Annotated in this window: 45 protein-coding genes (1 of these 45 cut by a window edge); 22 read left to right on the top strand and 23 right to left on the bottom strand. The window is 71.8% G+C overall.

The window, feature by feature from the left end:
* Positions 1 to 135, top strand: the end of a protein-coding gene (locus tag ACQ0O7_RS18635) for an ABC transporter ATP-binding protein (RefSeq protein ID WP_430783383.1). 618 nt of this gene lie to the left of the window's left edge; only the last 135 of its 753 coding nucleotides appear in the window; its start codon lies off the left edge, out of view; its stop codon occupies positions 133 to 135.
* 233 nt (positions 136 to 368) lie between these two features.
* Here the strand turns inward: ACQ0O7_RS18635 and ACQ0O7_RS18640 are convergent, their stop codons facing one another.
* Positions 369 to 1,961 (bottom strand): alpha/beta hydrolase, encoded by a 1,593-nt coding sequence (locus ACQ0O7_RS18640; protein WP_430783384.1) that lies wholly within the window; start codon positions 1,959 to 1,961, stop codon positions 369 to 371.
* Positions 1,962 to 2,121: 160 nt separating this feature from the next.
* Between ACQ0O7_RS18640 and ACQ0O7_RS18645 the strand changes: the two genes are divergently transcribed.
* A complete protein-coding gene (locus tag ACQ0O7_RS18645; protein ID WP_430783385.1) occupies positions 2,122 to 3,633 on the top strand; it encodes a M28 family metallopeptidase in 1,512 nt (503 codons plus the stop codon).
* A gap of 126 nt (positions 3,634 to 3,759) precedes the next feature.
* Positions 3,760 to 4,209 (top strand): DUF2510 domain-containing protein, encoded by a 450-nt coding sequence (locus ACQ0O7_RS18650; protein ID WP_430783386.1) that lies wholly within the window; start codon positions 3,760 to 3,762, stop codon positions 4,207 to 4,209.
* Between the two features lie 2 nt (positions 4,210 to 4,211).
* Here the strand turns inward: ACQ0O7_RS18650 and ACQ0O7_RS18655 are convergent, their stop codons facing one another.
* Complete coding sequence (locus ACQ0O7_RS18655; protein WP_430783387.1) at positions 4,212 to 4,814, bottom strand: hypothetical protein; 603 nt, start codon at positions 4,812 to 4,814, stop codon at positions 4,212 to 4,214.
* Positions 4,811 to 5,746, bottom strand: coding sequence for an ABC transporter ATP-binding protein (locus tag ACQ0O7_RS18660; protein WP_430783388.1), 936 nt, complete (start codon positions 5,744 to 5,746; stop codon positions 4,811 to 4,813). Before ACQ0O7_RS18660 ends, ACQ0O7_RS18655 begins: the two co-directional genes overlap by 4 nt.
* Positions 5,747 to 6,724: 978 nt before the next feature.
* Between ACQ0O7_RS18660 and ACQ0O7_RS18665 the strand changes: the two genes are divergently transcribed.
* From ACQ0O7_RS18665 to ACQ0O7_RS18675, 3 genes are all read left to right on the top strand, one after another.
* Positions 6,725 to 6,850, top strand: a complete 126-nt coding sequence (locus ACQ0O7_RS18665) for a hypothetical protein (protein ID WP_430783389.1) — start codon at positions 6,725 to 6,727, stop codon at positions 6,848 to 6,850.
* An 8-nt stretch (positions 6,851 to 6,858) separates the two neighbouring features.
* The gene (locus ACQ0O7_RS18670; RefSeq protein ID WP_430783391.1) at positions 6,859 to 7,683 is read left to right on the top strand and encodes a class F sortase; all 825 of its coding nucleotides are present in this window, start codon (positions 6,859 to 6,861) and stop codon (positions 7,681 to 7,683) included.
* Positions 7,684 to 7,841: 158 nt separating this feature from the next.
* A complete protein-coding gene (locus tag ACQ0O7_RS18675; RefSeq protein ID WP_430783392.1) occupies positions 7,842 to 9,692 on the top strand; it encodes a glycosyl hydrolase family 28-related protein in 1,851 nt (616 codons plus the stop codon).
* Between the two features lie 16 nt (positions 9,693 to 9,708).
* Here ACQ0O7_RS18675 and ACQ0O7_RS18680 read toward each other — a convergent pair whose 3' ends face one another.
* Complete coding sequence (locus ACQ0O7_RS18680; RefSeq protein ID WP_430783393.1) at positions 9,709 to 10,125, bottom strand: universal stress protein; 417 nt, start codon at positions 10,123 to 10,125, stop codon at positions 9,709 to 9,711.
* A 59-nt stretch (positions 10,126 to 10,184) separates the two neighbouring features.
* Between ACQ0O7_RS18680 and ACQ0O7_RS18685 the strand changes: the two genes are divergently transcribed.
* The 3 genes from ACQ0O7_RS18685 (at position 10,185) to ACQ0O7_RS18695 (ending at position 13,636) form a co-directional block, all read left to right on the top strand.
* Positions 10,185 to 11,552: an APC family permease gene (locus ACQ0O7_RS18685; protein WP_430783394.1), complete on the top strand. Its 1,368-nt coding sequence runs from the start codon at positions 10,185 to 10,187 to the stop codon at positions 11,550 to 11,552.
* A gap of 94 nt (positions 11,553 to 11,646) precedes the next feature.
* Positions 11,647 to 13,182: a helix-hairpin-helix domain-containing protein gene (locus ACQ0O7_RS18690; RefSeq protein WP_430783395.1), complete on the top strand. Its 1,536-nt coding sequence runs from the start codon at positions 11,647 to 11,649 to the stop codon at positions 13,180 to 13,182.
* A 208-nt stretch (positions 13,183 to 13,390) separates the two neighbouring features.
* Positions 13,391 to 13,636 carry a hypothetical protein gene (locus ACQ0O7_RS18695; RefSeq protein ID WP_430783396.1) on the top strand — a complete coding sequence of 82 codons (246 nt, stop codon included), beginning with the start codon at positions 13,391 to 13,393 and terminating at the stop codon, positions 13,634 to 13,636.
* 570 nt (positions 13,637 to 14,206) lie between these two features.
* Here ACQ0O7_RS18695 and ACQ0O7_RS18700 read toward each other — a convergent pair.
* Complete coding sequence (locus ACQ0O7_RS18700; RefSeq protein WP_430783397.1) at positions 14,207 to 14,548, bottom strand: hypothetical protein; 342 nt, start codon at positions 14,546 to 14,548, stop codon at positions 14,207 to 14,209.
* Positions 14,549 to 14,557: 9 nt separating this feature from the next.
* Complete coding sequence (locus tag ACQ0O7_RS18705) at positions 14,558 to 15,010, bottom strand: hypothetical protein (protein ID WP_430783398.1); 453 nt, start codon at positions 15,008 to 15,010, stop codon at positions 14,558 to 14,560.
* Between the two features lie 3,736 nt (positions 15,011 to 18,746).
* Here ACQ0O7_RS18705 and ACQ0O7_RS18710 point away from each other — a divergent pair.
* The gene (locus ACQ0O7_RS18710) at positions 18,747 to 19,793 is read left to right on the top strand and encodes a YncE family protein (protein ID WP_430783399.1); all 1,047 of its coding nucleotides are present in this window, start codon (positions 18,747 to 18,749) and stop codon (positions 19,791 to 19,793) included.
* A gap of 23 nt (positions 19,794 to 19,816) precedes the next feature.
* Positions 19,817 to 21,184 (top strand): transaminase, encoded by a 1,368-nt coding sequence (locus ACQ0O7_RS18715; RefSeq protein ID WP_430783400.1) that lies wholly within the window; start codon positions 19,817 to 19,819, stop codon positions 21,182 to 21,184.
* A 5-nt stretch (positions 21,185 to 21,189) separates the two neighbouring features.
* Here the strand turns inward: ACQ0O7_RS18715 and ACQ0O7_RS18720 are convergent, their stop codons facing one another.
* Together ACQ0O7_RS18720 and ACQ0O7_RS18725 are read right to left on the bottom strand one after the other, a co-directional pair.
* Positions 21,190 to 21,441: a DUF3040 domain-containing protein gene (locus ACQ0O7_RS18720; RefSeq protein ID WP_430783401.1), complete on the bottom strand. Its 252-nt coding sequence runs from the start codon at positions 21,439 to 21,441 to the stop codon at positions 21,190 to 21,192.
* 53 nt (positions 21,442 to 21,494) lie between these two features.
* On the bottom strand, positions 21,495 to 22,577 hold the full coding sequence (locus ACQ0O7_RS18725) for a M20/M25/M40 family metallo-hydrolase (RefSeq protein WP_430783402.1): 1,083 nt from the start codon (positions 22,575 to 22,577) through the stop codon (positions 21,495 to 21,497).
* A 107-nt stretch (positions 22,578 to 22,684) separates the two neighbouring features.
* On the opposite strand from ACQ0O7_RS18725, the gene ACQ0O7_RS18730 reads away from it, so the two are divergent.
* Genes ACQ0O7_RS18730 through ACQ0O7_RS18745 form a run of 4 tightly spaced genes read left to right on the top strand, consistent with a single transcriptional unit; the run spans position 22,685 to position 26,020 of the window.
* Positions 22,685 to 23,302, top strand: coding sequence for a GNAT family N-acetyltransferase (locus ACQ0O7_RS18730; RefSeq protein ID WP_430783403.1), 618 nt, complete (start codon positions 22,685 to 22,687; stop codon positions 23,300 to 23,302).
* Positions 23,299 to 23,904 carry a MurR/RpiR family transcriptional regulator gene (locus ACQ0O7_RS18735; protein WP_430783404.1) on the top strand — a complete coding sequence of 202 codons (606 nt, stop codon included), beginning with the start codon at positions 23,299 to 23,301 and terminating at the stop codon, positions 23,902 to 23,904. Before ACQ0O7_RS18730 ends, ACQ0O7_RS18735 begins: the two co-directional genes overlap by 4 nt.
* Positions 23,894 to 24,988, top strand: coding sequence for an o-succinylbenzoate synthase (gene menC, locus ACQ0O7_RS18740; RefSeq protein WP_430783405.1), 1,095 nt, complete (start codon positions 23,894 to 23,896; stop codon positions 24,986 to 24,988). Before ACQ0O7_RS18735 ends, menC begins: the two co-directional genes overlap by 11 nt.
* Before the next feature lie 24 nt (positions 24,989 to 25,012).
* Positions 25,013 to 26,020 (top strand): diguanylate cyclase domain-containing protein, encoded by a 1,008-nt coding sequence (locus ACQ0O7_RS18745; RefSeq protein ID WP_430783406.1) that lies wholly within the window; start codon positions 25,013 to 25,015, stop codon positions 26,018 to 26,020.
* Here the strand turns inward: ACQ0O7_RS18745 and ACQ0O7_RS18750 are convergent.
* The 6 genes from ACQ0O7_RS18750 to ACQ0O7_RS18775 form a co-directional block, all read right to left on the bottom strand.
* A complete protein-coding gene (locus ACQ0O7_RS18750) occupies positions 25,959 to 26,726 on the bottom strand; it encodes an isocitrate lyase/PEP mutase family protein (protein ID WP_430783407.1) in 768 nt (255 codons plus the stop codon). The two genes, ACQ0O7_RS18745 and ACQ0O7_RS18750, sit on opposite strands and share 62 nt — an antisense overlap.
* A gap of 187 nt (positions 26,727 to 26,913) precedes the next feature.
* Entirely contained in the window at positions 26,914 to 27,408 is a 495-nt protein-coding gene (locus tag ACQ0O7_RS18755) for a hypothetical protein (RefSeq protein WP_430783408.1), read from the bottom strand.
* 10 nt (positions 27,409 to 27,418) lie between these two features.
* Positions 27,419 to 28,603, bottom strand: a complete 1,185-nt coding sequence (locus ACQ0O7_RS18760) for an ABC transporter permease (protein WP_430783409.1) — start codon at positions 28,601 to 28,603, stop codon at positions 27,419 to 27,421.
* Complete coding sequence (locus ACQ0O7_RS18765) at positions 28,600 to 29,319, bottom strand: ABC transporter ATP-binding protein (RefSeq protein ID WP_430783410.1); 720 nt, start codon at positions 29,317 to 29,319, stop codon at positions 28,600 to 28,602. The genes ACQ0O7_RS18760 and ACQ0O7_RS18765 overlap by 4 nt, the downstream gene beginning before the upstream one ends.
* Positions 29,319 to 30,407: an efflux RND transporter periplasmic adaptor subunit gene (locus ACQ0O7_RS18770; protein ID WP_430783411.1), complete on the bottom strand. Its 1,089-nt coding sequence runs from the start codon at positions 30,405 to 30,407 to the stop codon at positions 29,319 to 29,321. Before ACQ0O7_RS18770 ends, ACQ0O7_RS18765 begins: the two co-directional genes overlap by 1 nt.
* 55 nt (positions 30,408 to 30,462) lie before the next feature.
* Positions 30,463 to 31,761: an efflux RND transporter periplasmic adaptor subunit gene (locus tag ACQ0O7_RS18775; RefSeq protein ID WP_430783412.1), complete on the bottom strand. Its 1,299-nt coding sequence runs from the start codon at positions 31,759 to 31,761 to the stop codon at positions 30,463 to 30,465.
* A gap of 95 nt (positions 31,762 to 31,856) precedes the next feature.
* On the opposite strand from ACQ0O7_RS18775, the gene ACQ0O7_RS18780 reads away from it, so the two are divergent.
* Together ACQ0O7_RS18780 and ACQ0O7_RS18785 are read left to right on the top strand one after the other, a co-directional pair.
* Positions 31,857 to 32,750 carry a response regulator gene (locus ACQ0O7_RS18780; RefSeq protein WP_430783413.1) on the top strand — a complete coding sequence of 298 codons (894 nt, stop codon included), beginning with the start codon at positions 31,857 to 31,859 and terminating at the stop codon, positions 32,748 to 32,750.
* Positions 32,751 to 32,988: 238 nt separating this feature from the next.
* Positions 32,989 to 33,756, top strand: coding sequence for an alpha/beta fold hydrolase (locus tag ACQ0O7_RS18785; protein ID WP_430783414.1), 768 nt, complete (start codon positions 32,989 to 32,991; stop codon positions 33,754 to 33,756).
* Here the strand turns inward: ACQ0O7_RS18785 and ACQ0O7_RS18790 are convergent.
* Genes ACQ0O7_RS18790 through ACQ0O7_RS18810 form a run of 5 tightly spaced genes read right to left on the bottom strand, consistent with a single transcriptional unit; the run spans position 33,743 to position 39,934 of the window.
* The gene (locus ACQ0O7_RS18790; protein ID WP_430783415.1) at positions 33,743 to 34,339 is read right to left on the bottom strand and encodes a LutC/YkgG family protein; all 597 of its coding nucleotides are present in this window, start codon (positions 34,337 to 34,339) and stop codon (positions 33,743 to 33,745) included. The genes ACQ0O7_RS18785 and ACQ0O7_RS18790 overlap by 14 nt on opposite strands.
* The gene (locus ACQ0O7_RS18795; RefSeq protein WP_430783416.1) at positions 34,336 to 35,778 is read right to left on the bottom strand and encodes a LutB/LldF family L-lactate oxidation iron-sulfur protein; all 1,443 of its coding nucleotides are present in this window, start codon (positions 35,776 to 35,778) and stop codon (positions 34,336 to 34,338) included. Before ACQ0O7_RS18795 ends, ACQ0O7_RS18790 begins: the two co-directional genes overlap by 4 nt.
* The gene (locus ACQ0O7_RS18800) at positions 35,775 to 36,509 is read right to left on the bottom strand and encodes a (Fe-S)-binding protein (protein WP_430783417.1); all 735 of its coding nucleotides are present in this window, start codon (positions 36,507 to 36,509) and stop codon (positions 35,775 to 35,777) included. Before ACQ0O7_RS18800 ends, ACQ0O7_RS18795 begins: the two co-directional genes overlap by 4 nt.
* A gap of 3 nt (positions 36,510 to 36,512) precedes the next feature.
* Positions 36,513 to 37,907 (bottom strand): rhamnulokinase, encoded by a 1,395-nt coding sequence (locus ACQ0O7_RS18805; RefSeq protein ID WP_430783418.1) that lies wholly within the window; start codon positions 37,905 to 37,907, stop codon positions 36,513 to 36,515.
* Positions 37,904 to 39,934, bottom strand: coding sequence for a bifunctional aldolase/short-chain dehydrogenase (locus ACQ0O7_RS18810; RefSeq protein WP_430783419.1), 2,031 nt, complete (start codon positions 39,932 to 39,934; stop codon positions 37,904 to 37,906). Before ACQ0O7_RS18810 ends, ACQ0O7_RS18805 begins: the two co-directional genes overlap by 4 nt.
* Before the next feature lie 136 nt (positions 39,935 to 40,070).
* On the opposite strand from ACQ0O7_RS18810, the gene ACQ0O7_RS18815 reads away from it, so the two are divergent.
* The gene (locus ACQ0O7_RS18815) at positions 40,071 to 41,648 is read left to right on the top strand and encodes a diguanylate cyclase (protein WP_430783420.1); all 1,578 of its coding nucleotides are present in this window, start codon (positions 40,071 to 40,073) and stop codon (positions 41,646 to 41,648) included.
* On the opposite strand, the gene ACQ0O7_RS18820 is transcribed toward ACQ0O7_RS18815, so the two are convergent.
* Positions 41,603 to 42,166 carry a TetR/AcrR family transcriptional regulator gene (locus tag ACQ0O7_RS18820; protein WP_430783421.1) on the bottom strand — a complete coding sequence of 188 codons (564 nt, stop codon included), beginning with the start codon at positions 42,164 to 42,166 and terminating at the stop codon, positions 41,603 to 41,605. The two genes, ACQ0O7_RS18815 and ACQ0O7_RS18820, sit on opposite strands and share 46 nt — an antisense overlap.
* Before the next feature lie 110 nt (positions 42,167 to 42,276).
* Between ACQ0O7_RS18820 and ACQ0O7_RS18825 the strand changes: the two genes are divergently transcribed.
* From ACQ0O7_RS18825 to ACQ0O7_RS18835, 3 genes are read left to right on the top strand one after another with little or no spacing between them, the layout of a single operon-like run.
* Positions 42,277 to 42,972 (top strand): alpha/beta hydrolase, encoded by a 696-nt coding sequence (locus tag ACQ0O7_RS18825; protein ID WP_430783422.1) that lies wholly within the window; start codon positions 42,277 to 42,279, stop codon positions 42,970 to 42,972.
* 3 nt (positions 42,973 to 42,975) lie between these two features.
* Positions 42,976 to 43,470, top strand: coding sequence for a SigE family RNA polymerase sigma factor (locus ACQ0O7_RS18830; RefSeq protein WP_430783423.1), 495 nt, complete (start codon positions 42,976 to 42,978; stop codon positions 43,468 to 43,470).
* Positions 43,470 to 44,495 carry a hypothetical protein gene (locus ACQ0O7_RS18835; RefSeq protein ID WP_430783424.1) on the top strand — a complete coding sequence of 342 codons (1,026 nt, stop codon included), beginning with the start codon at positions 43,470 to 43,472 and terminating at the stop codon, positions 44,493 to 44,495. Before ACQ0O7_RS18830 ends, ACQ0O7_RS18835 begins: the two co-directional genes overlap by 1 nt.
* Before the next feature lie 11 nt (positions 44,496 to 44,506).
* Here ACQ0O7_RS18835 and ACQ0O7_RS18840 read toward each other — a convergent pair whose 3' ends face one another.
* From ACQ0O7_RS18840 to ACQ0O7_RS18850, 3 genes are all read right to left on the bottom strand, one after another.
* Complete coding sequence (locus tag ACQ0O7_RS18840; protein WP_430783425.1) at positions 44,507 to 46,243, bottom strand: ABC transporter ATP-binding protein; 1,737 nt, start codon at positions 46,241 to 46,243, stop codon at positions 44,507 to 44,509.
* On the bottom strand, positions 46,240 to 47,820 hold the full coding sequence (locus ACQ0O7_RS18845; protein ID WP_430783431.1) for an ABC transporter ATP-binding protein: 1,581 nt from the start codon (positions 47,818 to 47,820) through the stop codon (positions 46,240 to 46,242). The genes ACQ0O7_RS18840 and ACQ0O7_RS18845 overlap by 4 nt, the downstream gene beginning before the upstream one ends.
* 94 nt (positions 47,821 to 47,914) lie before the next feature.
* The gene (locus tag ACQ0O7_RS18850; protein ID WP_430783426.1) at positions 47,915 to 49,270 is read right to left on the bottom strand and encodes an MFS transporter; all 1,356 of its coding nucleotides are present in this window, start codon (positions 49,268 to 49,270) and stop codon (positions 47,915 to 47,917) included.
* 86 nt (positions 49,271 to 49,356) lie between these two features.
* Between ACQ0O7_RS18850 and ACQ0O7_RS18855 the strand changes: the two genes are divergently transcribed.
* On the top strand, positions 49,357 to 50,445 hold the full coding sequence (locus ACQ0O7_RS18855; protein WP_430783427.1) for an AsnC family transcriptional regulator: 1,089 nt from the start codon (positions 49,357 to 49,359) through the stop codon (positions 50,443 to 50,445).
* Positions 50,446 to 50,810 lie beyond the last annotated feature (365 nt).

Raw genomic sequence — 50,810 nt, forward strand, 5'->3', positions numbered from 1 at the left:
ACGGTGGTCCGTGACGAGCTGGTGATCGACCTGCCGGACGAGCGGGACCAGCTGACCACCCGGGCCGATCCTCGGTTCATCGAACTGCGGACCAGGGTGTACGAGCAGATCCAGGCCGCCAAGAAGGCCGGCTGACCTCGCGTGCCGATTTCCGGTGCGCTCCGCGCCGCAAATCGGCACACCAACCGGAACCCACACCCGCGTGGCCACCCGCGGCGCGGAACGCCCCGCAAATCGGCACACAACCCGCAACCCACACCCGCGTGGCCACCCGCGGCGCGGAGCGCGCCGCGAGTCGGCACGTGAGCCGCGACCCACGGCTGTGTGGTCATTTCCGGCGCGGAGCGCGCCGGAAATGACCACGCGGGTCAGCGGCGCGGGCCGATCTCGGCGCGCAGTTCGTCGGCTCCGGTGGTGTTCGCCTTCATGGTGGCCACCGCCGGGTTCGGCTGCGGCACCGGCTCACACTGCTTGTCCGACCGGTTGCCACGGACCCGGTCCGGCAGCGCGCCGGTGGCCAGGTAGGCGGCGATCGTGTCGTCGGTGCAGGCGATGCCGCTCAGCGACCCGGAGTGGGTGGTCCCGCCGACACCCTCGATCAGCACCGAGCGCGGGAACTCCTTACGGACCGCCAGCGCACCGGCGTACGGCGTGGCGGCGTCGAGAGTCTCCGAGATCAGCAGGATCGGCGGGGTCTTCGCGCCGTTCACGTCCACCGGCTTGCCGGCCTTGGCGCCCCAGTTCCGGCAGGGCGCGTTGTACCAGGCGTTGTTCCAGGTGATGAACGGGTACTTGGCGTGGATCTTCCAGTTGTCCCGCTGCCACTTGGACCACTTGGTCGGCCACTGCACATCGGTGCACTGGACACCCAGGTAGACGGCGTATCCGTTGTCCGAGCCGGGGGCGCCGGGCACCCCGTACAGGTCGAGCAGCGGCGCGGCGTCCCGGTCGTTGACCCAGGCGGCGAACGCCGACGCGACGTCCTCCCAGCCGTAGACGTAGTAGCCGGCCGAGACGAACACGTCGTTCCACTCGTCCGGGCCGATCTTGCCGGCCGCCGGTGCCTTGATCAGCTCGTACAGCGTCTTGTAGTACTTCTGCTTCACCGACTTGGCCGTGGTGCCCAGGTGGTAGACCGCGTCGTACTTGGCGATCCAGGCGAAGTAGACGTCCATGTTCTTGTCGAACTGGATGTCCTGGTCGAGGTTGGCGTCGTACCAGACCCGCTCCGGGTTGACCACGCCGTCGAAGACGAACCGGCGGACCCGGTCCGGGTACTTGGTGGCGTAGACCTGGCCGAGGTAGGTGCCGTACGAGAATCCATAGTAGTTGATCTTGTGGGCTCCGAGGGCCTTGCGCAGGCTCTCCATGTCGGCCACGGTGTCCGTGGTCTTCAGGTGATCGAGCAGCGCCCCGCCGGCCCGGTCGCACGCCTGGGCGTACCCCTTGGCCTTGGCCAGCCAGGTCTTCTCCAGCTTCTTCGTCACCGGCACGTAGAACGGCCGGTTGTAGCCGGTGTAGTTCGGGTCGCAGGTCAGCGCGGGCACGCTGGAACCGACCCCGCGCGGGTCGAAGCCGATCCAGTCGTAGTAGTCGCCGGCGCCGCCCGGCACGGACTCACCGATCACCGGCAGACCCAGCCCGGAACCGCCCGGACCACCCGGGTTGGTGAGCATGACGCCCTGGTACTCGGCGTCGGTGGACTTGTGGTTGATCCGCGACACCGCGATCTTGATCTTGGTGCCGCCGGGCTTGGCGTAGTCGAGCGGGACGACCAGGAAGCCGCACTGGGCGCCCCGGGACACCAGACTGGGACGGGTACAGGCGCCCCAGTCGATGGGTGGTGGGGTGTAACCGGCGACAGGTTTGGCGGGTTTCGCGCTCGCCGTCACCGGGATGACCCCGGCGCCGACCAGGAGACCTACGGAGGCGGCGATGGTGGCCGCCAGGATTCTGCGCATCCCTTGCCTTCCGTTGACGAGCCGTGGCCCCAGCAGTCAACCATCCAGAGATGCCCATGCGTTACAACCGAAAGTAGGTATTGATTGGTATGACTAACCGACCTCCGGCCGGTGCCATGCTCGCCACGACCGTTCCCCTCAGTACACGGAGGACCACCCCGTGCGAGCACTCTCCGTCCTCGGCGCCGCCACCCTGATCGCCGGTGGCCTGGCCGTCGCCGCCACCCCGGCACGGGCCGCCGCGGCGCCGGACATCCCGGTCGCCAACGTGAAAGCCCACCTCACCCAGCTGCAGAGCATCGCCACCGCCAACGGCGGCAACCGGGCCCACGGCCGCCCCGGCTATCTGGCCTCGGTCACCTACGTGAAAGGGCTCCTCGACGCGGCCGGGTACACCACCACCCAGCAGTCGTTCACGTACGGCGGCGCCACCGGCTACAACCTGATCGCCGACTGGCCCGGCGGCGACACCACCGACACCCTGATGGTCGGCGGGCACCTGGACAGCGTCACCGCCGGACCCGGCATCAACGACAACGGCTCCGGCTCGGCCGGCATCCTCGAAGTCGCGCTCCAGGTCGCCCGGTCCGGTCTCCAGCCCGACCGGCACCTGCGGTTCGCCTGGTGGGGAGCGGAAGAACAGGGACTGCGCGGATCGACGGCGTACGTCAACTCGCTCACCGCCGCGCAACGGGCCGACATCGGCGGCTACCTGAACTTCGACATGATCGGATCCCCGAACCCCGGCTACTTCCTGTACGACGGGGACAACTCCGACGGCACCGGCGCGGGCCCCGGACCGGCCGGCTCCGCCGCGATCGAAGCCACCCTCGCCTCGTACTTCACCGGCATCGGCGTGCCCACCCGCGGCACCGACTTCGACGGGCGCAGCGACTACGGCCCGTTCATCGCCAACGGCATCCCGGCCGGCGGCATCTTCACCGGCGCCGAAGGCACCAAGACCTCAGCACAGGTCGCGCTCTGGGGCGGCACCACCGGCCGGTTCGACCCCTGCTACCACGCGTCCTGCGACACCACCGCCAACATCAACGACACCGCTCTGGACCGCAACACCGACGCCATCGCGCACGCGGTGTGGACCCTCTCCGCATCCGGTGGCACCACCCCGCCCGGCACCACGGTCTGGTCCGACGGCCTGGAGACCGCCACCGCCTGGACCCGGGGCAGCGCCGACACCGCCACCTCCGGGCTGTTCGAACGCGGCAACCCGCAAGCCACCAGCAGCTCCGGCGTCGCCACCCAGCTCGACGCGGCCGCCGGCGGCAGCTTCGCCCTGGTGACCGGGGCCACCGCCGGGTCCAGCGCCGGCGCCAACGACCTGGACGGCGGGATCAGCAGCATCACCTCACCGGCGATCACCCTGCCGTCGTCCGGCACGCTGACCCTCGGCCTGTCCTGGTACCTGGCCCATCTCAACAACGCCACCAGCGCCGACTACCTGCGGATCCGGGTGGTCGCCGGGAGCACCACGACCACCCTGCTCACCCAGACCGCCGCGGCCACCAACAAGGCCGCGGCGTGGACCACGGCGACCGCGAACCTCACGCCGTACGCCGGGCAGTCGATCCGCATCCAGGTGGAGGCGGCCGACGCCGGAACCGCATCGCTCGTCGAGGCGGCCGTCGACAACCTGGTCATCACCAGATCCTGATCCGGCTTCCCGCCCGGCCTTCCCGCCCGCCGGCCTCAGCCCCCGGCGGGCGGGAACCCTCAACTCCGCTTCCCGCGTGCCGATCAGGGACCTCAGCCCCGACCCCGGCCGAGAAGGAGCACGCCCATGACGCAGCCCGCCGGATGGTATGCCGATCCGAGCGGCCTGCCGGCACAGCGCTGGTGGGACGGCGGCCGATGGACCGACCACATCCAGCCGGGCGGTCCGCCGATGCCGCCGCCCAACGGATTCTTCCCACCGGTCCCGCCGAGCGGGCCGGCCGGGCCCGGCGCGCACACCGTTCCCTCCCACCAGCCGTTGTACGTGTCCCAGCCGGCCGTCCACGCCGAAGCCGGACAGCCGTCCCGGCCGGTCACACCACCGGCCCCGCATCCCGAGGTGCCGGCCGTGCCGTACTCGATGCCACCCGTCGACGCGATCCCACCGGCCACCGCCACCGAACCCCGGCCCGAGACCGCTCTCACCGGCCGTCAGCGCACCACCGGGCTCGTCGCGCTGGCCCTGGTCGCCGGCCTGGTCCTGCTCCTGACCGCGGTGATCCTGCTCGGGTCCTAGGTTCAGTCGCCGTTCAGGTCCCCGCGGATCGCCCAGGCCGCCGGGACCACGGCGGCGGCCGTCCAGGCCAGCACGAACAGCAGCGCCTTCGTGTTGCCACCGGCCGCACCCATGAACGAGGTGAACGGCAGGCCGATCTCCCCCTGGTTGATCAGCATCTCGGCGAAGATCAGCCAGCCGAACAGACCGGCGAACAACCACAGCGGCTTGCGGACCACCGTCACACAGAGCGTCCCGAAGACACCCATCACCGGCGTCACCAGCACCGTCGAGGAATACTGGCCGGCGTCCCCGCCCAGCAGCACCGCCAGGCCGCTGCCGGCCGCCAGCACCAGCCCGAGAAGAGCCGACGTCAGACACTGGGCCGCCAGCACCCGCCAGCGATGCGGGCGGCTCAGGAACAACAGCACCGCCGTCCGGTGCTGGTAGTGCTGCGCGGTCACGATCGCCGCCAGCCCGAACGCCCCGATGCCGGCGAACAGCGACCAGAAGTTGTCGTCGAACCAGCCCATCAGCGCGGCCAGGAACCCGAACCCGATCAGCGACAGCCACGACGACCGGATGGACACGCCGCGGTACAGCTCACTCCGGACGATCGCGATCATCGGCCCTCCGCCTCGCTCATTCGCCCGTGCGCTTCGCTCATCCGCCCGTGCGCTTCGCTCATTCGCCCGTGCGCCACGGTCATGAACACGTCTTCCAGATCCTGGGTCTCGGTGACCAGCTCATAGATCGCCACCCGGGCCGCCAGCGCCAGGTCACCCGCCTCCTCAGCGGTCAGGCCGGAGACGAAGAGCAGACCGCTTGCCGGTACGACCGTCGCCCCCGCCTTCTCGAACACCTCCGCCAGCAGCACCGGGTCGGAGCCCCGCACCCGCAACTGGGTGGTGCCGGACAGCTCGGACAACGGGCCGGACGCCAGGATCCGCCCCTCGCCGATGATCACCACGTCGTCGACGACCTGCTCCAGCTCGGCCAGCAGGTGACTGGAGATCAGCACGGTGCCGCCGTTGTCGGCGTGCGCCCGCAGCATCTCCCGCAGCCAGGCCATCCCAGGCGGATCCAGGCCGTTCGCCGGCTCGTCGAGGACCAGCACGTTCGGCTCACCGAGCAGGGCGGTCGCCACCGCCAGGCGCTGCCGCATGCCGAGCGAGTAGTCGCCGGTGCGCTTGGTGGCGGCGTCCTCCAGCCCGACGTACTCCAGCAGCGCGCCGACCCGGTCCCGCCCGACCCCGCCGAGCAGGGACTGGGTGACCAGGTGCGCGTACCCGGACTGCCCCGGGTGGCTCAGCCCCTGCTCCAGCACCGAACCGACGTGGGTGAGGGGCTTGTCCAGGTCCCGGTACCGCTTGCCGTTGATCCGCGCGGAACCACTGGTGGGCCGGGTCAGGCCGAGCAGGATCCGCAGCGTGGTGCTCTTGCCGGACCCGTTGAGCCCGAGCAGCCCGGTGACCCGCCCGGGTTCGGCGCGAAACGTGAGGTCCCGTACCGCGGCCACCCGCCCGTAGGTCTTCGTCAATTCCTCGATCTCGATCATCGCGGGAATTCTCCCGGCCCTTGTCAACCCGTAACCCCACGTGGACACTTCCGGCACGCTCCGCACCACAGTGCGGCACACAACCCCAAAACCCACCCCGCGTGGACACTTCCGGCACGCTCCGCACCACAACGCGGCACACAACCCCAAAACCCACCCCGCGTGGACACTTCGGGCGCGGTCCGCACCACGGCGCGGCACACAACCCCGAAACCCACCCCGCGTGGACACTTCCGGCACGCTCCGCACTGCGGTGCGGCACGCGGTGCGGGGGCTTGCCTGTGCGGAGCGGGCGTGGCGGAGGGTGGCTGTCCGAAGTGACCGATCACGGATAGAAAGCTGCGGGGCCGCCGGCGGAGGACTAACCTGGCCCACCAGTTTGTCTGGTATCTCCCGGCCACCGCACGGAAGGACCTCATGTCCGGAACCGGCACCCCGGCACACCGCGCTTCAGCCTCGGCCCGGCGCAATCGGATCATCGCGGTCGGCGCGGGCGTCCTGCTGGCGCTGATCCTGCTCTTCTCGCTGCTGGCGTTCTGCACGAACATCGGCGATGACGCACCGCCGACGGCGGGCCCGGGCACCGCTTCGCCGTATCCACCCGGCGGTAGCCCCGGAGGCGGCGAACCCGGCGGTAGCCCCGGAAACGGCGAACCTGGCGGTAGCCCCGGAAACGGCGAACCTGGCGGTAGCCCCGGAGGCGGCGCGCCTGGCAGCAGTCCCGGAGGCGGTGGCCCTGGAGGCGGAGGGCCTGGCAGCAGCCCTGGAGGCGGTGGGCCTGGCGACAGTCCTGGTGGCGGTCCCGGGAACGGGACACCGCCACCGGGTGGAACCGATGGCGGCGGGTCCGATCCGGCACCGTCCGGCAGCGGCGAGGACAACGGCGGCCAGGTCACACCGGCCCCGGACGACGGCGGCACGGACGACGGCGGCGAATCCACGACGAAGCCCGGCGAGGATCCGACCCCGTCGGGTGGCGTGGACGCGGGCGGCGGCGGCCTGATCCCCGGGCGCCGGCTCGCCCTGCTGCTGACCGGCGGATTCCTGCTGGTGGCAGCAGCCGCGGCGGGCACCTACGCTCTCCGCCGTCCAGCGAACCGCTGAACCGCGACATGTCCCCCGGTCCGTCCGTCGGCAGCCGGCACACGGAAGCGGTCATCGCGGCGCTGGAGCGGGCCTCCATCGTGGAACGATCGCCCCGGTTCCGTGATCCACGGGCCGCGGCGCTCGCCGTCGCACTGGCGGTCCTCGGTGTGCTGACCACCGTCCTCGGGCTGACCACCGAGGATGCCGCACCGCCGCCCGCCGCCAGCACCGGCGCGGAGATCCCGGGGAGCACCACGGCTCCGGCGCCGGAGGGGGAGGCCACCGCGTCCGGGGTTACGACGGAGGGGGTTACGACGGAGGAGGGTACGACGGAGGCGAGCGCCGCACCGGACGACGACACGGACGGCCCTGCCGATGGGGACGCCGGCGGGATGGCGCGTTCGGTTCCGGTGCGGCTGCGGATTCCGGCCATCGAGGTGAACACCGAGTTGATGTCTCTGGGGCTGCGGGCGGACGGAACACTTCAGGTGCCGCCGCTGCGGGGGGACGCACCGGCCGGCTGGTACCGGCATTCGCCGACGCCCGGCGAGGCCGGGGCGTCGGTGATCGCCGGGCATGTGGACACCGCCCGGGACGGGGCCGCGGTCTTCTACCGGTTGCGGGAACTGGGCGTGGGTGACCGGGTGGAGGTGCGCCGGAAGGACGGTTCGACGGCCCGGTTCGCGGTGACGCGGGTGGCGGTGTTCGCGAAACGGGACTTTCCGAGTGATCAGGTCTACGCGACCGTGCCGCATGCGGGGCTACGGCTGATCACCTGTGGCGGGGTGTTCGACAGGGGCGAGGGTAGTTACCGGAGCAACGTGGTGGTGTTCGCGGACGCGGTTACGTAACCGGTTCCGACCGGCCTTTCGGTCAGTTTGGTTCCGGAACCCGGTGGGTTCGTACCGATCAAAGCCTTATGCCGGACCGGTTCCCTTGACATGGACCTTCGGCGATTGATGTTGTGACGGGCATCATTGCGATCTTGTTACGGAAGGAACCCCTCCGCATGACGAGACTCCGCCGTTCCGCCGCGGTGGCACTCGCTGCCGGGCTCACGCTCGCCGTGGCGCCGGGGCTGCCGGCCTCCGCCCACGGTGCGGCCGGCACCCCGAACCTCGGTCCCAACATCACCGTCTTCGACCCGAGCCAGCCGGTCAGCGAGATCCAGGCGACTCTGGACGCGACATACGCCAAACAGGTCGACAACGAGATGGGCACCGCCCGCTACGCGTACCTGTTCAAACCCGGCACCTACGGGACCGCCGAGCAGCCGCTGCAGATCAAGGTCGGCTACTACACGGAGATCACCGGTCTCGGGGCGAACCCGAACGATGTGGTGATCAACGGCAAGGTGGAGGCGTACAACCGCTGCCTGGGAAGTGATCCGGCCAACCCGAACTGCATCGCCCTGGTCAACTTCTGGCGCACCCTGTCGAACCTGACCGTCAACATCAACGGCACGGGCCAGGACGGCTGCCGGCAGACGGCGAACTTCTGGGCCGTCTCGCAGGCCGTCTCGCTGCGCCGCACCCAGTTCAACAACGGCACGCTGTCGCTGATGGACTACTGCACGGCCGGCCCGCAGTACGCGTCCGGTGGCTTCATCGCCAACTCGAAGCTGCCGGCCACCACGAACGGCTCGCAGCAGCAGTGGCTGACCCGCAACAGCGAGGTGGAGAGCTGGTCGAACGCCGTCTGGAACCAGGTGTTCGCCGGGGTGAAGGGCGCGCCCAGCGAGGCGGACTTCCCCACCACGCCGTACACCACGCTGGACACCACCCCGGTCAGCCGGGAGAAGCCGTTCCTGTTCGTCGACGCCAAGGGCAAGTACCAGGTCCGCGTGCCGGCCGCGAAGCGGAACACCAGCGGCACGTCGTGGGACGACAAGTCCGGCCGTACGCTGCCGCTCAGCGCCTTCTACGTGGCGAAGCCCGGCGACTCGGTGGCGAAGATCAACCTGCAGCTGGCGCTCGGTAAGCACCTGCTGCTCACCCCGGGTGTGTACGACATCGCCCGCAGCCTCCGCGTGTTCCACCCGAACACCGTCGTGCTGGGACTCGGCCACGCCACCCTGACCGCGGTCGACGGCGCGATCCCGCTGGACGTGGCGGACGTACCCGGTGTGATCGTCGCCGGGGTGACCATCGACGCCGGGCTCAAGGAGTCGCCGGTGCTGCTGCGGGTCGGCAAGAAGCACGGCCTGAAGTTCAGCTCGCCGAGCAACCCGACCACGCTCAGCGACGTCTACTTCCGGATCGGCGGCCCGCACATCGGCAAGACCGACATCGCGCTCGAAGTCAACAGCGACGACGTGCTGATCGACCACACCTGGGTGTGGCGTGGCGACCACGGCGTCGAGGGTTTCACCAACGGCGTGAACGGTGACACCGACCGCTGGCGCACCAACACCGGCCGGTACGGCGCCATCATCAACGGTGACGACGTGACCGCGACCGGCCTGTTCGTCGAGCACTTCCAGAAGTACAACACCATCTGGAACGGCGAGCGCGGCACCACCGTCCTCTACCAGAACGAGCTGCCGTACGACCCGCCGACGCAGGCCGACTGGATGAACGGCAAGGTCAACGGCTACGCCGGATACAAGGTCGGGGCCAAGGTCAAGAACCACCGGTTGTACGGCGGAGGCGTCTACGTCTTCAACCAGAACAACCCGTCGATCCGTACCGAGAACGGGTTCGAGGTTCCGAAGACCCCCGGCGTGAAACTGCACCACATCATGACCGTCAACCTGAGCGCCGGAGTCATCGACCACGTGGTCAACGGTGTCGGTGCGGCCGCGGACATGACCAAGGTGGGTGCGCCGGTCTACGTGACCGACTACCCCGCCGTCCCGTAACACCGGCTCCTGGTGGTCACCCGGTTACGGGGCGGGTGACCACCAGGACCGGACGGCCGGCCTTCTCGATCAACGTCAGCGGGACACTGCCCAAGAGCCGTTGAGCCACTTTCGGCCGTACGCTGGAACCCGCGACGATCAGATCAGCGTGCTGCTCACGGGCGTACGCGATGATCTGTTCGGCGGGCCGGCCCGGAAGAACCGTGCGTGTCGCGTCGATCCCGGCCCCGGCCAGCCGCGACACCGCCGCCTCCGCCGCCTTCTCGGCCCGCGCGATGTAGTGACTCCGCGGCAGCGGCGCCAGGTGCTCGGTCTCCAGCTCGTCCACCGCGACCACGGCGACCGTCGCGCCGGTCTGCCGCACCAGATCGGCGACCGCATCGGTCACCCACGGTTGATCCACCTCGGGGTTCGCGGCCATGACGATATGCATGTCACTCAAGGTACGCGTAACGTCACCTATCCGCAGTGGACCTTTTTCGGGGAGCCCTGATGGCGGATGAAACCTCTCTGAACGACGGCCAGCCGTCGCTCAGACGTGTAATCGGACCGACACTGCTGTTGCTTTTCGTGGTCGGGGACATCCTCGGCACCGGTGTCTACGCGCTGACCGGCAAGGTGGCCAACGAGGTCGGCGGCGCGGTGTGGCTGCCGTTCCTGCTGGCGTTCGTGGTCGCGCTGCTCACCGCGTTCAGCTATCTGGAACTGGTCACCAAATATCCGCGGGCGGCCGGGGCGGCGCTCTACACGCACAAGGCGTTCGGCGTGCACTTCCTGACGTTCATGGTCACGTTCGCGGTGATGTGCTCCGGGCTGACCTCGGCGTCCAGCGCGTCCAAAGCGTTCGCCGGCAACTTCGGCGAGGCCTTCGACCTGTCCCTCGGCGACGGCTTCCTGCTGACCGCGGTCGCGATCGGCTTCATCACCCTGGTCGCACTGATCAACTTCCGCGGCGTCGGCGAGAGCGTCAAGGCCAACGTGGTGCTCACCGTCGTCGAACTGACCGGCCTGCTGATCGTCATCGGCATCGGCGCGTGGGCACTCGGTGGCGGCGACGGCGACCTGACCCGGCTCACCCAGTTCAACACCCCGCCCGGCGAGAGCATCGTGCTGTCGGTCACCGCCGGCACCGCGCTCGCGTTCTTCGCCATGGTCGGCTTCGAGGACTCGGTCAACATGGCCGAGGAGACCCGCGACCCGGTCCGCGTCTTCCCCCGCATCATGCTTCTCGGCCTCTGCATCACCGGGGTGATCTACGTGCTGGTGGCGATCTCCGCGGTGGCCCTGGTGGCGCCCGCCGAACTCGGCGAGGGAGACACACCGCTGCTCAAGGTGGTCGAGGCCGGGGCGCCCTGGTTCCCGTTGACCGCGTTCGCGTTCATCACGATGTTCGCCGTCGCCAACTCCGCACTGATCAACATGATGATGGCGAGCCGATTGTTGTACGGGATGGCCCGCGAGCGCGTGCTCCCGTCAGTGCTCGGGCGGGTGCACCGGGGAAGGCGTACACCCTGGGTGGGGATCGTCTTCACCACCGTCGTCGCCTTCGGCCTGATCTGGTTCGCCGACCTGACCGCCCTCGGCGGCACCACCGCCTTGCTGCTGCTCTGCGTCTTCACCGTGGTCAACGTGGCCTGTCTGGTGCTGCGCCGGGACCGGGTCGAACACCAGCACTTCCGCGCACCCACCGTCATTCCGGTGCTCGGCGCGGTCGCGTGCGCGTTCCTGGCCAGCCCACTGTCCGGGCGGGCCGGAGCCGACTACCGGGTGGCCGGTGTGCTCCTCCTCATCGGAGTCGCGCTGTGGGCGATCACGTATGCCACCAATCGGTTCGTACCGGGCGCGGTGACGCGCCCCTGACCAGCCCCCGGACCCCCTCGTAGTGGCAGCTCAACGCGGATGTGGAAAGCTGCCCGCTACACATGCACCCTCCTCTCCAGTCCGGAGGCCCGATATGGCATCATTCCTCTACCTTGTCGCCGGGCTCGTGATCGGTGTGATCGGCGGATGGTTCGCTTGGGGACGCCGCACCGGCGCCGCCACCACCACCACTCCCACACCGGCCGGCTCGGCCACCTCCACGACCACGGGCACCGCGACCCCCTCGGAGTCCACCTCCGTCGAGGACACCCCCGTCACCCCCCTGCCCACCACGGCCTTCACCGGCGCCGGGTCCGCTGAGGACGAGAAGACCACGGTCACCGACACCGAGAAGACCGCCGTCATCGCCCCGGCCCCGGCCGGCTCCGAGGCGCCGGCGCCGCTCACCCCGGCCACCACCACGTTCGACGCCGAGTCGCCCACGTTCGGCACCGGGTCGACCGCCACCACCGGCACCGGATCGACCGCCACCACCGGCACCGAGACGCCCGCCTCGTTCAGCACCGAGACGCCCGCCTCGTTCGGCGCGGAGGCGCCCGCCGCGTTCGACGCCGACAAGACCGCGATCATCACGCCCGCCGCTGAGACTCCCGCGGCCACCGAGACTCCCGCGGTCACCGAGGCGCCCGCCGGCACCGAGACTCCCGCCGGCACCGAGACTCCCGCTGGCAGCGAGGCGCCCGCCGACGGCGACAAGACCGCGGTCATCGCACCGGTCACCGCCGACAGCGACGCCGACAAGACGGCGATCATCATCCCCGCCGCTCCGGTCGAGGAGCCGGCCGCCGAGGCCGACGCCGACAAGACCACGGTGATCACCCCGGCCTCGGAGCCGGCCGCCACCTCCCTCTCCACCGCCGACTCCGACTCCGGCTCCGACGCCGACTCCGACAAGACGACGGTGATCACGCCGGCCGCGACGACGGCTGACGCCGACTCCGACGCCGACAAGACCGCGGTCATCCTGCCCGCCACGGACTCCGACGCCACGCCGGTGGTCAAGCCCATCGCCGAGACCGTCGACGGCCCGGAGGTCCGGCCGGTCGCCGAGCCCACCGCCGAGATCGTGACCGAGCAGGCCGCCGGGCAGGTCACCGAGCCCATCGCCGACCCGGCCATCGCGCCCGTCGCCGAGGAGAAGACCGCCGTCATCGCGCCGGTCTCCGCTGTCGACGAGCCGGCCGCCGAGGACGAGAAGACCGCTGCCATCGAGGCCGAGAAGACCCCGGTCATCGCGCCGGAGCCGGTGGCGGCCCCGGAGCCGGTCGCCGCCCCCGAGCCGGTTGCCGCCCCCGAACCCGTCGCCGCCGCCGAGCCGGTGACGGCGCCGGAGCCGGTCGTACCGGCCCAGGCCGTCATCACGGAGGAGCCGGACCTCGTCGGCACGCCCGCGCCGGTCGCCCAGCCGGACGACCTGACGAAGATCCCGGGCATCGGCCCGAAGGTGGCGATCGCCCTGGCCGCGGCCGGTATCACCACCTACGCCAAGCTGGCCGATTCCGACGTCACCAGCCTGAAGGCGGCGATCAACGCGGCCGGCATGCGCGGTTCGGCGAGCCTCGCCACCTGGCCGGAGCGTGCCCGCGCGATGACCGCCACCTCGATCTGACGAGCAGAGACACCGCACCATCGGGGCGTGGCCCGGTGCTCCCGCAGGGGACACCGGCCACGCCCGGCGCGTTTTCCGGGCGTACTCCCGGTTGCGGAAAGGTTGTCGCACACGTCACTGCCAGAAGTTGCAGGTGGGGAGCGGCCCGGCCGATGTATCCGGCTGTCCAGCGAGGGATTCGCAACCGGAGAGCAACGGAGGAGCCACGATGAAGGTGAACGCCGCCAACCCGTCGGACTGGAACGACACCTACGCCGCCCACAGCCGGCTGGCCGCGGCTCGCGCGAAGCTCGTCGCGGACCAGATCCCGACCGCCGCGCACCCCGCCGTGATCACCGCGGACCGGGCAGCCGTGGTGGTCGCCGAGGCCGAGCTGGCCCGGATCGAGGCGACCCGCGCCAACGAGAACAGCCGCTTCCAGCGCAGCGGCCGGTTCATGGACGTCTACGCGTAGGCGTCACCCCCCGGCGGGCACCCGGCGGGCACCCGGCGTCGCGGCACCTGGAGCGACGCCGGAACCGTCCGGTGGACACCGGATCCGGTGAATTCGCGGAATCCGCCGTGACTATGGCACGTTTTCGGGCAGACCATGGATCGACGGATTTCCACACCTGCGGTTCGGCAACATCACCGCAGGTAGATCGTCACGTGCACACCTCGTCCGCAGTCCGGATCGGACACTCCGACATCGAGATCAACAACCGTGTGTCGCGGAAACGCAGCGGTTCGTAATCATCTCGGGGTTTCGGGACCCGTCTCCGGCGTCGCACCATGGATGACGGGTGATGCATTCGATGAGCGGACGACGACTGGCCGTAGTCATTAGCGTCGAGCAGCACGACGACCCCGTGTTGCGCAGGTTCTCGGTGCCGGCGGCGGATGTGCCGGCATTCGTGGACGTGCTCGGGGAGCAGGCGCTCGGCGGGTTCGACGTGGCGTACCTGCGAGATCCCGGCGCGCCGGAGGCGTGGACCCGGATCAAGTCCCTGTTCGAGGGACGCGATCAGGACGACTGTGTCCTGGTCTACTTCCGGGGTGTGATGCTGACCGGCCCCGGCGGTGGGCTGTTCCTGGCCGCCACCGACACGCTGATGGGGCGCCCGGCCGACACCGCGCTGGACGTGGCCCAGATGGCGTCGCTGATGCAGCGCAGCCGGGCCGGCCAGGCGGTGTTCCTGCTCGACGGGCGCACCGGTGGCCCGGTCGACGCCGGCCACCACTTCCGGGCGGCCCGCTCGGCCGAGTGGCAGAGCCGTGTCGTGATCGCCTCGACCGCCCGCCCGGAGCCGCCCACGTTCGCCGGCCTGATCGCCGACGGCATCACCGGCGGCGCCGCCGACCGGGACCGGGACGGCTGGGTCGGCATCAGCGAACTCTACGACCACCTGCGCGAACGCGATCCGGGCGCCCGCCAGTGGGTGTTCGGTTCGGGCCGCCAGCCGTGGCTGTCCCGGATCCGCCGCCCCGGCAGCGACCAGATGGCGTCGATCGCCCAGCTGGCGGTCGCCGCCGCCGGCAGCGATCTGTCCCGCGCGGTCGAGGCCCGGGAGACGCTGCGCGGCCTGGCCACCGGCGAGGGCCGGGTGGCCGCGGCCGCCACCGCCGCACTGCGCCGCACGTCGGTCCGCCTGGGCGAACCGTCCCTGGACTTCGGCCGGGTCGCCCCCGGCACCAGCCAGCTCTCCGCGGTGGTGGCCGTGCAGGGTCCCCCGCTGGCCGCGGCGTCGGCGGTGACCAGTTCGGCGGAGGGCCTGCACGCCCGCCTGGAGGGCGGCGCGCTGCGGGTGTCCTGGTTCCCGACGGTGGGCCGCCTGGACGGCGCGGTCACCCTGGACGGCCCGGCCGGTTCGGCCCGCCTTCAGGTCACCGGCGAGGTCTCGGAGGACTTCGACGTGGCCACCGGCGGCTGGATCCCGTCCGGCGGCAACGGTTCCCGCACCCCACCCGCCACCGCGCAGGCTTCCCCGTTCCCGCCGGGTCCCGCGCAGGCTCCCCCGTTCCCGCCGGGTCACCACGGAACCCCGTCACTCCCGGCACATCCCGGCTCAGCGTCACCGCCCCCGGCACATCCCGGCTCAGCGTCACCGCCCCTGGCACATCCCGGCTCGGCGTCACCGCTCCCGACCGGCTCCGGCGAAGGACAGCCGTTCCCGCCCGGTTCACCCCCACCCGCGCGCCCCGACTCTCCCGGACACACACCGCCCGGCACGCCCCACAACCAGGGCTGGTCCGGCGGCACGCCTTCCTGGCCAGGCGAAACACCCGATGCGGCACAGGCGTGGCCCGGCGAGACACCCGATGCGGCACAGGCCTGGCCCAACGAGACACCCGGCACGGCGCAGACCTGGCCCCACGGGTCCACCCACAGCGGCGGATGGCCCGGCGAGTCCCCCGGCGGCGGATGGCCGGGCGAGACGGTCGGCGCTCCCGGTTGGCAGGACGCCGCCCGGCAGACCCCACCGCCGGTCTCCGGTGGCCCAGGTGGCACCCCGGCCCCGGATGGCAGCAACTCGCCCTTTCCCACCGACATTTCCGGTACGCCCGGATCGCCCCAACCCGACAACACCCCCCCGATTGCCGGTACGCCCTGGACGCCGCGCTCCGAAGACAGCCCGCGGGATCCCGGCACGCCTTGGACGCCGCGCTCCGGAGACGGCCGGCCAGTTTCCGGGGCGCCCACCAGCGCGCCGTCGGCGAGCACGTCCCCATGGGCACCGATCAGCGGGCCACCGGCAACATCCTCGCATCGGCCGGTCAGCGGTCCACCACGGGCGGACATCCCCGGGACCGGCGCGCTCGGCGTTCCCGGAACCGGCTCCCCCGGAACCGGCTCACCCGAAACCGGCACCTCCGGTTTCGGTATCGCTGCGGGCTTTCCCTCCGGCGGTCCGGGTTCTCCCTCAGGCGCTCCCGGCTCTCCCTCGGAAGGACGGCTCCCGGAAGGACGGCTCCCGGAAACGCCGCAGAGCAGCCCAGCCGCGGGGCCGACGTCCACTGACGATGAACTGCTGACCGCCCCGAAGGCCACCGTCCGCGGGACGTTCCCGCTGGCCGGGACCGCCGACTTGCCCACTGTTCCGAGCGGGGAGGCCACTGGCGGTCAGGCGGCTTCCACCGCCCGCGCCGAGGAGAGCACCGATGCCGACGCGCCTGGTCGGTCTGATGCCACACCGGCTCCCGATTCCGCGGACGTTTCAGACCGATCGCTTCCCGAGCAGAGTTCGGCACCTCAAGGTTCGGATCCGGCACCACGAGTGTCCGAGACGGTCTTCGGCATCAGCCCATGGCCCGACCCGGAACCGCACGACGACAAGGCGGCAACGCCCACCGACGACACCGAACCCACATCGGACCAAGCGGCCCCGGATACGGCCCCGGATACGGCCCCGGATGCGGATACGGCTCCGGATGCGGCTTCGGCTGGCAACGAGGGACCGGTGGCTCCCGGCACTTCCGAAACCGGCACGCCAACCGCACCCGACGAATCGAAGGCGCCCCTCGGCCAGGAACCGGCGACCGATTCGGGCCAGGTAGCCGACGAGCACGCCGCCCCATCCGGCACTAGCGTCCCGGGCGACGCGGATGGCCGAGCCGACGCAACCCGTCCACCCCAAACGAACGGCGAGGTCAGCACGAAGGTCGCGGACAGCACTAAGGTCGCGGACACAACCGACGTTTCGGATGTTTCGGACGGCGAGGCTGATGCGGGGCGATCGGGTGGCACGACCGAAGCGAGGGGCGCGGACGGTGCGGTGACCGCCGGGAGTGCTGCCGCGGGCGGCTTCGTCGGGTCCTGGACCGGAGGCTGGGGACAGGGCGACCCGAACGGGATGTGGCCGCCTGCGGGCCGGAAGCCCAACCAGCCTGATGCGGCACCACCCGTATCCGAGAGGGCGACCAAGGCTGATGGCGAAGTCTCCGGAGACGGTGGGGACGGACCGGCTGGGCCTTGGCCAGGGGGCGGCTCATGGCCGGACGGGCAGCGTGCGAACGGGGTCTCGATTCCGGCACCGCGCCGACCGGCGGAAACCGGATCCGCCAGTGCTGATGGCACTTCGGCGGAGGGGTCTCGGGCCGGTGAGGGACGGTTCGCGGAGGCGGTGGCCGGCACCGAGAGGGCCACTGATGCTGTGACGACATTCGGCGATAAAGGCGATACATCCCCGGCCCCGCCCGGGGAGAGGGGTGACGGATTCGCGGCCCCGCCCGGGGGGAAGGGTGCCGGATCCGCAACCCCGCTCGGGGAGAGACGTGACGGATCCGCAACCCCGCTCGGGGAGAGACGTGACGGATCCGCGGCGCCGCTCGAGGAGAGGGCCGGACCATGGGGGTCGTTGCCCGCGCGGGCGGAAACGGATGGGCCGGGTCGAAGGCAGGCCGCCGGAACCGCTCCGCAACCGGATACCGCCAGTGCCGCATCGCCCGGTGGGCAGCCGGCTAGTGGCGGGCAACCGGCTGGTAGCGGGCAGCTTTCGGGCGGTGGGGACAAGGCTGCGGGTGAGGATCGTCCGTCGACGCCTGGTGGTTCGTGGCCCGGGTCGGCTTCGGGGACCGGGTCGGTTTCGGGGGGCGGGTCGGTATCGGGGACCGGCTGGGCCGGACGTGTGCCGGCTCAGCGCGCACCGGAAGAACATGGACCAGGTCAGCACGTTCCGGAAGCGCATGGTCCCGGTCAGCACACTCCGGAAGCGCACCGTCCCGATAAGCGCGCACCGGAGGGGCCGGGTCAGCGTATACCGGAAAAACAGGATCCCGGTCAGCCCGCGACGGAGGGGCAGGGTGGCGGGTGGCCGGTGTCGCCGGCTGTTCCATGGCCGAGTTCGCCGGCAGGGTCCTGGGCCGACGCGGATTCGTGGGCTCAGGGGCCGGGTGGACCGGCATACGGGTACGGCGCCGGGCTTGCTGAACCAAACGGATTTGCTGGACAAAGCGGTCAATATGGTGGTGGGCAGCCGGCCAGCGGCCCGCCCACGAGTGGTCAACCGGCTGATGGGCAGTCGGGAAGCGCTTGGCCGGGAAGTGGAGCCGGGTCCAGCGCCGGGGCTTGGGCCGGGGCAGGAGTAGGAGCTGGGGCCTGGGCTGGGGCTGAGGCCGGCAGAGGGCAGGGATTCGGCGACCTCGATGACCCCGATGCGCCCACCGGCTACCTGAGCGGGCCCGCCGCGGGACAAGGCAGCGGCTATCCCAACGGCCCGGGCGGGAGCGGCTACCCCGACGGACCGGGCGGAGGCGGGTACCCGAACGGGCCCAGCGGGAGCGATTACGCCAGCGGGCCGGGTGGAGGCGGCTACCCCGACGGACCGGGTAGAGGCGGGCACCCCGGAGGCCAGGGCGTAGGCGGCTACCCCGGCGGACCGGGTGGAGTCGGTTACCCCGGCGGGGCCGGTGGGAGTGGCCACCCCGGTGGGGGCTACGGCGTGGGGAATGGTGGGGGCGGATATCCGGCGGGGGCGGGCGTATCCCCGTACGACAATGAGGGTGAGAAGCCTGGACGGCGGCGCATCGCTGTTGTCGCGGGGGTTCTGGTCGTTCTTCTGTTGCTTGCCGGTGGGGCCTACGCGGGTGTGCGATTCGCCCTGAATCGGGAGGAACCGGAAGCCGCCCGGCCCAACCCGGCTCCGGCGCAGACCGACCCGGAGGCGCCCGCCGGTGAGGAGCCGACGGCGCCGGCGACCGAGCCCGCGGGCACCCGGGACCCGGTGGTGAGTCTGGCGAAACCGGTGGTGGTGGACCGGATCGAGCTGGGCCGGGAGCCGGAGGGGGTGGCGGTGTCGCCGGACAACCGGACCATCTACGTGGCCGACCAGGACTCGACGGACGTGCATTTCGTCGATGTGGAGTCGAAGCAGCTCAGCAAGGTGACGGTGCCGAATACGCCCCGGTTCCTGGCGCTGTCGGCGGACGGGTCGCGGCTGTACGTGTCGCTGTTCGAGGACAACTTCACCGGCAACGGCCTGGCGGTGATCGACACCGCGAAGAGGGAGCTGGTGAAGACGATCCGGACCGGGCCGCGGCCGTTCGAGCCGGCGGTGGCGCCGGACGGGCGGGTGTGGGTGCCGATTCACAACGGGGCCCGGGTGGAGATCTATGACGACAAGTCACTGACCGAGGCGGCGCGGATCTCGGTGCCGCCGAACCCGCACTGGATCGTGTTCACCCCGGATGGGAAGACCGCGTTCACGGCCAATCACGAGTCGAGTCAGATCTCGGTGGTGAACGTGGACGATCTGCTGGTGCGGAAGAATTTCAAGGTGGGCAGGTCGCCGCACGCGCTGGCGGTGACCCCGGACGGGTCGAAGCTGGTGGTGACCAACTACGACGTGGACACCCTTGAGGTGTACGACACCGGAGATCAGCGGCAGCTCCACAAGGTACGGGTCGGCAAGGAACCCCAGGCTGTGATGATCTCGACGGACGGCAGGCACGCGTATGTGGTGAACGAGGGCTCGGACGACCTGTCGGTGATCGATCTGGGGAACGGCAAGGTGGTGTCGACGGTGAAGGTCGGAGACAGTCCCCGGGTGAACGCGATCTCCCCGGACGGCCTGCGACTGTACGTGACCGACGGGCGAGGAAAGACGGTTACCGTTCTCAGGACGACGGAGAAGTGACGATTCCCTGGTAGCGTCGCGCCATGTCGACGGATTCCGGTGTTTCGCGCTCCCGTTTGCACGAGTTGACGGTCCGGGAGCGGGCGGTGTTCGCCGCTCGCCACCCGGGGTCGCGTCAGAGGTATGCGGAAGCGGACAACCTGTTCGGCCGGGTGCCGATGACCTGGATGAACAAGGCGGCCGGGAATTTCCCGGTGTATCTGGACGGTGCGCGCGGCAACCGGATCACCGACGTCGACGGCAACGGGTTCATCGACTTCGCCCTCGGCGACACCGGCGCGATGGCCGGCCACTCCCCCGAGCCGGTGGTCGAGGCCGTCACCAGGCGGATCAGTGAACGCGGCGGCCTCAGCACCATGCTCCCCACCGAGGACGCCACGATCGCCGCCGCCGAACTGGCGAGGCGGTTCCGCGTACCCCGATGGAGCTTCGCCCTGACCGCGACCGACGCCAACCGGTGGGCGATCCGCCTGCTCCGCGCCGTGACCGGCCGCCCGAAGATCCTGGTCAACAGCTACTGCTACCACGGCTCGGTCGACGAGTCGCTGATCGTTGTCGGACCGGACGGGCGCGGGATGAGCCGGGAGGGCAACGTCGGCGCGCCGGTGGACGTGACGATGACCAGCCGGGTCGCCGAGTTCAACGACCTGGACGGCCTGGAGCGGGAGCTGGCGCACGGCGATGTGGCGGCGGTGCTGATGGAGCCGGCGCTGACCAATATCGGCATCGTGCTGCCGGAGGACGGCTATCTGGCCGGGGTGCGGGAGCTGACCCGCCGGTACGGCACCTACCTGATCAACGACGAGACGCACACGTTCTCGGCCGGGCCGGGTGGGGCCACGGCGTACTGGAACCTCGATCCGGACGTGGTCACCATCGGCAAGGCGATCGGCGGCGGGGTGCCGGTCGGCGCCTACGGCCTGAGTGACGAGCTGGCCGCGACCCTGCTGGGGCGCGCCGACCTGGACCTGATCGACATGGGCGGGGTGGGCGGCACCCTCGCCGGCAACCCGGTGTCGATGGCCGCGACCCGGGCGACGCTGACCGAGGTGCTCACCGACGAGGCGTTCGGCACGATGATCGGCACGGCGACCGAGTTCGCCGAGGGACTGGTCGGCATCATCCAGCGGTACGGCCTACCGTGGTCGGTCAGCCGCCTCGGCGCCCGTGTCGAATACCGGTTCACCAGCCCCGCCCCGCGCACCGGCACCGAGTCGGCGGCCGGCGCGGACGCCGAGCTGGAGGACTTCCTGCATGTCTACCTGGCGAACCGGGGCGTGCTGCTGACCCCGTTCCACAACATGGCACTGATGTGCCCGCGGACGACGTTCGCCGACGTGACCCGCCATCACGAGATCTTCGAGGCGGCGTTGACGGAGCTGGTGACCTGACCCGTTCACCGTTGCCGGCGGTGCAGCAGGACCGCGACCAGCGCCGCGATGAACAGGTCGACCACGATGATCAGGCCGGGCCAGCCGAACAGCAGCATCACCGGCGGGACCAGGATGAACAGGATCGCGCAGAGCACCGACACGGTGGGGAACCGGACTCCGGCCGGCTGGTCCGCCATCCGCGCGGCGAACTCCGGGTCGCTGAGCAGGATCCGTTTTTCCAGGTCGGCTATCACTTGACGGTCGTCGTCACTCAACACTGGCGCCTCCTCACACGGAGTGGCGCGATGATACCCGGCTCGTAACACCGTTAAACGAGACCGGTCAATATCGAGAAGATTAATTCGGTACGCCGGGCCAGGCCGTTCACCGACACCCACTCGGTCCGGGCGTGCGCGCCACCACCCCACGGCGCCAGCCCGTCCACCGTCGGACGGCCCAGTGCCCCGGTGGTGTTGGTGTCGGCGGCGCCGTCGGCCGGCCGCCCGTCCAGCGGCTGACCGATTCCGGCCGCGATCTCCCGCAGCCGGGTCAGCAGCTCGCCGCCGGACGGGCCGGGTCGCCAGGTCGGCCGGTGGGACAGCAACTCGGTGGTGACGGTGGCTCCCGGCCGTACCGCGGCAAGCTCTTGCAAGGCGGTGAGCAGCGCCTTCTCGTCGGCCGGGTCGGTGAAGCGCAACCCCAGGTCGGCGTGCGCGCGCCCGGCGACCACATTGGTCCGGCCGCCACCGGCGATGGTCCCGGTGTTCAGCAGCACCGGGTGCGGCGCGGCCAGGGCGCGCACCCGCAGCAGCTGGTCGACCAACTCGTCGATGGCGCTGACACCGGCGTCCGGGTCGAGCGCGGCGTGCGCCTCCACCCCGGTCACCGTGATCCGCGCCCGGGTGCTGCCGCGGCGGCCGGTCTTCAGGGCGCCGTCCGGGTGCGGGGGTTCCAGGCCGAGCACGGCGCCCGCCCCGGCCGCCTCGGCACGCACCAGGTCACCCGCGGTGGGCGAGCCGATCTCCTCGTCGGCGACCACGATCACCCGTACCTCGGGATGGGGTCTGTCCAGAATCCGCGGGACCGCCGCGAGAAGGGCGGCGATCCCGGCCTTGGTGTCGTAGACCCCGGGCCCGCGCACCACGTCTCCGGTCACCGACCAGGGCATCTCCGCGAGGGTGCCGACGGGCCAGACGGTGTCGTAGTGGCTGAGCAGCAGCACCGGCGGCCCGGTCACGTCGCGGGCGGGCAGGGTCCAGAGCAGGTGGTCGCCGGCCGGATGCCGCTCGCGGGTGGTGCCGAACCCGGCCGCGGCGGCGTCGGACTCCAGCGTCTCGGCGAGCGCGGCGAGCGATCGGGCGTCGCCGGTGGGTGATTCGAGCATCGTGTACCGGTGCAGCGCATCCAGCATATCCGCACGCTAAGTCTGTTGATGGGCGTTGTCAACGAGCGCTGATGTTGCCAGGATGAGGGTTATACGTTTCGTATCTTCGCTGGGGGCGGCTCATGGAAGTGCGGGTGCGCGAGCTGGACGGGATGGCCGAGTGGACCGCGGCGTCCGCCCTGCACCTGGCGGTCTTCGGCTATGCGGGCAGGGAATACGGCATCAGTCCCCGCCTGCTCGCCGCCCTCCGGGAGAATTCCGGCTCGGTGATCGGCGCCCTCGATCCGGACGGCGCCCTGGTCGGCTTCTGCTACGGCTTCACCGGTGTCGGTGACGGCGAGCTGTACCACTACTCGCAGGCCGCCGTGGTCGCGTCCCGGGCGCAGGGCCTCGGGGTGGGCCGGCGGCTGAAACGGGCGCAGGCCGAGGTGGCCCGGTCCACCGGGGCGCGGACCATGCGCTGGACCTTCGACCCGTACGCGCTGCGCAACGCCCACTTCAACCTGGACGTGCTGGGCGCGACCGGGGTCCGGTTCCTGCCCGACTACTACGGTGAGGCCACCGACCGGATCCTGGTCAGCTGGGATCTGTGGGGCAGCCGCCGGCCCGGTGTCCCACTCCCGCCGGTGGAGGCCTCCGATCGGGCGGTCCTCCGGCAGGCCCTCCGGGACCGGTTCGACACCGGTGCCCGGCTGACCGGGGTGACCCACTCCCCCGGCCGGGTGGCCTATCTCTTCGAGGGTGACGCGTGACCAGTCCGTCCGAGCGGTTCGACCGGCACGTCCAGCGGCGGTCCGCCCAGGTGCTCAAACAGCGCGTCCTGGAGCAGCAGCGCACCGAGTTCGAGAAGGCCCTGGCCTGGGCGGCCGAGCACGACGCGATCGAACGGGCGGCGGCGCTGATCGTCTCGGCCCGGCGCCGGTTCCTGCTCGGTCACGGCAAGTCCCTGGCGTACGCGTCGATGCTCGCCACCGACCTCACCGCCGGGCTGTCCGGGGTGCATCTGGCCGGGGACACGCTGGACATGCTCGCCGACATCCGGCAGGGCGACCTGCTGGTGGCGGTGTCTCTGGCCCGCTACCGCCGGGAGACGGTCACGGTGGCCCGGGAGTGGGTGCGCGGCGGCGGGCGGCTGGTGCTGATCACCGACGCCGAGGACGCGCCGCTGGCCCCGATCGCCACGGTCGGCATCGTGATCGGGACGGAGAGCGTGTCGTACGCCAATTCGCCCACCGCCGTGACGCTGGCCCTGCACCTGCTCGCCACCCTGACCATCGCCAGCGCGAAGGGCGCCGGCCGCCGGCTCCGGGACCGGGACGAGCTGGCCGCCCGGGGAGGGCTCTATGCGGATTGAGCGTGTCGAACTGCGCCGGGTGCGGCTGCCGCTGGTGCACGAGTTCCGGACCAGCTCGCACGCCAAACGGGAGCTGGAGCACATCCTGGTCACCCTGACCGGTGCGGACGGCGCGGTCGGCTGGGGGGAGAGCGCCTCGCCGAGCGGGCCGTTCTACTCGGCCGAGACGGTGGACAGCTGCTGGGCGGTGGCGCGGTCGTTCCTCACCCCGATCGTCCTGGCGACCGAGTGGGAGCACCCGGCCGAGCTGGCGGGCGCGCTGGCCAGGGTGCGGGGCAATCACTTCGCGCGGGCCGGGTTCGACATCGCGGCGTGGGATCTGTGGGCGCGGGCGAACGGCGTGCCGCTGGCGAGAGCCCTCGGTGGTCAGCGGGCGACGGTGGAGGCCGGGGTGTCGCTGGGCATCGAGCCGGCCATCGATGATCTCCTCACCCAGGTGGACCTGCGGATCGCCGAGGGGTACCGCAGAGTGAAGTTGAAGATCGCCCCTGGTTGGGATGTCGCGCCGATAAAAGCGATCCGAGAGAAATATCCGACATTTCCGCTGCATGTCGACGCCAACGGCGCCTACCCGCCCGGCGATACCGGCGTCTTCGAAGAGCTCGACGACCTGGGACTGCTGATGATCGAACAGCCGTACCCACCTCGCGCCCTGCTCGCCCACGCCGAACTCCAACAGCGGATCACCACCCCGATCTGCCTCGACGAGTCGATCGAAGAGGTGGACGACCTGCTCACCGTACTACGACTGGACGCCGGCCGGATCATCAACATCAAGGTGTCGAGGATGGGCGGGCTCACCCCCGCGCTGCGCGCCCACGACCTGGCCGGTGTCCCGGTGTGGTGCGGCGGGATGCACGAGTTCGGCATCGGCCGGGCCGCCAACGTGGCCCTCTGCGCGCTGCCCGGCTTCACACTGCCGTCCGACGTGTCCGGCTCGGACAAGTACTACGCCCGTGACGTCACCACCGCCCCGATCGTCAGCAGCGGCGGGCTGGTCGACGTGCCCACCACCCCCGGGCTGGGGTTCGAGGCCGACCTGGAGTTCATCGCCGGCCGTACGACGGATTTGTTTCAGGCCTGAACCGCCCCCGCCGATGAGCGGGCCATGTCCCGACTCGGAGCCTTCGTGATGCTGCTGGGCATCGGCCTGGCCGCCACCCTGATCTCGGTGCAGGCCGAGGCCGACGCGGCAGTCCTCGGCGTCGGGACGCAGGTGGCGATGACCCTGTTCGTGCTGGACATGACCGCGCTCGCCGCGGCGGTGGTGGCGTGGTGGCATCCGGCGCTCACCCCGGCCACCCGGCGCGCGTGGGGGATCATGGCGGTGGCGTTCGGGCTGCTGGCCGGTTCGGTGCTGCTCCGGCGCGGCGATGCGGCCGGCTTCCCGGCACCCGCCGACCTGGCCCTGCTGGCCGCGGTCCCGGTGCTGCTCACCGGCCTGTTCGTGCTGCCGGCCCGGCTCCGGATCCGGGTGGCGCTGCTGGCCGCGGCGATGCTGGCCACCGTCGCCGGGGAGACGTATCTGAGCATCCGGCAGGATGCCGGCGGCGGCATGCAGGACTCGGTCCGGCTGATCGCGCACTTCCTGCTGGCGCTCGCCCCGCTGGCCCAGTTGCGCGACGCGGTGACCGGGGAGGCCGCCCCCGGCGAACCGGCGGCCTCGGGTGTCGTCGACCGGCGTGGGCTGCACGACGCGCTCACGGTGGAGTTGGCCCGGGCCGTCCGGGGCCCTCGGACGGTCGCCGTGGTGGCCACCGAGCTTGCCGGCGGCGGTGCGGAGCTGCGGTCCGCCTATGGCCGGATGCTGCGGGCCAACGTTCTCGGTACCGACGTGGTGGCGCGAGTCGCAGCCGATCGATTTATCATCATTTTACGCGACATTTCGGACGTCTCGCAGGCGGAGGCGGTGGTGGCCCGACTTCGCGACGCCATGCGTGAACCGATCATCATCGGCGACACCGCGATCCAGCCCCGGGCCGGCTTCGGCATCACCGTGGCGAACCCCGGCGAGACCGACGCCGACGCCGTCCTGCACCGGGCCGTCCAGGCACTCAGCGACCGAACGCCGACTGCACCTCACCAGGCGTCAACCCACGAGCCCGATATCCGGTAGTCCCCGACTCCAGCAGCTCGATCGCCGCGTCCCGCAGCGCCCCGTACGCCGCCCACGCCAGCGAACCACCCACCGAAACCCGCCGCACCCCGAGTTTCGCCAGCTCGGGAACGCTCGGCACACCCGGCATGGCCAGCACGTTCACCGGGGCGCCGACCGCGGTCACCACCCGCTCGATGTCCTCGGCGGTCACCAGCCCCGGCGCGTACAGCACGTCCGCGCCCGCGTCCCGGAACGCCACCAGCCGCGCGATCGTGTCATCGAGATCACCGAGCCCGTACAGCAGGTTCTCCGCCCGCGCGGTCAGCACCAGCCCGTGCCGCCCCGCGGCCTCCGCCGCCGCCCCGACCCGCTCGACCGCCGTGGCCATCGGATCCACCGCACCGGCGACCGGATCGTAGTCCTCGATCGAGACCCCCGCCGCCCCCGCCTCGGCGAGCAGCTCGACGGTCCCGGTCACGTCGTCGAACAGCCGCTCCCCGTCCACACTGACCGGAACGGTGAGGGCCGCCGCGAGCGCCGCCACATGCGCGACCAGCTCGTCCCGCCCGACCTGCTGATCCAGCTTGCCGAGACTGGCCGCCAGCCCCGACGAGGTGGTGGCCACCGCCGCGAACCCGGCCGACTCCAGCAGCCGCCCCGATCCGACATCCCACGCATTCGGAATGATGAATGTCCCAGCAGTGTGCAACTCACGAAAACCCATGAACCCCACACTGCCACAACCCCGATTTCGTACGCCCGTCAAAACGGTCCCGCCCCGTCCCCGCAAGGCGCTCCCGGCTCAAGGCCTCCCCGCGACCATCCGGGCTGATGCGCGGTCGAGGCCAGAAACGTGTGCCACTGTGTGGCTCGATTCGAGCCACACAGTGGCACACGACGGAACGGCGGCCCTAGCCCGCGGTGACCGCGGTCGCGGTGACGACGCCCTCGGAGTCCGGGACGCCCTGGACGGTGACCGCTGCCCCGGCCGGCAGCTTGTCCAGGGTGACGGTCTGGTTCAGCTTCACGGCGGTGGTGCCGGAGGTCCGCACCGTCACCGTCTGGCCGTCCGCGGTCTGCACATAAAGCGTGGTGCCGTCGACCAGTTTGACCGTCCCGGTGGTGCCGGGGACCGAGCCTCCGGACGGGCCCGCGGACGGATTGCCCCGCCCGCCGGGGAACCCGCCGACCTCCGGCATCGACGGGCCGGTGGCGGCCTCGGTACCCCAGCGTTCGTGGGCCCGCACACCGCCGACGAATCCGCCGGCCACCAGGGCGACCGCGAGCAGGGCCACGGTGGTGCGGTTCCACCAGCGGCGGGGTGCGGCGGCGGCCAGCGCCTCGGTCAGGTCGGCGGGCGCCTCGGGCCGGGGAAGCACCTCGGTCTCATGATCGGTGGTGGTCACGGCTGGTCCCTTACTCATAGCGGAGTGCGTCGATCGGGCGGAGGCGGGCGGCACGGGCGGCCGGCAGGCCGCCGAAGAACAGGCCGATCACCACGGAGACGCCCAGGGCGAGCACCACCGAACTGGGCACGATCACCGGCTGCACGCCCACGATCGGGAAGCGGCTGCCGATCACCGCGGCGGCCACCCCCAGCCCGCCGCCGATCACACTGAGCAGGGTGGCCTCGATCAGGAACTGGGTAAGGATCACCCGGCGCGGGGCACCGAGGGCTTTGCGGATGCCGATCTCCCGGGTCCGTTCGGTGACCGTGACCAGCATGATGTTGGTGATCCCGATACCGCCGACGAGCAGGCTGATCGCGGCCACCGCCCCGAGCAGCGTGGTGAACGTGTCAGCGGTCTCGGTCTGCGTCTCCAGCAACTGGGCGGCGCTCTGGATCCGGTAGGCGGCGGCGCCGTCGCTGCCGGCCGGGACCCGCTGGTCGAGGACCGTGGCGATCTGCGACTGGACGGCGTCGACTCCGGCCGGATCGTCCGCCTCGACCAGGATCGAGCTGAGGGGCCCGTACCCGGCGAGGACCTGGCGGACCGCACTGAGCGGGGCGACGGCGATGTCGTTGAGGTCCTGGAACCCGGTGGAGCTCTTCTCCGCCAGCACCCCGACCACGGTGAACAGCGCCCCGCCGACGGTGACCTGGAGCCCGATCGGGTCGACGCCGGAGAACATCTCCTCGGCCACCGTCTGGCCGATCACCACCACCCGCCGGGCCTGGGTCTCGTCGTCGGCGGTGAAGACAGCGCCGCGGGCGGCCGGGAAGTTGGAGGCGGTGAACCAGGCCGGCGTGGTGCCGACGAACGAGCCCACCTGGTGTTCGGCGCCCTCGTAGGTGAGGGTGGCGGAGGTGCTGACCACCGGCGACACCGACCGTACGTCCGGGGCCAGCATCGGATCGTCGAGCGCGTCGGAGACCTTCACGGTCAGACCGCCGCCGCGGTCGGCGCTCAGCACGGTCAGCGTGTTGGTGCCGAGCGCCTCGATCCGGGTGGCGATCGCCTGGGCGGAGCCGTTGCCGACCGCGACCAGCAGGATCACCGCGGCGACCCCGATCATGATGCCGAGCATGGTGAGCGCCGACCGGAGTTTGTTGGCGCCGATGCCGCGCAGCGCGAACCGGACGATCTCGGGGAAGTTCATCGGTGTGCCCCCACCGCGTGCCGGCCGGCCGGTTCCGGCTTCGAGTCGGCGGTGATCCGGCCGTCGAGCAGCCTGATCAGCCGGTCGGCGCGGGCGCCCACCTCGTCCTCATGCGTGATGATCACGATGGTGCGGCCGGCCGCGTTCAGTTCCTCCAGGACGGCGAGCATGTCCTCGGTGGCGTGACTGTCCAGGTTGCCGGTGGGTTCGTCGGCGAGCAGCAGGGCCGGCTCGGTGACCAGCGCGCGGGCCACCGCGACCCGCTGCTGCTGGCCGCCGGAGAGCTGGTTCGGCTCGTGGTCGGCCCGGTCCGCCAGGCCGACCAGGTCGAGGGAGAACAGCGCGCGGCGCCGTCGTTCGGCGGCCTTCATCCCGGAGTACGCCAGGGGCAGCTCGACGTTGGCCACCGCGCTGGTCCGCGGGATCAGGTTGAACGACTGGAACACGAAACCGATCAGCCGGTTCCGGGCCAGGGCCAGCTGTTCGTCGCTGAGCCCGCCGACGTCCACCCCGTCCAGCAGGTAGCGGCCGGTGGTCGGCACGTCCAGGCAGCCCAGGATGTTCATCAGCGTCGACTTGCCGGAGCCGGACGGGCCCATCACGGCCACGTACTCGCCCTTCTCCACCTGGAGGGTGACGCCGTCCAGGGCACGTACCTCGGTGTCGCCGTCGCCGTACACCTTGGTCAGATCCCGGACGTCGAGAACCGGCCGCATCAGCGCCCGCCCATGCCGCCGCCGGGCGGGCCGCCGCGCATGTCGTTCCGGCCGGTCGTGGCGGTGGTGCTGGTCGGGATGACCACCCGCTCCCCCTCCGCCAGTCCCGAGGTGATCTGGGAGGAGTCGTCGCCGGCCAGGCCGACCTGCACCTGGCGGATCTCCTGCCGGCCGGCGCCGGTGACAACGGTGACGCTCTTGCGGTTGCCGGTGGTGCTGATCGCCGCCGAGTTGACCAGGACGGCGTTCTCCACGTTGCCGGTGACCACCGCGACGGTGACCGTCTGGCCGGGTTTCGCGCCGTCCGGCGGGTTGGGCAGGCTGACCGTGACGCCGTAGGTGACTACGCCGTCGGTGCTGGTGGCGACCGGGTCGACGGCGATCACCTCGCCGGTGGTCTCGGCGTTGCTCAGCGCGTTCCACACGATCGAGGCGCTCTGCCCGGCCTTCAGCTCGGTCGCGTCGGCCTCCGCGAACGCGGCGGTGATCTGCAGCCTCTTCAGGTCGGCGAGGTCGACGAAGCCGGCGCTGGTGTCCTTGCCGGAGGTGACCGCGGACGTGCCGCCGAGGGTGCCGTTCACGGCGACCACGGTGCCCGCCATCGGGGCGACCAGCCGGGTCCCGGCGACCGCCGCCTCCGCCTCGTCGACGGCGATCCCGGCCTCGGTGACCGCGTTCGCGGCGTTGTCGGTGCCGGTGCCGGCCGCTTCGGCCCGGCTCAGCGAGGCCCGTGCGGCGGCCAGGTTCGCCCGCGCCAGCGCCAGGTCGCGCTGGGCGTCGGTGGGGTCCACCCGGGCCAGCAGGGCGCCCGCCGCCACCTCCTGCCCGATCTTGGCCCGGATCTGGGTGACGGTGCCCGCGGTGGCGAAGGCGGCGGTGGCGGTGGCCGCGCTGGCGACGGTGCCGTCAGCGGACACGGTCCGGGTGACGGTGCCCTTCGAGGCGGTCACCGTACGGGTGCCGGAAGCGCTCGCCCCGGACGTCTCGCCGGGGTCCCGCAGCAGACTCCAGCCCCACAGGGCGGCACCGACGATCAGCAGGGCCAGCAGGGCGTTCACCGCCGTACTGGGCCGTCGAAGCGCGTTCACACCCTCATCATGCCTTCCGGGCGGTTCGGTCACCGGCGTTCCGGGAATGCCGGGTTCACCAGGAACGTACGACCTGATCACCTTCGGACAGTCCCCCGGTGATTTCGGTGTACTGGTCGCCGCGCAGCCCGACCGCTACGGTCCGCTTCACCGACGTGCCGCCGGTGCGCACCAGTACCGTCCCGGCCCCACCGGACACGTCGTGCACCGCCGTCGACGGCACCCGCAGCGCGTCGGCGACCTGGCCGGTGCGCACCTTCACCCGGGCGCTCTGCCCGACCAGCAGGTCGTCCGGCGAGTCGGCGAACGAGATCAGCACCCCGTAGCGGACCAGCGTGCCGTCCGACGTCCCGGCCGGGTCGACCTGCACCACCGTCGCGTCCAGCACGGTCCCCGACCCGGCCAGGGTGACCTCGGCGCTCTGTCCCGCGGCCAGCGCTCCGGCGTCGGCCTCCGGAAAATCCGCACGAACCTGCATCGTGTACGTGTCCGCCAGGCTGACGAACGTGGCCCCGCCCCGCACCTGGTCCCCCACACTGCCGGAGACGGCGACCACGGTCCCCGCGATGGGCGCGACGATCTTCGCCCCGGCCAGCGCCTGAGAGGCCTGCTCGACAGCCCGCGCGGCCCGGTTGACCTGCTGCTCGGCGGCGAGGACCGGATCGTTGCCGTCGTCCGGGAATCCCCTGGTGGCACAGGCCGTGCCGGCGGCCCGGGCGGCGTCCACCCGCGAACGAGCCACCGAACCACCGCCGCCGGCCTCCACGGCCTCCACGGAACGGGCGGCCGGGTTCTGAGGCACGGCGGGCACACCGGGAGCGAACTGAATGCCGGGGGCAGCCGGAACACCCGGGGCAGCCGGAACACCGGGAGCGGCCGGAATGCCGGGGGCGGCCGCGGCGGCCACCGTGGAGCGGGCCGGCCGGGCGCAGACGGTGGCGCTCGCGGTGGTGTGCACCGAGGTGGTGGTCGCGGCGGCCAGCCGGTCCCGGGCCTCGGCCAGGGTCGACTGGGCGTCACCGACCGCGTCGGACGCGTCGGTGGCGTCCAGACTGGCCAGGGTGTGCCCGGCCTCGACCCGGTTGCCGGGCCGGACGTCCACCGCGGCGACGGTGCCGTCCACCGCGAACGACAGGCTGCGGGTGGTGGCCGGTTCGACGGTTCCGGTGGTGGCGACGTCGACGGTGATCGCCCCCCGGTCGGCGAGGGCCACCACCACGGCGGCGGGCGTGGACGGTTCGTCCCGGTCGAGGGCGAGGAGCACCCCACCGGCGACCGCTCCCAGAACGACGATCACGGCTCCGATCCACCGAACCCGCCGCCCACCACCCTCGTGCTCCGATTCGTCACCCATGTCACAAATTGTGACGGCAATGCCCACCCCGCGTGGTGCGTTCCGGTGCGTTCCGCACCGGAACGCANCACCACGCGGAACCTAGAGTCGGGAACGTGCCACGCCATGGTCACCTGCTGCGGGCCGGGGTGACGCTCGGGTTGCTGGCCGTGCTCGCCGTCGGGATCACCGCGTACCTGTGCAACGACGTGGTTCTGCGGCAGATCGGCGAGGTCCTGGCCACCCGTCCGGGCACCGACGTGGAACGGCGGCTCGGCGAGATCCGGGCCGGTGCGCGGATCACCCGATGGCTGGTCCTCTGGGTGTCGGCCGCCGCCGGGATCATGCTGCTGATCGGCGGGCACGCGCTGGGCCGGCGCCTCAGGGAGAGCCCTGGCCCAAGCTCCGAAGAGGACCCCGGCCGGCGCCCCGCAGAAGGCCCACACCCCGAAGAGGACCCCGGCCGGCGCCCCGACGAAGGCCCGCGCCCCGGAGACGAAGCCGCGGCGAGCCCCGGCGCGGACCTCGGAGAGGAACCCGGCGGCGCCGGGGCCCACCGGACCGCCCGGGAACGGCCGGCGCGGGAGGCCAGGTCGATGCTGGTGCTGGTGGCCGAGGACGACCCGGTCGATCAGCGGCTCGCCCGCCGGATGCTGGAGCGGCTCGGGCACCGGGTGGTGACCGTCGGGGACGGGGAGGCCGCGGCGGAGGCGGTTCAGCGGGACCGTTACGACCTGGTGCTGCTGGGTGCCGGTCTGCTGGTGCTGGACGGCCCGGCCACGGTCCGGCTGATCCGCGCCGACCCGCCGTCGCACGGCCGGCCCCGGATGGTCGCGGTCTGCTCGGACCGGGAGGAGTGCCGGGACTTCACCGAGGCCCGGGTGGACGGCATGCTGAGGCGCCCGCTGGACGGCGCCGACCTGGAGACCGCGCTGGCCGCCGCGGCGGGGGCGGCCGACGCGCGCCGGGCCGGGTTCACGGCGAGACGTCCCCGCGCAGACATCGGGTGACCATGTCGGCCAGTTCGCGTTCGAACGTCTCGACCGGGACGGTGCCGGGGGCGGCCATCAGCTCGTGCGTGTTCAGCTCGATGGTGAACAGGATCAGGTCGGCGGCGGTCCCGCACGCGAGGCGGCTGTCGCTCAGAAAACTGTTGCGAGCAGCGTAAACACCGGATGACCAGCGACTGCGGACGAGATCGAGGCCGCCCGCTGTCCACGATCAGCCTGGATGTCGGACGATGAGTCCATGACGGAGACGATGGTGAGTGTGGCCGGGGGCGACACGGTGTGGGCGGACGACAGCGGGGACGGGCCGCCACTGATCCTGGTGCATCCGGGGGTGGGTGACTCGCGGGTGTGGGATCCGATCCTGCCGGAGCTGCGGGCACGGCACCGGGTGATCCGCTATGACGCCCGGGGTTTCGGCCGGTCTCCCGCGCCGACCGCGCCGTTCGTGATGCTCGACGACCTGGTGGCCGTTCTCGATCACTTCGGCGTCGACCGGGCCCCGATCGTCGGCTGCAGTCAGGGCGGGGACGCCGCGCTCGGTCTGGCGATCACCCGGCCGGAGCGGGTGTCCGCGCTGGTGCTGCTCTGCCCGGGGATCTCGGGTTTTCCGGTGCCGGACGACCCGGCGACCGAAGCGGCGTATGCCAAGGCCGAGGCGGAGGGCTTCGACGCGATCGTCGACGTGGCGCTGAGTGTGTGGGCCCGCGCCGGGCGTACCCCGGAGGTGGTGGAGCAGCTGCGGTCCGGGGTGCGCGGATGGCTCGCCGAGAACGGCCTGGAGCAGCCGAACCCGGCGGTGTTCGACCGGCTCGGCGAGATCCGGGTGCCGGCCTCGCTGCTGGTCGGCGACCTGGACCGGGACTGGATCGTGGACGCCGCCCGGCAGGCCGCGACCCGGATCCCGGGGGTCGAGTTCGTCGAGGTGCCGGGGGTGGATCACCTGCCGTCGCTGCGGATCCCGGACCGGGTCCTCGAACTGATCGAGGCCACCGTCAATCGAGGATGATCACGTGTAGATGACGGGGGCCGTGCACCCCCTCCACCCGGTTCAGTTCGATGTCGCTGGTGGCGGACGGCCCGCTGATCCAGGTCAGCGGCCGCCCCGGGGTGAGGTGGGCGACGGCGTCCGGCACCGAGGCGACCACCTGGTCCGGCCGCAGCACGCAGATGTGCACGTCCGGCAGCAGGGTGATGATCCGCCGGCCCTGGTCGGGGCCGGCGTCCAGCACGATGGTCCCGGTCTCGGCGACGGCCACCGCGGCGGCGGTGAGCACGGCGTCGGCTCCGGCGATGCGGTCCTGGTCCAGGTCGTCGTCGGGGAAGGCACCCGCCGGGCGCCACGACTGCGGCAGACCCGGCGGTACGAGTACCGACCCGCCCTCTCCGGCGATCCGTTGGACGGTGTCCGCCACCTCGGCCTCGCCGACCCGGTAGACCTCGGCCTTGTAGTCGGCGAGCCGGTCGACGAACACGTCCAGATCGGGCCGGTTCGCACCCGCCGGACGGTAGTCCCGCGGCACCGGGGGCACCACCGGCGTGTCCCGCAGCGCGGCCCGGATCCGTCCGAGGATCAACTCCCGGGAGCTCATCGGCCCTCCCCATGGGTCTCGGCCCACCAGTCGCGGAAGGTCTGTCGCGGGAACTCGGGCAGGTCCCGCCCGGCCGTCCATCCGGTCAGGGGCGGGGGCAGGGCCCGGCCCCGGCGCCCGACGATCCGGGCCAGTTTGGCGGCGCGCTGGGCGGACGCGTACAGGCGCGGCCGGTCCATGATTCTGGCGGCGGTGGCCATCGCGGCCCGCTCGGTGGCGGGGTGCGGGGCCTGGTCGCGCAGGTGCACGAGCAGCGACGGGATGTCGATCTTCACCGGGCAGGCGTCGAAGCAGGCGCCGCAGAGCGAGGAGGCGTACGGCAGGGAGGCGTTGTCGGTGATCCCGGTGAGCTGCGGGGACAGCACCGCCCCGATCGGCCCGGGATAGACCGAGCCGTACGAGTGTCCGCCGGTCCGCTCGTACACCGGGCACACGTTGAGGCAGGCCGAGCAGCGGATGCAGTGCAGCGCCGAGCGGCCCACGGTGTCGGCGAGGACCGCGCTGCGCCCGTTGTCGAGCAGCACCAGGTGGAAGCTGCGCGGCCCGTCGCCGGGGGTGACTCCGGTCCACATCGTGGTGTACGGGTTCATCCGCTCGCCGGTCGACGCCCGTGGCAGCAGTTGCAGGAAGACTTCCAGGTCTCGCCAGGTGGGCAGCACTTTCTCGATGCCCATCACGGTGATCAGGGTGTCCGGCAGGGTGAGGCACATCCGCCCGTTGCCCTCGGATTCGACGACGCCGAGGGTGCCGGTGTCGGCGATGGCGAAGTTGGCCCCGCTGACCGCGACGCTGGTGGACAGGAACGTCTCGCGCAGGTAGCGGCGGGCCGCGGCGGCGAGCACCGGCGGGTCGTCGGTGAGTGCCGGGTCGACGCCGGGCATGGCCCGCAGGAAGATCTCCCGGATCTCGGACCGGTTCCGGTGGATGGCGGGGACCAGGATGTGGCTGGGTTTGTCCTCGCCGAGTTGCACGATCAGTTCGGCCAGGTCGGTTTCGACGGGGGCGATCCCGGCGGCTTCCAGGGCCTCGTTGAGCCCGATCTCCTGGGTGGCCATCGACTTGACCTTGATGACCCGGTCCGAGCCGGTCCGGCGGACCAGGTCGGTGACGATCCGGTTGGCCTCGTTGGCGTCGGCGGCCCAGTGCACCACCCCGCCGGCGGCGGTGACCTTCTCCTCCAGCTGTTCGAGCAGTTCCGGCAGTCGGGCCATGACGTCGGCTTTGATCGCCGAGCCGGCGTCCCGCAACCGTTGCCAATCCGGTAATTCGGATATCACCCGGCCCGATTTGCCCCGAATAGTGGTGGTGGCGTGCCGGAGGTTGCGCCGCAGTTGATCGTTCTTCAGAGCTTCCCTGGCGGCGACCGGAAAGGACTCGTCACCTCGCAGATGCCCCACTCCCCGGGGAGCGGTGGCCGGCATACCGAGAAAAGTGGTCATGACGCCTCCGTCGAGGCAAGAATCTCCGCCAGGTGAATTGTCCGGATTCCCGTATTATTTCGTGACAAGCCCCCGCCGATATGCATCAGGCACGAGGTATCACCGGCAGTACACACCTCAGCCCCGGTGGACACCACATTGTCCATCTTGTCGGCCAGCATCGCCGTCGACGTGTCCGCGTTCTTCAACGCGAACGTCCCTCCGAACCCGCAACACTGCTCGGCGGCGGGCAACTCGACCAACTCCAGACCACGCACCCGCCGGAGCAGCCGCAACGGCTTGTCCCCGACCCGCGTCATCCGCAGACTGTGGCAGGTCGGATGGTAGGTGACCCGATGCGGGTAGTACGCCCCCACGTCCTCCACCTCCAGCACGTCGATCAGCAGTTCGGACAGCTCGTAGGTGCGCGCCGCGACCGACGTGCTGCGCCCGGCCAGCCCGGCGTCCCCGTGTCTGGTGGCGACCATGGCGTGCTGGTGGCGGATCGACCCGGCGCAGGATCCGGACGGCACCACGATCACGTCGTACGGGTCGAAGGTCTTCGCGTACCGCCGGATCAGCGGCAGCGCCTCCTTCTGGTACCCGGTGTTGATGTGCATCTGCCCGCAGCAGGTCTGTTCGAACGGGAACACCACCTCGTGCCCGAGCCGTTCCAGCAGTCGCACCGTGGCCTTGGCCGCCTCCGGGAAGAGGGTGTCGGCCAGGCAGGTGGCGAAGAACGCGATCCGCACGGTTCACCTCCCCACTCGGGCGGCGGCCTCGTCCCAGACCGGTGACGGGACCGGCTCGTACCGCACGATCTGCTGAGTCTCGCGCACCAGCGCCCGCATCGCATCCAGTCCCCCGTGGACCACTCCGGCGGCGCGGGCCTGGACGAGCAGGTTGCCGATCGCGGTGGCCTCCACCGGCCCGGCCAGCACCGGCAGCCCGCAGGCGTCGGCGGTCGCCTGGCAGAGCAACTCGTTGAGCGCTCCCCCGCCGACCAGGTGCACCACGCCGATCTCGCGCCCGGCCAGCTCACCGGCCTGCCGGACGGCCCGCCGGTGAGCGAGCGCCAGACTGTCCAGGACGCAGCGCACGATGGTCGCCCGGTCCACATCGGCGGGCAGTCCGGCGGCCGTGCGCAACCGCCCCTCCATGTCGCCGGGCGGCAGGAAGACCGGATCGTCGAGATCCACCACGTAGCGCAGCGCGGCACGCGAAGACGCCTCGGTCAGCAGCGTGGCGAGATCCGGCGAGCCCCATTCGCGCAGGCACTCCTGCAACGGCCAGAGGCCCATCACGTTGCGCAGGTAGCGGATCGTCGAGTCGACACCGCCCTCGTTGGTGAAGTCGGCCGCCCGGGACGCCTCGCTGAGCACCGGGGCATCCAGTTCCAGGCCGACCAGGGACCAGGTGCCGCACGAGATGTACGCGAAATCGGGCCCGGTCGCGGGCACGGCCACCACGGCACTGGCGGTGTCGTGCGAGCCGACCGCGACCACGGGCGTCCCCTCGTACAACCCGATCAGGTCTCCGGGGTGCCGCACCGGGGGCAGCAGCGTGGACCGCAACCCCAATTCCGAGATCAACGGCGACGACCAGTCCCGCGTACGTACGTCGAGCAGCCCCGTGGTCGACGCGTTGGTGTATTCGGCTCCGATCTCCCCGGTCAGCCAGTAGGCGAGCAGGTCGGGGATCATCAGCAGCCGGTGTGCCGCCGCGTACTGGGCGGTCGGCTCGGCGGCCAGCAGCTGGTACACCGTGTTGAACGGCAGTCGCTGCAGCCCGCACACGTCGTACAGGTCACGCACGCGCTCGGCGATCCCGTCGGTGCGCGAGTCCCGGTAGTGCACCGGGTTGCCGAGCAGCGCCCCGTCCGCGTCGAGCAGCCCGTAGTCGACGGCCCACGAGTCGATGCCGACGCTGCGCACCGGCCCGGCCGCGCGCAGCCCCTCGACCACCCCGCGGTGCAGCGACAGGATGTCCCAGTGCAGGGTGCCGCCGGCCCGCACCGGCTCGTTCGGGAACCGGTGCACCACCTCCAGGTCGAGCCCGCCCGGGTGGAACCGGCCGACCACGACGCGCCCGCTGGACGCGCCCAGATCGACTGCGGCGAAGGAGCCGGCCGCGCCCGATGACTCGGTCATCGCAGGAACGCCGCGGCCACGCCGGCGTCCACCGGGACGTGCAGGCCGGTGGTGTGGGTCAGGTCGCCGCCGGTGATCGCGAAGACCGCGTTGGCGATGTGCTCCGGCAGCACCTCCCGCTTGAGCAGGGTGCGCTGGGCGTAGAACTCGCCCAGCTTCTCCTCCGGCACCCCGTAGACGGCGGCCCGGTCGGCGCCCCACCCACCGGCGAAGATGCCGGAACCGCGTACCACCCCGTCGGGGTTGACGCCGTTGACCCGGATGCCGTGCGGGCCCAGCTCGGCGGCGAGCAGGCGCACCTGGTGGGCCTGGTCGGCCTTGGCCGCGCCGTAGGCCACGTTGTTGGGCCCGGCGAAGATCGAGTTCTTGCTGGAGATGTAGACGATGTCGCCGCCCATGCCCTGCGCGATCAGCACCCGCGCGGTCTCCCGGGACACCAGGAACGAGCCCTTGGCCATCACGTCGTGCTGCAGGTCCCAGTCGCGGGCGGTGGTGTCCAGCAGCGACTTGGACAGCGACAGCCCGGCGTTGTTGACGACGAGATCAACCCCACCGAAGGCCAGGACCGATTGGCGTACGGCGTCAGCCACCGCCTCCTCGTCGGTCACGTCCAGGCTGACCGCGACCGCCACGTCGGCGCCCCCGATCTCGGCCGCCACCGACCGTGCCGCCTCGGTGTCCCGGTCGCTGACCACCACGCACGCGCCCTCCGCGGCCAGCCGCAGCGCGATCGCCCGGCCGATGCCCGAGCCCGCGCCGGTGACCAGGGCGATCCGGGTGGCCAGGGCCTTCGGTTTCGGCATCCGCTGGAGTTTGGCCTCCTCCAGTGCCCAGTACTCGATGCGGAATTTCTCCGACTCGTCGATCGGGGCGTACCGGGAGATCGCCTCGGCGCCGCGCATCACGTTGATCGCGTTGACGTAGAACTCGCCGGCCACCCGCGCGGTCTGCTTGTTGGCCCCGAACGAGAACATGCCCACGCCGGGGACCAGCACGATCGCCGGGTCGGCGCCGCGGATCGCCGGGCTGTCCGCGGTGGCGTGCCGCTCGTAGTAGCCGCGGTAGTCCGCCCGGTACGCCTCGTGCAGCTCCTTCAGGCGGGCCACCACCTCGTCCAGGGGCGCGTCCGGGGCGGTGTCGACGACGAGCGGTTTGACCTTCGTACGCAGGAAGTGGTCCGGGCACGACGTGCCGAGTGCGCCCAGCTCGGCCAGGCGCTCGCTGCCGGTGAACTCCAGGACCACGTCACTGTCGGTGTAGTGGCCGACCTGCGCGCGGTCGGTGGAGGCGAGACCGCGGATCACCGGGAACAGTGCGGCGGCGCGCTCGTGACGTGCTCCGGTCGCCAGGGCCGCGACCCGCTGCGCCCCGAACGGCTCGCCGCGGCCGTGCTCCTCGATGTAGGCCGCCGCCCGGTTGATGATCTCGGTGGAGTTGGCCTCGCACTCCGCGCTGGTGGCGCCCCACGCGGTGATCCCGTGACCGCCCAGGATCACGCCGATGGCCTGCGGGTTGGCCCGGTGCGCGGCGGCGATGTCCAGGCCCAGCTGGAACCCGGGGCGCCGCCAGTCCACCCACAGCACCCGGTCGCCGAAGATCTCCTTGGTCAGCGCGGGGCCGTCGGCGGCGGTGGCGATCGCGATGCCGGCGTCCGGGTGCAGGTGGTCCACGTGCGGGGCGTCGACCAGGCCGTGCATCGCGGTGTCGATGCTCGGGGCGGCGCCACCCCGGCCGTGCAGGCAGTAGTCGAACGCGGCGACCATCTCGTCCTCGCGCTCCACGCCCGGGTAGACGCCGGTCAGCGCGCGCAGCCGGTCCAGCCGGAGCACGGCCAGGCCCTTCTCGGTGAGGGTGCCGAGGTCGCCGCCGGAGCCCTTCACCCACACCAGGTCGACGGCCTGCCCGGTGACCGGGTCGGTGCCGGCGCCCTTGGCGGAGGTGTTGCCGCCGGCGTAGTTGGTGGTCCGCGGGTCCGCGCCGAGGCGGTTGGAGCGGGCGATCAGATCGGAGACTACCGGGTTGGCCATGAAGGTCCGCTCCCCTGTTTCGTGAAACGTTTCAGAGTTACGGGTAGATTACGGCCGCCTCCGGCGCCGGTCAAGGCCGATTCCTCAAGGCGGTCGCCGGCCTGCCGATTCGGGAATCGTGAATAGCATGTTCCCGATGACGCCCACGGCGCGCGCGGCGACCGTCGCTCATCTCGAGGAACTCGAGCTACTCACCGCGCGCGACTTCGAGGCGGTCGCCGCCCCCGCCGCGATCATCGAACTCCAGGCTCGCGAGCACGGCTGGACCGACCTGGTCTGGCGCGCCCAGCTGATCATCGCCGACGTGGCCGGCCGGCACGGCGACGTCGCCGAACAGGGCCGGGTCGCCCGCCGTGCCAACCTGTGGGCCGAAGAGCACGGCGACGAGTTCCTGCTCGCCCGCAGCCACCGGCTCCTGGCGATCGTCTTCCGCCGGCTCGGCGACCACGCCCAGGCCCTGGTGCACGCGCTCGCCGGGCTCCAGCACGCCGGCACCATGTCCGACCGGCTGCGCTGCAACCAGCTGGTCACCCTCGGCCTGGTCCTCGACCTCAACGGCCGGTTCGACGACGCCCGCCGCCGGTTCGCCGAAGCCATGCGGATCGCCGACGAGAACCACGACACCCACCAGGCGCTCACCGTGCTCAACAACATGGCGTTCACCGCGTACGAGAACGAGGACGTCGACGAGGCCAACGCGCTGGCCCGGCAGATGGTGGAGGCGGCCAACCGGAGCGCGATCCCGCTCGACGGCCTGCACCTGGACACCCTGGCCCGGATCCTGATGATGCAGCAACGCTGGGCCGAGGCCGAGGCGACCCTCCGGCCGATCCTCGACGACCCCACCGGATCGTGGCACTCCGAAGGCGACAGCCTGCCGGAATGCCTGCTCACGCTGGCCGAGATCTACGTCGCCACCGGCCGCCGGGCCGAGGCCGGAGAAGCGCTGGACACCGCCGGACGGCTCTGCGCGGAACGCGACCTCGGCTCGATCGCCGCCCGGGTGCACCGGGCCCGCGCCGATTGGCACGCGGCCGCCGGCGAGTACCGGGAGGCGTACCACGAGTTCCAGCTCTTCCATGAACTCAGCGAGACCCTGCACTCGGCCGAACGCGAATCCCGGGCGTACGCCATGCAGGCGCTGTTCGAGGCCACCGAGGCACGACGGCAGTCGGCCCAGTTCCAGGAGATGGCCGAACGCGACGCGCTCACCGGACTGTTCAACCGCCGCTACCTGGACGAGAAACTGTCCGCGACCCTCGCCGCCGCCCGGCGTACCGGCGAACCGGTGTCGGTGGCCATCATCGACCTGGACCACTTCAAGCGGGTCAACGACACCCTGTCACACGGGGTCGGCGACGCCGTGCTGCGCCAGATCGGCGCCCTGCTCGGCGCGTTCGCCGCCGACGTCGACATCCCGGCCCGGCTCGGCGGCGAGGAGTTCGTGCTGTTGCTGCCCGGCGCCGGCGCGTCCACCGCCCACCGCCGGGCCGAGGAACTGGCCGCGCTGATCCGCGACCGCGACTGGACCGCCACCACCGGGACACTTCCGGTCACCGCCAGCATCGGGGTGGCCACCTGCACCGGCGGGGCGCTCACCGCCGAAGTGCTGCTGGGCCGCGCCGACGAATGGCTCTACGTGGCCAAACGGCACGGCCGCGACCAGGTTCAGGGTGAGCTCGCGGGCTCCCCGGAGAGCGTCGCCAGGAAGTGATCGAAAGCCTGATCCGCGCGGGTCAGGTCGCCCGTCGCCTCGATGTCCAGGATCAGCCCGCGGATCACCGCCAGCACCAGGGTCGCCAGCTCCGGGCGGCCCACGCTGCGCAGACCCACCTCCAGCGGCAGCAGCCAGTCGGTGGTGGACTCCCGGCGGAAACCCGGCCACAACCGCTCCCCGGAGTCCTCCCGCAGCCTGCCGAACATGGTCAGGAACGGCCGCCCGGCCGGCCCGGTCATCCCCCGCCAGGCGTCCCGCAGCGTGCTCAGGTAGTCCTCGTCCGGCCGTGGGGCCAGCAGCGCGCCGAAATAGTCGCGCTGCCGCCGCCGGGCCCGGCCCAGAGTCTCCCGCAGCAGGGCGTCCCGGGTCCGGAAGTGGTAGATCAGCATCCGGGTCGAGGTGCCGGCCGCCGTCGCGAACGGCTCCAGCCGGTCCGGCAGCCCGTGCGCGAGCGCGTGATCCACGCAGGCGTCCAGGATCCGGTCCCGGATCTCCGGCTGCTTCCGACGTCCCATGCCCGGGACTTTTTCACGTAACGGCGAGTACGTCTACCGTTGATCGCGGTGATCATCGACTCCTGATCATCGACTCCTGATCTTCGTCTTCGACTCCGAAGGAGCTGGTTATGCGCGTGGTCTTCGTGCACGGGGCGTGTGTCCGGGACGGCTCGTGGTGGTGGCACCCGACCGCTGCGGCGGGCGCCGTCGCCGTAGCCCCGGAACTGCCCAGCTGCGAGAACCCGGCCGAAGCCGGACTCGCCGAGGACATCGCGGCGGTCCGGGCCGTACTCACCGAGAGCTCCGAGCCGACAGTGCTGGTCGGGCACAGCTACGGCGGCATCGTCGCGTCCGAGGCGGCGGTCGGCGCGGACTCGGTGCGGCACATGCTGTTCATCTCCAGCTACCTGCCCGCGCCCGGTGAGTCACTGTCCACCTTCGGCGCGCCCGAGCCGCCGCCGTTCCTGGACTTCGACCCGGCCGGCGGCACGTTCACCGCCCGGCCCGAACTGTTCGCCGAGACGTTCGCCCAGGACTGCCCGCCCGAGATCGTCCGCGAGGGCGCGCGGCGGCTGGCCCGGCAGAACATCGCGGTCCTCCAGCAGCCGGTCCGCAACGTGGCCTGGCCCGGCCTGCCGACCACCTATCTGGTGTGCACCGAGGACCGCGGCACCCCCGCCGCGGCCCAGCGCGAATTCGCCCGGCGCGCCGGCACGGTGATCGAGGTGGCGGCCGGACACCACCCGTTCCTGTCGAGGCCGGAGACGGTCGCGGAAATCATCGGCGCCCTGTCAACGCGGCCGGACACCCATCGCGTTTCCTAAGGCGTGACGTTCGAGGAGTACGCGTACGCCCGCGGCCCGTCGCTGGTCCGGCTCGCCCGGCTGCTGACCGGCGACGAACACCGGGCCGAGGATCTGGTCCAGGACGTCCTGGCCCGCGCCTACACCCGGTGGCGGCGGATCGACCGGACCGGGCGGCCCGACCTCTACGTACGCCGGATGCTGATCAACGCCCACCACTCGTGGTGGCGGCGGCGCAGCAGTCACGAGGTCGCCGTTCCGGTGGTGGCCGACGTCGCGGGCCGCACCGACACCGCCGCCGTCCTGGCCGAACGCGACCAGATGTGGCGGCTGGTCCGCGCACTGCCGGCCCGCCAGCGGACGGTGATCGTGCTGCGTTACTACGAGGACCTGGACGACGCGGCGATCGCCGAGGTGATGGGCTGCTCCGCGACCACCGTCCGGACCCACGCGAAACGGGCCCTGGCCACACTCCGCGCGGTGACGCCCGCGCCGACCGCGACCATGGAGGTCCGCTGATGTCGCACGATCTCGGTGAACGGCTGGCCGCCACCCTCCAGGACCGGGCCGGCGGCACCGTCGACACCGGCGCGCTGGTCCGCGGCGCCCGCGAACGGGGCGGCCGGCTCCGGCGGCGGCGATGGCTGCTGACCTCGGCCGGCACGGCGGTGCTGGCCCTGGCCGTCGCCGCCGTCGTGCTGGTGACACCGGGACTGCCCCGGCCCGGCGGCACGGCCACCCCGGCGCTGCCGGCCGCCGCGGACCAGCCGGGTGCGGCGGCCCGCCCGGATCTGGTCGGCACCGATCCGGGCGTCCTGCACTTCACCGCGGACCACCTGGTGGCCGGTTCCACCCATGTCACCTGGGGCGCGGCGGCCGGGGTGGAGAGCGTGCAGACCCTCGGCGCCGACGTCACCGCGTTGTTCCTGCTGGCCGGGGACGCTTCCGCGCTCGACGGGGCGGACCGGACGCTCGGTTCCGGCGGCGGGTCGGTCACGCGGGAGGACGTGCTGGTCGGAGACCGGCCGGGCCGGGCCTGGCCGGACGGCGGCACCTGGACCGTGGACTGGCAGCCGTCGGCCGGGCTGTGGGCCCGGTTGCAGATGCTCGGCGCGGGCCGGGCCGAACTGCTGACGGCGGCCGCGGCGATCCGGTTCGACGGCGCCCGCCGGTGTGCCGTGCCGTTCCGGCTGACCGTCGTCCCGGACGGGATGCGCACTCTCTCCTGCAGCGTCATGCTCGGATCCGGGGGCTTCTCCGAGGGCGCGCTGCTGGTCGGCGACGACGACCGCTGGTTCAGCGTCCGGGTGGAACGCGCCGACGGCCACCGCCCGGCCGCCCCGCGCGGCGAACTGACCGCCGGCCCCTACCGGGTCGACCGCGAGGACACCCGGGCGCTGCGGACGGTGGCCGGCTCCTGCTACGTCGGCCTGATCCGCGACGGCTGGGGCTCCTGGGCGAAGGGCGTCACCGAACCGGAGGCACTGTCCGTACTGGCCGGTTACCGGCCGGCCGGTGATCCGGCGGATCCGTCGTCCTGGTGAGCCGGCGGGCGTCACGAGGGGACCGGCCGGGTCTCGCCGCCGTGCCAGGAGCGCCACAGGGCGGCGTACGGGCCGTCCGCCGCGACCAGCTCGTCGTGGGTGCCCAGTTCGATGATCCGGCCGTCGTCCATCACCGCGACCCGGTCGGCGTCGTGGGCGGTCTGCAAGCGGTGGGCGATCGCGATGACGGTGCGTTCCCGCAGCACCGCGGCGAGGGAGCGTTCGGCCGCGCGGGCCGCCGTCGGGTCGAGCAGGGCGGTGGCCTCGTCCAGGATGACCGTGTGCGGGTCGGCGAGGACCACCCGGGCCAGTGCCAGCTGCTGGGCCTGGGCGCCGTCGAGGGGGTGTTCGCCGAGGTCGCGGTCGAGGTCGTCGGCCCAGTCGGCGCCGACGGTGCGCAGTGCCGCACGCAGCCGGTCGTCGGGGGCGGGCGACATCAGGTTCTCCCGCAGGGTCTCGCGGAAGACGTGGTGTTCCTGGGTGACGAGGACGACGTGCCGGCGTAGCTCGTGTGGGGGCAGGTCGGCGATGGGGATGCCACCGACGGTGACGGTGCCGGCGGTGGGCCGCTCGATGCCGGCGATCAGACGGCCCATGGTCGACTTGCCGGCTCCGGAGAGCCCGACGACGGCGAGCCGTTCCCCGGGACGGACGGTGAGTTCCACGTCGTGCAGGACGTCACGACCATTGTCGTACGCGTACCGAACGCCTCGTACCTCGATCTTCTCGTCCTTCGGCGCGGCGTCGGCGAACGGTGGTGGCGCGGGGACCGCCGCGAGTCCCTCGACGCGGGCGAAGGCGGCTCCGGCGCTCTGCATCTGCTCGATGTAGATCAGGATGCCGTCGATCGGCCCGACCAGCTGGCGCAGGTAGAGCACGGCGGCGGCGACGGTGCCGATGCTGACCCGGCCGTCGAAGTAGAACAGTCCGCCGAGCAGCAGGACCAGGACCGAGGGCACCGCGTACGACGTCTCGGCCAGCGGGAAGAACACACTGCGCAGTCCGAGGGTGCGCAACCGGCTGGCCCGGGTCTCGGTGAGGGCCTCCTGCCCGGCGGCGAGCCGGCGGTCGGCCAGCCCGAAGGCCTCGATGGTGCGGGCGCCGGTGGTGGTGGCGGCGAGTTCGTCGGCGAGCCGCGAGTTGGCCTCGCCTTCGAGCAGGTAGGCGGCCCGGGCCCGGCGTAGATACCACCGGGTGACGAACCAGATGCCGGAGAACCCGATCACCCCGACCAGCCCGAGCAGCGGGTCGAGCACCAGCACCGCGCCGATCAGGAAGACGATCTGGACGGCGCCGACGAAGATGGTCGGCAGGATGTCGCGCAGCGCGGTGGCGATCGCGTCGACGTCGGTGGTGCCGCGGGCGGCCAGGTCACCGGCGGGCACCCGTTCGACGACGGCGGCCGGCAGGTCGACCGCGCGCCGCAGGAAGGTCTCCCGGATGCGGGCGGCGGTGCGTTCACCGAACCGGTACGCCACCGCGAGCGCCCACCGGGACACCAGCATCTGGACGACGGCGCAGACCAGCACGGCGAGGGCGAGACGGTCGACGGTGCCGTGGCCCCCTCCGGCGGCGACGGTGTCGATGACCCGGCCGAGCAGCCACGGGCCGCCCAGTCCGGCGATCGCGGCCACCGAGCTGAGGGTGATCATGCCGGTGACGGTCCGCCGGTCGGCGGCGATCAGGGCGGCGACCGCCCGGCCGACCAGGCGCGGCTCGGCGACGGGGAGCTTGTTGCCGGCGGTCACCGGACCACCAGCGCACGGTAGCCGGGCTCGGTGGCGAGCAGCTCCCGATGGGTGCCGGAGGCGGCGACCCGGCCGTCGACCAGCCAGTGCACGGTGTCGGCTCGGTCCAGCAGCACCGGGGAGGTGGTGGCCAGGACGGTGCCGCGGCCGGCGCGGGTGGTGCTGAGCCGGTCGGCGATCGCGGCTTCGGTGTGCGCGTCGACGGCCGAGGTGGGCTCCGGGGCGAGCAGTGTCTCCGGGTCGGCGTAGATCGCGCGGGCCAGCCGGACCCGCTGCCGTTGCCCGCCGGACAGGTTGCGGCCGCCCCAGGTGAGGGGCCGGTCCAGGTCGTCGCCGACGTCGTGGGCCACGGCGGTGGCCAGGGCCTGCCGGATCCGGTCGTCGTCCGGGTCGAGCCGGCCGGCGACCACCTCGCGCAGGGTGCCGGCGAACAGGTCGGCCTCGTGTTCGGCGACCAGCAGCCGCTCCCGGACATCGGCGCGGGCGATCCGGTCGATCCGGCGGCCGGCCCAGGTGGCCTCGGTGGGGCCGTAGCCGCCGAGCCGGTCCAGGATCTCGGTGGCGTCGGCCGGCCGGGCCCCGGCCAGGGCGGTGAACCGGCCCGGTTCGGCGCACACCCCGGACACCGGGTCGCGCAGGGTGGACGGGCCGGGCGGGGCGGGCTCACCGGACGGGTCGTCCACCGGAAGCCGCAGGAATTCGGTGAGCCGCCGGGCCGCGACCACCCCGTGGGTGACGTCGAACCCGACGAAGATCAGCACGTTGACCGGGATGACCAGCATGGCGGTGTAGCCGTACACCGCGACCAGCTCGCCGGCGGTGAGGTCACCGGCGACCGCGAGCCGGGCGGCCAGCCAGATCACCACACCGAGGAAGACCACCGGCAGGCCCTCGCCGAGCGCGCCGATCCAGCTGGTCGGGCCGCCGACCCGGTAGCCCTGGTCGCGCAGCGCCGCCGACTCCCGCCGGTAGCGGTCCACGTGGGCGTCCTTGCCGCCCAGCCCGTTGAGGATGCGCAGCCCGCCGAGCACGTCGAGGAGCCGCCCGTTCAGCGTGCCCTGCCGCTCCCGGTAGCGGGATCCGGCCCGCTGGGTGCGGCGCAGCAGCGGGCCGACGATCAGCGCGAGCACCGGCACCCCGATCATGATCACCGCGGCGAGCAGGCCGGAGATCCGCGCCAGCATGACCGCGACCACCACACAGGCGACCAGCGACGCCACCCCGACACCGCCCGCGTTCATCGCCCGGCCGATGGTCCACACGTCGGAGATGCCGATGGTGACCACCTCGCCGGTGGTGACCCGGCGGGGCAGGGCCGAACCCAGCCGGGTGGCGTGCGCCATCACCAGGTCGGCGGTGCGCAGCGCGGCGGCCAGGCGCATCTTCGTCATGCTGCGGTGCCGCATGATGCCCAGCCAGGCGCTGCCGACCCCGACGGCGAGGACCACGCCGGCCCAGGTGAGGAGCACGGCCGGGCGGTGCGGGACCAGGCCGCGATCGATGGCCTGCGCGATCAGGTACGGCGTGAGGGCCAGGCTGGCGAACCAGAGCGAGCCGTAGACCGCCCCGAGCACCACCCGGCCTTTCACTTGCCGGGCCAGCCACCACAGGTATCTCACGGGTCCGCGCGCATCCACGACCGTCATGCTGCCGTACGACCGCCCGGAAATGTCACCCGATTTTCACCGCTTCCGGCGCTCTCCGGCGCACTGTCACCATCACCAGGATCGCCGCCACCAGCGCGAACCCACCCGCCATGAGTGTCGCGTCACTGAGCCCGGCGGCATAGCTTTTCCGCTCCGGGAAGAGCGTGCCGTAGATCGCCACCCCGAACGCGAAGCCCAGCTGACGGAACGTGTTCAGCGCCCCGCCGGCCATTCCGCTGCGTTCCCGGGGCACCTCGGCCAGCACCGCCGACGACAGCACCGGCATCACCACCCCGGACCCCAGCCCGACCAGGATCAGCCCCGGGATCAGGGCCGCCGCGCGGTCGTCCACCACCGTCTGGGCGAGGGCGCCGGCCGCGATCAGCAGCAGCCCGCCACCGATCGCGGTCCGCGGGTTCACCGTCTGCAGGCGGCGGCCCGCGAACACGCCCACCAGCAGGGCCGCGCCGCTCAACGGCAGCGCGCCGAGCAGGCCGGCGTCCACCGGGCCGTAGCCGAGCACCTGCTGCAGCCACGTCGTCGTGTAGGGCAGGTAGGCGAACGCGGCGGCCTGGCACAGGAACGCCGCCACGATCATCCCGGCGAACGGCCGCTGCCGGAACAGCCCCAGATCCAGCATCGGATCCGTGGACTTCAGCTCCACCAGCACGAACAGCCCGATCCCGGCGACACCGGCGGCCAGCGGGCCGAGCACCGCGGGCGACGTCCAGCCGTCCGCGGCGGCACGGATCAGCCCATAGGTGATGGCGATCGCGGCCAGCGAGAAGGTCACCGTGCCGGGCACGTCGAACCGGCCGGCCCGTTCGGCCCGCGACTCGGCGACCGTCCGCGTCGTGAACCACGCCGCGACCGCACAGACCGGCAGGTTGACCAGGAAGATCCAGCGCCAGTCCAGGTGCTCGGTGAGCAGCCCGCCGGCCAGCGGACCGGCCGCGGTGGCGGCGCCGCTGACCGCGCCCCAGATCCCGAACGCGACACCCCGGTCCCGGCCCCGGTAGGTGACGTTCAAGATGGCGACCGTGGTCGCGAACATCGCCGCGCCGCCGACCCCCTGCAGCACCCGGGCCGCGACCAGGGCGTGCACCGTCGGGGCCAGCACGCAGATCAGCGAGGACACCGCAAAGATCAACAGCCCGATGGTGTACGTGGCCCGGCGCCCGAATCGATCCGCCAGCGCTCCGGCACCCAGCAGCAGGGCGGCCAGCGCCAGGGCATAGCCGTCCAGGACCCACGCCAGGTCGTGCGGTCCCGCGTCCAGGTGCCCGGCGATGCTCGGCAGGGCGACGATCACGATGGTGACGTCGACGAGCAGCAGGAAGGTGCCGAGACAGACGGCGATCAGGGGTGACCATCTACGCATGGGCCGAAGAATCCCCGGTGCCCGCTCCCGTACGCCATGTTCGGCGCCATGTTCTGCGGTTCTCGACTTGTGGATAGGTTCTGGTGGTGGAATTCGACGCGCTGGATCAGCAGATCGTGCACGCGCTGCGGATCGACGGCCGGGCCGGATACCGGGAGATCGGGGCGGTCCTCGGCGTCTCCGACCAGACCGTCGCCCGCCGGTACCGCCGGTTGCGGGAGACCGCGGGGGTGCGCGTGGTCGGCCTGCCCAACCCGATCCGGCTCGGCTACGAGACGTGGATGCTGCGGCTGCACACCGGGCCGGACATGGCGATGACGCTGGCCCGGGCACTCGCCCGCCGCCCCGACACCGGCTGGGTCAGCCTGTCCTCCGGCGGCACCGAGATCTCCTGCAACGTCCGGGTTCCGGCCCACGCCGACCGGGAGTCCCTGCTGCTGGAACGCCTCCCCCGAACGCCACGGCTGGTGTCGGTGAGCGCGCACTGCCTGATCCACCACTACGTGGGCGGGGCGGTCGGCCCGGACCGGCACGACGACGCCCTGACCAGGGCCCAGATCGACACCCTCACCCCGGACGGGATCCCCGCGCCGTACGCCCTGGGCCCCACCGCCCCGGCCACCACCTCCGCCACCGGCCCTCCCGCCCCAGGCCCCACCGCCACCACCGGCCCTTCCGCCCCGGCTACCACCTCCGCCACCGGCCCTTCCGCCAGCCCTCCGGTCGTCCTGTCCGAAGGTGATCAGACGCTGCTGGACGCGCTGGCCCGGGACGGGCGGACGGCCTACGCGGAACTGTCCACCGCGACCGGCTGGCCGGAGTCCACGGTCCGCCGCCGGATGCGCGAGCTGCGCCGGACCGGGGCCCTCTACTACGACGTCGAGCTGAGGTCTTTCATGTTCGGCTTCCACGCCCCGGTCCAGTTGTGGCTGACCGTGGCCCCGGCCCACCTGGCCGCCGTCGGCGCGGCCCTGACCCACCACGAGGAGGTGGTGTTCGCGGCGGCCACCACCGGCGCGACCAACATGGTGGCCACGGTGGTCTGCCGGGACATGGCGGCCTTCTACCGTTACCTGACCGAGCGGGTGAGCGCCCTGGAAGGCGTCGACCGGGTGGAGTCCGCACCATTGCTACGGCATGTCAAACAACTCGGCGCGGTGACCGGCATGTTGTGAATCGATACCCGGTGTGAAATTCCCGTTACAGTTCCCACCCCGGGGCACCCTATCCGGCCCCGGTAGCGTCCATGATCTACGAAGGGCCGAAAACGCCGGGTCGGCACGGAGCGCGGTTCGCGCTCCGTCCCTCGCCACCCGGACGCGCACCGTCCCTGGTTCGGGTGTGGCGGCGGCACCGGTTCGGGCCGCCGCCCCTCCACCCGGGTGCCACCTCAGGCGCCACCCACGCCACAACGCGGCACGTTGAGGGCCGACTCGACCCGCGTGCCGACCTGCGGCGCAATCCGCACCACAACGCGGCACGACACGGCCGACACCCGACCCCGTGCCACCTTCCAGCGCGATCCGCACCACAACGCGGC

This window comes from Actinoplanes sp. G11-F43 (genome assembly GCF_050589265.1).
In the GTDB taxonomy this organism is placed as follows: Bacteria; Actinomycetota; Actinomycetes; order Mycobacteriales; family Micromonosporaceae; genus Actinoplanes.

Coding starts and splice junctions, on each gene's coding strand:
- ACQ0O7_RS18695 (WP_430783396.1), top strand. CDS start 13,391: ATGAAGGTGAACGCCGCCAACCCGTCGGACTGGAACGACACCTACGCC.
- ACQ0O7_RS18785 (WP_430783414.1), top strand. CDS start 32,989: ATGACGGAGACGATGGTGAGTGTGGCCGGGGGCGACACGGTGTGGGCG.
- ACQ0O7_RS18805 (WP_430783418.1), bottom strand. CDS start 37,907: ATGACCGAGTCATCGGGCGCGGCCGGCTCCTTCGCCGCAGTCGATCTG.
- ACQ0O7_RS18685 (WP_430783394.1), top strand. CDS start 10,185: ATGGCGGATGAAACCTCTCTGAACGACGGCCAGCCGTCGCTCAGACGT.
- ACQ0O7_RS18790 (WP_430783415.1), bottom strand. CDS start 34,339: ATGAGCTCCCGGGAGTTGATCCTCGGACGGATCCGGGCCGCGCTGCGG.
- ACQ0O7_RS18725 (WP_430783402.1), bottom strand. CDS start 22,577: ATGCTGGATGCGCTGCACCGGTACACGATGCTCGAATCACCCACCGGC.
- ACQ0O7_RS18850 (WP_430783426.1), bottom strand. CDS start 49,270: ATGCGTAGATGGTCACCCCTGATCGCCGTCTGTCTCGGCACCTTCCTG.
- ACQ0O7_RS18760 (WP_430783409.1), bottom strand. CDS start 28,603: ATGAACTTCCCCGAGATCGTCCGGTTCGCGCTGCGCGGCATCGGCGCC.
- ACQ0O7_RS18670 (WP_430783391.1), top strand. CDS start 6,859: ATGTCCCCCGGTCCGTCCGTCGGCAGCCGGCACACGGAAGCGGTCATC.
- ACQ0O7_RS18745 (WP_430783406.1), top strand. CDS start 25,013: ATGTCCCGACTCGGAGCCTTCGTGATGCTGCTGGGCATCGGCCTGGCC.
- ACQ0O7_RS18715 (WP_430783400.1), top strand. CDS start 19,817: ATGTCGACGGATTCCGGTGTTTCGCGCTCCCGTTTGCACGAGTTGACG.
- ACQ0O7_RS18680 (WP_430783393.1), bottom strand. CDS start 10,125: ATGCATATCGTCATGGCCGCGAACCCCGAGGTGGATCAACCGTGGGTG.
- ACQ0O7_RS18700 (WP_430783397.1), bottom strand. CDS start 14,548: ATGCCGACCCAGCCGTCCCGGTCCCGGTCGGCGGCGCCGCCGGTGATG.
- ACQ0O7_RS18650 (WP_430783386.1), top strand. CDS start 3,760: ATGACGCAGCCCGCCGGATGGTATGCCGATCCGAGCGGCCTGCCGGCA.
- ACQ0O7_RS18750 (WP_430783407.1), bottom strand. CDS start 26,726: ATGGGTTTTCGTGAGTTGCACACTGCTGGGACATTCATCATTCCGAAT.
- ACQ0O7_RS18825 (WP_430783422.1), top strand. CDS start 42,277: ATGCGCGTGGTCTTCGTGCACGGGGCGTGTGTCCGGGACGGCTCGTGG.
- ACQ0O7_RS18675 (WP_430783392.1), top strand. CDS start 7,842: ATGACGAGACTCCGCCGTTCCGCCGCGGTGGCACTCGCTGCCGGGCTC.
- ACQ0O7_RS18775 (WP_430783412.1), bottom strand. CDS start 31,761: ATGGGTGACGAATCGGAGCACGAGGGTGGTGGGCGGCGGGTTCGGTGG.
- ACQ0O7_RS18660 (WP_430783388.1), bottom strand. CDS start 5,746: ATGATCGAGATCGAGGAATTGACGAAGACCTACGGGCGGGTGGCCGCG.
- ACQ0O7_RS18690 (WP_430783395.1), top strand. CDS start 11,647: ATGGCATCATTCCTCTACCTTGTCGCCGGGCTCGTGATCGGTGTGATC.
- menC (WP_430783405.1), top strand. CDS start 23,894: ATGCGGATTGAGCGTGTCGAACTGCGCCGGGTGCGGCTGCCGCTGGTG.
- ACQ0O7_RS18795 (WP_430783416.1), bottom strand. CDS start 35,778: ATGACCACTTTTCTCGGTATGCCGGCCACCGCTCCCCGGGGAGTGGGG.
- ACQ0O7_RS18655 (WP_430783387.1), bottom strand. CDS start 4,814: ATGATCGCGATCGTCCGGAGTGAGCTGTACCGCGGCGTGTCCATCCGG.
- ACQ0O7_RS18835 (WP_430783424.1), top strand. CDS start 43,470: ATGTCGCACGATCTCGGTGAACGGCTGGCCGCCACCCTCCAGGACCGG.
- ACQ0O7_RS18815 (WP_430783420.1), top strand. CDS start 40,071: ATGACGCCCACGGCGCGCGCGGCGACCGTCGCTCATCTCGAGGAACTC.
- ACQ0O7_RS18640 (WP_430783384.1), bottom strand. CDS start 1,961: ATGCGCAGAATCCTGGCGGCCACCATCGCCGCCTCCGTAGGTCTCCTG.
- ACQ0O7_RS18820 (WP_430783421.1), bottom strand. CDS start 42,166: ATGGGACGTCGGAAGCAGCCGGAGATCCGGGACCGGATCCTGGACGCC.
- ACQ0O7_RS18810 (WP_430783419.1), bottom strand. CDS start 39,934: ATGGCCAACCCGGTAGTCTCCGATCTGATCGCCCGCTCCAACCGCCTC.
- ACQ0O7_RS18765 (WP_430783410.1), bottom strand. CDS start 29,319: ATGCGGCCGGTTCTCGACGTCCGGGATCTGACCAAGGTGTACGGCGAC.